This window comes from Escherichia sp. E2586, assembly GCF_005781105.1.
In the GTDB taxonomy this organism is placed as follows: domain Bacteria; phylum Pseudomonadota; class Gammaproteobacteria; order Enterobacterales; family Enterobacteriaceae; genus Escherichia.
In genome coordinates this window covers 1-57,671 of sequence record NZ_VATN01000001.1, presented here as the reverse complement: position 1 = coordinate 57,671, position 57,671 = coordinate 1, and the positions used below count along the sequence as shown (strand labels likewise).

54 protein-coding genes (1 of these 54 running past the window's edge) are annotated in these 57,671 nt (G+C 51.1%); 23 read left to right on the top strand and 31 right to left on the bottom strand.

What is annotated here, in order from left to right; translation table 11 throughout:
* On the top strand, positions 1-476 hold the 3' portion of the coding sequence (locus FEK50_RS00275) for a hypothetical protein (RefSeq protein ID WP_131161521.1). The gene continues 181 nt to the left of window position 1, outside the view; only the last 476 of its 657 coding nucleotides appear in the window; its start codon lies beyond the left edge, outside the window; it ends in the stop codon at positions 474-476.
* Positions 477-519: 43 nt separating this feature from the next.
* Here the strand turns inward: FEK50_RS00275 and yidA are convergent, their stop codons facing one another.
* The 6 genes from yidA to dnaA form a co-directional block, all read right to left on the bottom strand.
* A complete protein-coding gene (yidA, locus tag FEK50_RS00270; RefSeq protein ID WP_001517428.1) occupies positions 520-1,332 on the bottom strand; it encodes a sugar-phosphatase in 813 nt (270 codons plus the stop codon).
* A gap of 114 nt (positions 1,333-1,446) precedes the next feature.
* On the bottom strand, positions 1,447-1,845 hold the full coding sequence (locus tag FEK50_RS00265) for a YidB family protein (RefSeq protein WP_205712815.1): 399 nt from the start codon (positions 1,843-1,845) through the stop codon (positions 1,447-1,449).
* Positions 1,846-2,084: 239 nt separating this feature from the next.
* Entirely contained in the window at positions 2,085-4,499 is a 2,415-nt protein-coding gene (gene gyrB, locus FEK50_RS00260) for a DNA topoisomerase (ATP-hydrolyzing) subunit B (RefSeq protein WP_130206798.1), read from the bottom strand.
* 28 nt (positions 4,500-4,527) lie between these two features.
* Positions 4,528-5,601, bottom strand: a complete 1,074-nt coding sequence (gene recF / locus FEK50_RS00255) for a DNA replication/repair protein RecF (protein WP_131161520.1) — start codon at positions 5,599-5,601, stop codon at positions 4,528-4,530.
* Complete coding sequence (dnaN, locus tag FEK50_RS00250) at positions 5,601-6,701, bottom strand: DNA polymerase III subunit beta (protein WP_000673464.1); 1,101 nt, start codon at positions 6,699-6,701, stop codon at positions 5,601-5,603. The genes recF and dnaN overlap by 1 nt, the downstream gene beginning before the upstream one ends.
* A 4-nt stretch (positions 6,702-6,705) precedes the next feature.
* Positions 6,706-8,106, bottom strand: a complete 1,401-nt coding sequence (gene dnaA / locus FEK50_RS00245) for a chromosomal replication initiator protein DnaA (protein WP_000059100.1) — start codon at positions 8,104-8,106, stop codon at positions 6,706-6,708.
* A 606-nt stretch (positions 8,107-8,712) separates the two neighbouring features.
* Between dnaA and rpmH the strand changes: the two genes are divergently transcribed.
* The 12 genes from rpmH (at position 8,713) to yieF (ending at position 19,773) form a co-directional block, all read left to right on the top strand.
* Positions 8,713-8,853, top strand: coding sequence for a 50S ribosomal protein L34 (rpmH, locus tag FEK50_RS00235; protein WP_000831330.1), 141 nt, complete (start codon positions 8,713-8,715; stop codon positions 8,851-8,853).
* Between the two features lie 16 nt (positions 8,854-8,869).
* Positions 8,870-9,229: a ribonuclease P protein component gene (gene rnpA / locus FEK50_RS00230; RefSeq protein ID WP_000239730.1), complete on the top strand. Its 360-nt coding sequence runs from the start codon at positions 8,870-8,872 to the stop codon at positions 9,227-9,229.
* A complete protein-coding gene (gene yidD / locus FEK50_RS00225; protein ID WP_001307474.1) occupies positions 9,193-9,450 on the top strand; it encodes a membrane protein insertion efficiency factor YidD in 258 nt (85 codons plus the stop codon). The genes rnpA and yidD overlap by 37 nt, the downstream gene beginning before the upstream one ends.
* A gap of 2 nt (positions 9,451-9,452) precedes the next feature.
* Positions 9,453-11,099 carry a membrane protein insertase YidC gene (gene yidC / locus FEK50_RS00220; RefSeq protein ID WP_064525945.1) on the top strand — a complete coding sequence of 549 codons (1,647 nt, stop codon included), beginning with the start codon at positions 9,453-9,455 and terminating at the stop codon, positions 11,097-11,099.
* Between the two features lie 105 nt (positions 11,100-11,204).
* On the top strand, positions 11,205-12,569 hold the full coding sequence (gene mnmE, locus FEK50_RS00215) for a tRNA uridine-5-carboxymethylaminomethyl(34) synthesis GTPase MnmE (RefSeq protein WP_130206802.1): 1,365 nt from the start codon (positions 11,205-11,207) through the stop codon (positions 12,567-12,569).
* Between the two features lie 242 nt (positions 12,570-12,811).
* Positions 12,812-12,886: a tryptophanase leader peptide gene (tnaC, locus tag FEK50_RS00210; protein ID WP_001364348.1), complete on the top strand. Its 75-nt coding sequence runs from the start codon at positions 12,812-12,814 to the stop codon at positions 12,884-12,886.
* Between the two features lie 222 nt (positions 12,887-13,108).
* The gene (gene tnaA, locus FEK50_RS00205) at positions 13,109-14,524 is read left to right on the top strand and encodes a tryptophanase (protein ID WP_130206804.1); all 1,416 of its coding nucleotides are present in this window, start codon (positions 13,109-13,111) and stop codon (positions 14,522-14,524) included.
* A gap of 91 nt (positions 14,525-14,615) precedes the next feature.
* A complete protein-coding gene (gene tnaB / locus FEK50_RS00200; RefSeq protein ID WP_130261116.1) occupies positions 14,616-15,863 on the top strand; it encodes a low affinity tryptophan permease TnaB in 1,248 nt (415 codons plus the stop codon).
* A 307-nt stretch (positions 15,864-16,170) separates the two neighbouring features.
* Complete coding sequence (mdtL, locus tag FEK50_RS00195; protein WP_131161519.1) at positions 16,171-17,346, top strand: multidrug efflux MFS transporter MdtL; 1,176 nt, start codon at positions 16,171-16,173, stop codon at positions 17,344-17,346.
* Positions 17,321-18,280, top strand: coding sequence for an HTH-type transcriptional regulator YidZ (gene yidZ, locus FEK50_RS00190; RefSeq protein WP_131161518.1), 960 nt, complete (start codon positions 17,321-17,323; stop codon positions 18,278-18,280). The genes mdtL and yidZ overlap by 26 nt, the downstream gene beginning before the upstream one ends.
* A gap of 155 nt (positions 18,281-18,435) precedes the next feature.
* Positions 18,436-19,185 (top strand): 4'-phosphopantetheinyl transferase superfamily protein, encoded by a 750-nt coding sequence (locus tag FEK50_RS00185; protein ID WP_130206812.1) that lies wholly within the window; start codon positions 18,436-18,438, stop codon positions 19,183-19,185.
* 21 nt (positions 19,186-19,206) lie between these two features.
* Entirely contained in the window at positions 19,207-19,773 is a 567-nt protein-coding gene (gene yieF, locus FEK50_RS00180; protein WP_130235770.1) for a class I chromate reductase YieF, read from the top strand.
* A gap of 53 nt (positions 19,774-19,826) precedes the next feature.
* Here yieF and adeP read toward each other — a convergent pair whose 3' ends face one another.
* The gene (adeP, locus tag FEK50_RS00175) at positions 19,827-21,164 is read right to left on the bottom strand and encodes an adenine permease AdeP (RefSeq protein WP_064525932.1); all 1,338 of its coding nucleotides are present in this window, start codon (positions 21,162-21,164) and stop codon (positions 19,827-19,829) included.
* Positions 21,165-21,330: 166 nt separating this feature from the next.
* Between adeP and yieH the strand changes: the two genes are divergently transcribed.
* Together yieH and cbrC are read left to right on the top strand one after the other, a co-directional pair.
* Positions 21,331-21,996 carry a 6-phosphogluconate phosphatase gene (yieH, locus tag FEK50_RS00170; RefSeq protein WP_131161517.1) on the top strand — a complete coding sequence of 222 codons (666 nt, stop codon included), beginning with the start codon at positions 21,331-21,333 and terminating at the stop codon, positions 21,994-21,996.
* Between the two features lie 196 nt (positions 21,997-22,192).
* Positions 22,193-22,780, top strand: a complete 588-nt coding sequence (cbrC, locus tag FEK50_RS00165; RefSeq protein WP_131161516.1) for a PF03691 family colicin E2 tolerance protein CbrC — start codon at positions 22,193-22,195, stop codon at positions 22,778-22,780.
* A 59-nt stretch (positions 22,781-22,839) separates the two neighbouring features.
* On the opposite strand, the gene phoU is transcribed toward cbrC, so the two are convergent.
* From phoU to asnC, 20 genes are all read right to left on the bottom strand, one after another.
* Complete coding sequence (gene phoU / locus FEK50_RS00160; RefSeq protein ID WP_130206818.1) at positions 22,840-23,565, bottom strand: phosphate signaling complex protein PhoU; 726 nt, start codon at positions 23,563-23,565, stop codon at positions 22,840-22,842.
* Between the two features lie 14 nt (positions 23,566-23,579).
* Complete coding sequence (gene pstB / locus FEK50_RS00155; RefSeq protein WP_000063126.1) at positions 23,580-24,353, bottom strand: phosphate ABC transporter ATP-binding protein PstB; 774 nt, start codon at positions 24,351-24,353, stop codon at positions 23,580-23,582.
* Positions 24,354-24,443: 90 nt separating this feature from the next.
* On the bottom strand, positions 24,444-25,334 hold the full coding sequence (gene pstA / locus FEK50_RS00150; protein ID WP_001251991.1) for a phosphate ABC transporter permease PstA: 891 nt from the start codon (positions 25,332-25,334) through the stop codon (positions 24,444-24,446).
* Positions 25,334-26,293 carry a phosphate ABC transporter permease PstC gene (gene pstC / locus FEK50_RS00145; protein ID WP_000741620.1) on the bottom strand — a complete coding sequence of 320 codons (960 nt, stop codon included), beginning with the start codon at positions 26,291-26,293 and terminating at the stop codon, positions 25,334-25,336. Before pstC ends, pstA begins: the two co-directional genes overlap by 1 nt.
* Positions 26,294-26,378: 85 nt before the next feature.
* On the bottom strand, positions 26,379-27,419 hold the full coding sequence (gene pstS / locus FEK50_RS00140) for a phosphate ABC transporter substrate-binding protein PstS (protein WP_130206820.1): 1,041 nt from the start codon (positions 27,417-27,419) through the stop codon (positions 26,379-26,381).
* Positions 27,420-27,863: 444 nt separating this feature from the next.
* Positions 27,864-29,693: a glutamine--fructose-6-phosphate transaminase (isomerizing) gene (glmS, locus tag FEK50_RS00135; protein WP_131161515.1), complete on the bottom strand. Its 1,830-nt coding sequence runs from the start codon at positions 29,691-29,693 to the stop codon at positions 27,864-27,866.
* Positions 29,694-29,855: 162 nt separating this feature from the next.
* A complete protein-coding gene (gene glmU, locus FEK50_RS00130; RefSeq protein WP_130261122.1) occupies positions 29,856-31,226 on the bottom strand; it encodes a bifunctional UDP-N-acetylglucosamine diphosphorylase/glucosamine-1-phosphate N-acetyltransferase GlmU in 1,371 nt (456 codons plus the stop codon).
* Between the two features lie 387 nt (positions 31,227-31,613).
* Positions 31,614-32,033, bottom strand: coding sequence for a F0F1 ATP synthase subunit epsilon (locus FEK50_RS00125; protein WP_001251965.1), 420 nt, complete (start codon positions 32,031-32,033; stop codon positions 31,614-31,616).
* A 20-nt stretch (positions 32,034-32,053) separates the two neighbouring features.
* A complete protein-coding gene (gene atpD / locus FEK50_RS00120; RefSeq protein ID WP_000190506.1) occupies positions 32,054-33,436 on the bottom strand; it encodes a F0F1 ATP synthase subunit beta in 1,383 nt (460 codons plus the stop codon).
* A 26-nt stretch (positions 33,437-33,462) separates the two neighbouring features.
* Positions 33,463-34,326: a F0F1 ATP synthase subunit gamma gene (atpG, locus tag FEK50_RS00115; RefSeq protein WP_000896501.1), complete on the bottom strand. Its 864-nt coding sequence runs from the start codon at positions 34,324-34,326 to the stop codon at positions 33,463-33,465.
* Positions 34,327-34,376: 50 nt separating this feature from the next.
* A complete protein-coding gene (gene atpA / locus FEK50_RS00110; protein ID WP_001176745.1) occupies positions 34,377-35,918 on the bottom strand; it encodes a F0F1 ATP synthase subunit alpha in 1,542 nt (513 codons plus the stop codon).
* Between the two features lie 12 nt (positions 35,919-35,930).
* Positions 35,931-36,464, bottom strand: coding sequence for a F0F1 ATP synthase subunit delta (gene atpH / locus FEK50_RS00105; protein ID WP_001288587.1), 534 nt, complete (start codon positions 36,462-36,464; stop codon positions 35,931-35,933).
* Positions 36,465-36,478: 14 nt separating this feature from the next.
* Entirely contained in the window at positions 36,479-36,949 is a 471-nt protein-coding gene (gene atpF, locus FEK50_RS00100) for a F0F1 ATP synthase subunit B (RefSeq protein ID WP_001052219.1), read from the bottom strand.
* 61 nt (positions 36,950-37,010) lie between these two features.
* Entirely contained in the window at positions 37,011-37,250 is a 240-nt protein-coding gene (gene atpE, locus FEK50_RS00095) for a F0F1 ATP synthase subunit C (RefSeq protein ID WP_000429386.1), read from the bottom strand.
* Positions 37,251-37,296: 46 nt separating this feature from the next.
* Entirely contained in the window at positions 37,297-38,112 is an 816-nt protein-coding gene (atpB, locus tag FEK50_RS00090; RefSeq protein WP_000135618.1) for a F0F1 ATP synthase subunit A, read from the bottom strand.
* A gap of 8 nt (positions 38,113-38,120) precedes the next feature.
* Positions 38,121-38,501, bottom strand: a complete 381-nt coding sequence (gene atpI, locus FEK50_RS00085) for a F0F1 ATP synthase subunit I (protein ID WP_130206826.1) — start codon at positions 38,499-38,501, stop codon at positions 38,121-38,123.
* A gap of 616 nt (positions 38,502-39,117) precedes the next feature.
* Positions 39,118-39,741, bottom strand: coding sequence for a 16S rRNA (guanine(527)-N(7))-methyltransferase RsmG (rsmG, locus tag FEK50_RS00080; RefSeq protein ID WP_130206828.1), 624 nt, complete (start codon positions 39,739-39,741; stop codon positions 39,118-39,120).
* Positions 39,742-39,804: 63 nt separating this feature from the next.
* Positions 39,805-41,694, bottom strand: coding sequence for a tRNA uridine-5-carboxymethylaminomethyl(34) synthesis enzyme MnmG (mnmG, locus tag FEK50_RS00075; protein ID WP_130206830.1), 1,890 nt, complete (start codon positions 41,692-41,694; stop codon positions 39,805-39,807).
* Between the two features lie 378 nt (positions 41,695-42,072).
* Entirely contained in the window at positions 42,073-42,516 is a 444-nt protein-coding gene (mioC, locus tag FEK50_RS00070) for an FMN-binding protein MioC (RefSeq protein ID WP_130206832.1), read from the bottom strand.
* 89 nt (positions 42,517-42,605) lie between these two features.
* Positions 42,606-43,064, bottom strand: a complete 459-nt coding sequence (gene asnC, locus FEK50_RS00065; RefSeq protein WP_000432970.1) for a transcriptional regulator AsnC — start codon at positions 43,062-43,064, stop codon at positions 42,606-42,608.
* A 151-nt stretch (positions 43,065-43,215) separates the two neighbouring features.
* On the opposite strand from asnC, the gene asnA reads away from it, so the two are divergent.
* The gene (asnA, locus tag FEK50_RS00060) at positions 43,216-44,208 is read left to right on the top strand and encodes an aspartate--ammonia ligase (RefSeq protein ID WP_000845136.1); all 993 of its coding nucleotides are present in this window, start codon (positions 43,216-43,218) and stop codon (positions 44,206-44,208) included.
* Positions 44,209-44,212: 4 nt separating this feature from the next.
* Here asnA and viaA read toward each other — a convergent pair whose 3' ends face one another.
* Together viaA and ravA are read right to left on the bottom strand one after the other, a co-directional pair.
* Positions 44,213-45,664: an ATPase RavA stimulator ViaA gene (viaA, locus tag FEK50_RS00055; RefSeq protein ID WP_130206834.1), complete on the bottom strand. Its 1,452-nt coding sequence runs from the start codon at positions 45,662-45,664 to the stop codon at positions 44,213-44,215.
* Positions 45,658-47,154, bottom strand: coding sequence for an ATPase RavA (gene ravA, locus FEK50_RS00050; RefSeq protein WP_131161514.1), 1,497 nt, complete (start codon positions 47,152-47,154; stop codon positions 45,658-45,660). The genes viaA and ravA overlap by 7 nt, the downstream gene beginning before the upstream one ends.
* A gap of 222 nt (positions 47,155-47,376) precedes the next feature.
* Between ravA and kup the strand changes: the two genes are divergently transcribed.
* The 7 genes from kup to rbsR all read left to right on the top strand — a co-directional run bounded on the left by kup (position 47,377) and on the right by rbsR (position 55,282).
* The gene (gene kup, locus FEK50_RS00045) at positions 47,377-49,245 is read left to right on the top strand and encodes a low affinity potassium transporter Kup (RefSeq protein WP_130206838.1); all 1,869 of its coding nucleotides are present in this window, start codon (positions 47,377-47,379) and stop codon (positions 49,243-49,245) included.
* A 168-nt stretch (positions 49,246-49,413) separates the two neighbouring features.
* The gene (rbsD, locus tag FEK50_RS00040) at positions 49,414-49,833 is read left to right on the top strand and encodes a D-ribose pyranase (RefSeq protein ID WP_131161513.1); all 420 of its coding nucleotides are present in this window, start codon (positions 49,414-49,416) and stop codon (positions 49,831-49,833) included.
* Positions 49,834-49,840: 7 nt separating this feature from the next.
* On the top strand, positions 49,841-51,346 hold the full coding sequence (gene rbsA, locus FEK50_RS00035; RefSeq protein WP_130206842.1) for a ribose ABC transporter ATP-binding protein RbsA: 1,506 nt from the start codon (positions 49,841-49,843) through the stop codon (positions 51,344-51,346).
* Between the two features lie 4 nt (positions 51,347-51,350).
* Positions 51,351-52,316, top strand: a complete 966-nt coding sequence (gene rbsC, locus FEK50_RS00030) for a ribose ABC transporter permease (protein ID WP_000211858.1) — start codon at positions 51,351-51,353, stop codon at positions 52,314-52,316.
* 24 nt (positions 52,317-52,340) lie between these two features.
* Positions 52,341-53,231: a ribose ABC transporter substrate-binding protein RbsB gene (gene rbsB, locus FEK50_RS00025; protein ID WP_001056273.1), complete on the top strand. Its 891-nt coding sequence runs from the start codon at positions 52,341-52,343 to the stop codon at positions 53,229-53,231.
* A gap of 125 nt (positions 53,232-53,356) precedes the next feature.
* On the top strand, positions 53,357-54,286 hold the full coding sequence (gene rbsK / locus FEK50_RS00020) for a ribokinase (protein WP_114007312.1): 930 nt from the start codon (positions 53,357-53,359) through the stop codon (positions 54,284-54,286).
* 3 nt (positions 54,287-54,289) lie between these two features.
* Complete coding sequence (rbsR, locus tag FEK50_RS00015; protein ID WP_131161512.1) at positions 54,290-55,282, top strand: ribose operon transcriptional repressor RbsR; 993 nt, start codon at positions 54,290-54,292, stop codon at positions 55,280-55,282.
* Here the strand turns inward: rbsR and mdtD are convergent.
* Complete coding sequence (gene mdtD, locus FEK50_RS00010) at positions 55,248-56,675, bottom strand: multidrug transporter subunit MdtD (RefSeq protein WP_131161511.1); 1,428 nt, start codon at positions 56,673-56,675, stop codon at positions 55,248-55,250. The genes rbsR and mdtD overlap by 35 nt on opposite strands.
* A 22-nt stretch (positions 56,676-56,697) precedes the next feature.
* Complete coding sequence (locus FEK50_RS00005) at positions 56,698-57,390, bottom strand: FadR/GntR family transcriptional regulator (protein ID WP_130222537.1); 693 nt, start codon at positions 57,388-57,390, stop codon at positions 56,698-56,700.
* Between the last annotated feature and the right edge of the window lie 281 nt (positions 57,391-57,671).

The window sequence follows — 57,671 nt, the reverse complement described above, 5'->3', positions numbered from 1 at the left end:
GCTATGTTTTTGTAGGAGAATCGCTGGACTACCTGTTGACCAACGGCGGCGATGAGGTGGTTAAAATGCTGAACGATCCGGCAATTCATGGCGCAAGAATCACCGTTTCCGATAATGCGAAATTTATTTTAAGCAGCGGTCATAAGAATTTTTCTGGTGCTATTACGCTCTATTACGACTGGAACGGTGAGGAAGATAAAGCTCTGGCGACACAATATGGTTTTATTTGTGATACCCAGCGTTGTACATGGATGCTGGACAGCCTGAAAGGCTCTATCCACCAGAAAAATAAAAAAGCAGATTACTCAAATATGATGGTTTTCCACCAACCCTTTACGGTGGGATTTTATGCGTACAAAACAACAGATGGAGTTCCGCGCGGCCTCGCTAATGCTCTGCTGCCAGTCACTCTTACGCTGGATATAGTAACGTCACCACTTCAGTTCCTGATTTTATGCACGACCAGAAATTGTTAATCGCTGCGGGCAAACGCGTTCGTGCTGTTTGCCCGCCCACTGATTAATTCAGCACATACTTCTCAATGGCAAACGCCACGCCATCTTCAAGGTTGGATTTAGTGACAAAGTTCGCCACTTCCTTCACCGAAGGAATAGCGTTATCCATCGCCACACCGACGCCTGCATATTCAATCATTGCGATGTCGTTTTCCTGATCGCCAATCGCCATGATTTCTTCCGGTTTAATACCTAACACGTCGGCCAATGATTTCACACCCGTACCTTTGTTAACGCGTTTATCGAGGATTTCGAGGAAGTACGGCGCACTTTTCAGCACGGTATATTTCTCTTTCACTTCCTGCGGAATACGCGCAATGGCCTGGTCGAGGATGGCGGGTTCATCAATCATCATCACTTTCAGGAGCTGTATATTGGGGTCCATTTTTTCCGCTTCGCAGAATACCAGCGGAATGGTAGCCACAAATGATTCATGCACCGTGTAATAGCTGATATCACGGTTAGCGGTGTACAGCGTGGTGCGGTCCAGCGCGTGGAAATGGGAACCGACTTCGCGAGAGAGTTTTTCCAGGAAACGGTAGTCGTCATAGCTCAGGGCTGTTTGCGCCACAGTGCTGCCATCGGCGGCCTTCTGCACCAACGCGCCGTTGTAAGTAATGCAGTAGTCGCCTGGCTGTTCCATATGCAGCTCTTTCAAATAGCTGTGAACGCCTGCATAAGGGCGGCCCGTCGTTAGCACAACATTCACGCCACGGGCGCGAGCTGCGGCAATCGCATTTTTAACGGCGGGTGAAATGGTGTGATCGGGCAGCAGAAGGGTGCCATCCATATCGATAGCAATGAGTTTGATAGCCATGAGTTCCCCAGGTAGATTGATTCCTGACCCATGCTAACGCGATTGCGCTCAAAAATCAGTACAACACCCGAGGGAAAAGGGGGATGCAACGCGCGTTGCGTGCCCCCCTTTTGCTTAGCTGAAAAGTTTTCCTTTTAGCAACTCCATGCCTGCGGAAAGCAGATCGTTATTGGCTTGCGGCGAAACTTCGCCCTGCGGCGATAGAGCATCAATAATCTTCGGTAATTGTTCCGCCAGCATGTTGGAAGCAGCACTGGTATCAACACCGAGTTTTTGTCCAAGATCGGACACCGCATTTGTGCCAAGTGCCGATTCCAGTTGTTCGCCGCTCACCGGTTGATTGCTTTGTTGATTACTCAACCAGGTTGTGAGAATGGCACCTAAGCCGCCACTTTGCAGTTTTTCCAGCAGTACCTGAACGCCGCCCTGCTCCTCGACCCAACTTAAAATCGCCTGATATTTCCCCGCATCGCCTTTCAAAAAGGCACCTACAACTTCATCAAAAAGCCCCATGATAATCACCTGTAAAGCGTTACGCGTTGACTCAAAAAGTATAGTTCTGCGGGATGATAATTGCGGATTACAGGAATAAAAAGGGCGGAGATGATCTCCGCCCTTTTCTTATCGCTTCTTGCCGGATGCGGCGTTAACGCCTTCTCCTGCCTACAAAATCATGAAAATTCAATATATTGCATGAGTCTTGTAAGCCTGATAAGCGTAGCGCATCAGGCACGCTCGCATTGTTAACGCCATTAAATATCGATATTCGCCGCTTTCAGTGCGTTCTCTTCGATAAATGCACGACGCGGTTCAACGGCGTCGCCCATCAGCGTGGTGAACAGCTGGTCGGCGGCAATCGCATCCTTAACGGTAACGCGCAGCATACGACGGCTTTCCGGGTCCATAGTGGTTTCCCACAGCTGTTCCGGGTTCATCTCGCCCAGACCTTTATAACGCTGGATGGAGAGGCCGCGACGGGACTCTTTCACCAGCCAGTCCAGCGCCTGCTCGAAGCTGGCTACCGGCTGACGACGCTCACCACGTTCTATAAACGCATCTTCTTCCAGCAAGCCACGCAGTTTCTCGCCCAGAGTGCAGATACGACGATATTCGCCACCGGTGATGAACTCGTGATCCAGCGGGTAGTCAGTATCCACGCCGTGGGTACGCACGCGAACAATCGGCTCGAACAGGTTTTTCTCGGCATTGGTGTGGACATCAAACTTCCACTGGCTGCCGTGCTGCTCTTTGTCGTTCAGTTCGCTGACCAGCGCGTTCACCCAACGGGTAACGGTCTGCTCATCAGAGAGGTCGGCTTCCGTCAGCGTCGGCTGATAAATAAGCTCTTTCAGCATTGCTTTCGGATAACGACGCTCCATACGCACGATCATTTTCTGCGCCGCATTGTACTCAGACACCAGTTTTTCTAACGCTTCGCCCGCTAAAGCTGGTGCGCTGGCGTTGGTATGTAAGGAAGCACCATCCAGTGCGATGGAGATTTGGTACTGATCCATCGCTTCATCGTCTTTAATGTACTGTTCCTGCTTACCTTTCTTCACTTTGTACAGCGGCGGTTGGGCAATGTAAACGTGACCACGTTCGATGATTTCTGGCATCTGACGATAGAAGAAGGTCAACAGCAGCGTACGAATGTGCGAGCCGTCGACGTCCGCATCGGTCATGATGATGATGCTGTGATAACGCAGTTTGTCTGGGTTGTACTCGTCACGGCCAATCCCGCAGCCAAGCGCGGTGATCAGCGTCGCCACTTCCTGGGAAGCTAGCATCTTATCGAAGCGGGCTTTCTCGACGTTGAGGATTTTACCTTTCAACGGCAGAATCGCCTGGTTCTTGCGGTTACGCCCCTGTTTTGCAGAGCCGCCCGCAGAGTCCCCTTCCACAAGGTACAGTTCAGAAAGCGCCGGATCGCGTTCCTGACAGTCCGCCAGTTTGCCCGGCAGGCCAGCTAAATCCAGCGCACCTTTACGACGGGTCATTTCACGAGCGCGACGCGCAGCTTCACGGGCGCGGGCAGCATCGATAATTTTGCCAACCACGATTTTCGCGTCGGTCGGATTTTCCAGCAGGTATTCCGCCAGCAGTTCGTTCATCTGCTGTTCAACCGCCGATTTCACCTCAGAAGAAACCAGTTTGTCTTTGGTCTGGGAGGAGAATTTCGGGTCCGGCACTTTCACGGAAACGACCGCAATCAGGCCTTCACGCGCATCGTCACCGGTGGCGCTGACTTTGGCTTTTTTGCTGTAGCCTTCTTTGTCCATGTAGGCGTTCAGAGTACGGGTCATCGCCGCACGGAAGCCTGCCAGGTGAGTACCGCCGTCACGCTGCGGAATGTTGTTGGTAAAGCAGTAGATGTTTTCCTGGAAGCCATCGTTCCACTGCAGCGCCACTTCAACGCCGATACCGTCTTTTTCGGTTGAGAAATAGAAGATATTTGGGTGGATCGGCGTTTTGTTCTTGTTCAGATACTCAACGAACGCCTTGATACCGCCTTCATAGTGGAAGTGGTCTTCTTTACCATCACGCTTGTCTTTCAGACGAATGGAAACGCCGGAGTTGAGGAACGACAACTCACGCAGACGTTTCGCCAGAATTTCATATTCGAACTCGGTCACATTGGTGAAGGTTTCGAGGCTGGGCCAGAAACGCACCATCGTACCGGTTTTATCGGTGTCGCCAGTAACCGCCAGCGGAGCCTGCGGTACACCGTGTTCGTAGATCTGACGGTGAATTTTACCCTCGCGCTGGATAACCAGCTCCAGTTTTTGCGACAGGGCGTTTACTACCGAAACACCAACGCCGTGCAGACCGCCGGACACTTTATAGGAGTTATCGTCAAATTTACCGCCTGCGTGCAGGACGGTCATGATCACTTCCGCCGCCGATACGCCCTCTTCCGGGTGAATACCGGTCGGAATACCGCGCCCGTCGTCCTGTACAGAGACAGAGTTATCGGCGTGAATGGTGACGATAATTTCTTTACAGTGACCCGCGAGCGCTTCGTCGATAGCGTTATCTACCACCTCGAATACCATGTGGTGCAGACCGGTGCCGTCATCCGTGTCGCCGATATACATACCCGGGCGCTTACGCACCGCATCCAGCCCTTTCAGGACTTTGATACTGGAGGAGTCATAAGAATTCGACATCAACGTTTCTCGCTCATTTATACTTGGGTTAATCCGTTATTTTACCCTTTTCCACGGTAAACATCTTCGAATTTTCGTCCGACATGTCTATAACGTGTTCAGCACTGATCGCGCTGACAAAGACCTGTGATTGCGTCGCTTTTAAGCGGCTGGCAAGCAGCCCGCGACGCTCATCATCAAGCTCAGAGGCAAAATCATCTATCAGGTAGAGACACCGCCGCCCGCTTTCACGGGTGAGGAACTCTCCTTGCGCCAGACGTAAGGCGCACATCAGCAGCTTAAGCTGCCCACGCGATAAGGTATCTTCCACCGGCGCACCGTCGGCGCGAATGCGTAAGTCCGCTTTATGCGGGCCGTGCGCGGTGTAGGTTAGCTGGCGATCGCGGTCAAAATTACGTTCCAGCACCTCAGCGTACTCTGTCTCTTTCTCCCAGCCGCGCTGAAAAGAGAAAGTCAGAGAAAACTCAGGGAGAAATTGCTTACAGGTATCGGCCATATCGGCCGCAATACCGGCGCTATACTCCGCGCGCCAGGTGCTGATTTGCTCCGCCAGCGGGATCAATTCTTTATCCCACGGGCGTAGCTGTTCGTAACGTGTCACCTGGCGCAGCGCCGCATTACGCTGCTTGAGCAACCGCTTGAGATTGCTCCAGGCGGTGAAAAATCCAGGTTCGTTGTGAAAGCATCCCCAGTCGAGGAATGCTCTTCTGTATTTGGGGCCGCCGTTGAGTAAAGTAAACCCTTCAGGCGTTATCAACTGCATCGGCATCAGGTGCGCCAGGTCCGCGACTTTATGCCCGTCAGTACCGTCGATGCGGACTTTGCTGTCGCCCTGTTTGTCTTTGGTTAAGCCAATTGCCGTCTCGCGCTCTTCGCCCTGCAAACGCCCGTGGAGCACAAATGCTTCCTGCTCATGGCGAATAACGCGACCAATCTGCAAACTACGAAACGCCCGACCGTGGCCGAGCGTATAGATGGCTTCCAGCACGCTGGTTTTGCCACTGCCGTTGGCACCTACCAGAAAGTTAAAGCCAGGAGATAAAGCGAGATCCGCGGTTTCGATATTGCGGAAATCGCGGATCAACAAGCGGGTGAGGGACATTACAGTCTCATTGGCATGACAACATAAGCCGCGCTCTGGCTAGCCGCATCTTCAATCTGCACGCTGGAAACCGAATCGGTCAGCATCATGCGGACATTTTCGCATTTCAGTGCGTTCAGGACATCCAGCACATAGCTGACGTTGAAGCCGATTTCCATCTCCGCACCGCTATAGGTAACGTCGAGGATCTCTTCCGCTTCTTCCTGTTCCGGGTTGTTGGCGGTGATTTTCAGCTGGTTTTCGCTGACATACAGACGCACGCCACGGAATTTCTCGTTAGAGAGAATTGCCGCACGAGCAAAAGCCTGTTTGAGTAAATCACAGCCTGCTTCCAGATGTTTGTCCGGATTCTTCGGCAGAACACGGCGGTAATCCGGGAAGCGACCATCAACCAGTTTGGAAGTGAAGATAAAGTCGCCGACGTGGGCACGAATATTGTTGCTACCAATCTGCACGCGCAGCGGATTGTCGCCGCCGTCGAGCATACGCATCAGTTCAATCACACCTTTACGCGGCACGATCACCGAATGGCTTGGCAAAGATTGACCAATTGGCATTGAACAGACCGCCAGACGGTGGCCGTCGGTCGCCACGGTGCGCAGTTCTTCACCTTCGGTTTCAAACAGCATACCGTTTAAGTAATAGCGAACGTCCTGATGCGCCATAGAAAACTGGGTCGCTTCAATCAGACGCTTCATCGTCGCCTGTGGCAGGGTAAATTCGACTTCGCTCTGCCAGTCATCGAGGTTCGGGAAATCCGCCGCAGGCAGAGTGGAAAGCGAAAAACGGCTACGCCCGGAGCGCACCAACATTCGCTCACCTTCCAGCTGCACGGCAATTTCCGCGCCTTCAGGCAGACCACGGCAGATATCAAAGAATTTGCGCGCCGGAACGGTCGTCGCCCCTGGTTCGTGCGGCTGAACCAGCGCAACGCGTGCCACCATTTCCATCTCGAGATCAGTACCGGTCAGCGACAACGTACCGTCAGCAACCTGTAACAGCAGATTACCGAGAATCGGTAGCGTAGGACGACCACCTAACGGACCGCTCACCTGTTGTAGCGGTTTTAATAAATGCTCACGTTCTACGGTAAATTTCATAGGTTTACGATGACAATGTTCTGATTAAATTAGAGAAATCTTCTTTGATATCGTGGCTCTCTTCACGCAATTGCTCGATCTTACGGCAGGCATGAAGCACCGTCGTGTGGTCACGACCACCAAACGCATCGCCAATCTCCGGCAGACTGTGGTTAGTCAGCTCTTTCGCCAGCGCCATCGCCATCTGACGTGGACGCGCTACCGAACGGGATCGACGTTTGGAAAGGAGATCCGCGACTTTGATCTTGTAGTACTCTGCCACCGTCTTCTGAATATTGTCGATAGTGACCAGTTTTTCCTGCAAAGCCAGTAAGTCGCGCAGCGCCTCACGTACGAAGTCAATCGTGATCGCCCGTCCGGTAAAGTTGGCGTTAGCAATGACGCGGTTCAGCGCCCCTTCCAGCTCACGTACGTTAGATCGTAGACGCTTGGCAATAAAGAACGCGACTTCGCCCGGCAAACGAATGTCGTTTTCGTCGGCCTTTTTCATCAGGATCGCCACGCGGGTTTCCAGCTCTGGCGGTTCGATCGCTACAGTCAGCCCCCAGCCGAAGCGAGATTTCAAACGATCCTCAACACCGTTGATCTCTTTCGGATAGCGATCCGACGTGAGGATGATCTGCTGATTACCTTCCAGCAGGGCGTTAAAGGTATGGAAAAACTCTTCCTGGGATCGTTCTTTATTGGCGAAAAACTGAATATCGTCGATCAGCAGCGCATCAACGGAACGGTAGTAGCGTTTAAACTCTTCGATCGCATTGTTTTGCAGGGCTTTTACCATGTCCTGAACAAAGCGTTCGGAGTGCATATAAACCACTTTGGCATTCGGCTTGCGCGCCATAATGCCATTACCCACCGCATGAAGCAGGTGGGTTTTACCCAGCCCCGTGCCGCCATAAAGGAACAGCGGGTTATAGGCGCCGCCCGGGTTGTCTGCCACCTGGCGAGCCGCCGCGCGCGCCAGCTGGTTAGATTTACCTTCGACGAAGTTATCAAACGTATGTTTAACGTTGACGTTGGAACGATAGGTCGGTTCTGCCGGAGCCGGAACATTATCCCAGCCTGAGCGCGTAGAAGGCGCAGCACGTTGCGGCTGCACCTGCGCTGCCTGAGCGGGTGCAACTGTATTGCTGGCAGGGACTTTCAGCGTTTGTGTCACGGGCTTTGTGCCCACTTCAAAACGCAGCTGTGGGGCATCCGCTCCGCAGAAACTGGTTAGCAGTCCATTGATATTATTAAGGTACTTGTCCCTTACCCAATCGAGGACAAAACGGTTTGGCGCGTACAAGGCCAGCGTGTTATCGCTCAGTTCCGCCTGCAATGGGCGTATCCACATACTGAATTCTGTGGCTGGTAACTCATCCTGCAATCGGGCAAGACACTGCTGCCAAAGCGAAAGTGACACGGCGGACTCCACTCGAACAAAAGTCGATTATGACTAAGGCTGAAACATTCATGATTGTTGACGCACGTCGAAAAGACCCTGCATGAGGGTGACGCACGAACCGCTGTCTGCGGTTATATGCCCGATCAAGATCCTGCAAAACGATCGGGACCGCGGATCATAGCCTAAACTGCGCAAGAGATCTTCTGTTTCTCACAGATTTTCCCGATTTATCCACAGGGCTTTCCAGAACTCGCTAAGTGTAAACGATCCTGCCGCAAGGCGGGCACGATTTACGCCGCATATTGGAAAATTTAATGACCTTAGACAAAATTAGGCTTAATCGATCTAAGAAAGATCCTGGACGATCCTTGCGCTTTACCCGGTAGCCCGTATAATCCTCGCCCCGGCGCGCTATGCTGGTTTTCACTGGTGTGAGGCCGTACATTTTCCCAGCGAAAAGGTGCGGAAAAGCGCGGTAAATAAGGAAAGAGAATTGACTCCGGAGTGTACAATTATTACAATCCGGCCTCTTTAATCACCCATGGCTTCGGTGTCCATCGTTTCATTTTTCGGCGGATATCCAATAAAGCCATTGAATTTATTCAAGTTTAGGTAGAAATCGCCATGAAACGCACTTTTCAACCGTCTGTACTGAAGCGCAACCGTTCTCACGGCTTCCGTGCTCGTATGGCTACTAAAAATGGTCGTCAGGTTCTGGCACGTCGTCGTGCTAAAGGCCGCGCTCGTCTGACCGTTTCTAAGTAATATAGCTAACCCCTGCGTGGTTAAGCTCGCATTTCCCAGGGAGTTACGTTTGTTAACTCCCAGTCAATTCACATTCGTCTTCCAGCAGCCACAACGGGCTGGCACGCCGCAAATTACCATTCTCGGCCGCCTGAATTCGCTGGGGCATCCCCGTATCGGTCTTACTGTCGCCAAGAAAAACGTTCGACGCGCGCATGAACGCAATCGGATTAAACGTCTGACGCGTGAAAGCTTCCGTCTGCGCCAACATGAACTCCCGGCTATGGATTTCGTGGTGGTGGCGAAAAAAGGGGTTGCCGACCTCGATAACCGTGCTCTCTCGGAAGCGTTGGAAAAATTATGGCGCCGCCACTGTCGCCTGGCTCGCGGGTCCTGATAGCCCTCATTCGGGTCTATCAACGCCTGATTAGTCCGCTACTCGGGCCGCATTGTCGTTTCACTCCAACCTGTTCAAGCTACGGAATTGAGGCATTGCGCAGGTTTGGAGTGATAAAAGGCAGTTGGTTGACGGTGAAACGCGTATTAAAATGCCACCCTTTACACCCTGGTGGTGACGATCCCGTCCCGCCCGGACCATTTGATACCAGAGAACACTAACGATGGATTCGCAACGCAATCTTTTAGTCATCGCTTTGCTGTTCGTGTCTTTCATGATCTGGCAAGCTTGGGAGCAGGATAAAAACCCGCAACCTCAGGCCCAACAGACCACGCAGACAACGACCACCGCAGCGGGTAGCGCCGCCGACCAGGGCGTACCGGCCAGTGGCCAGGGGAAACTGATTTCGGTTAAGACCGACGTGCTTGATCTGACCATCAACACCCGTGGTGGTGATGTTGAACAGGCTCTGCTCCCGGCTTACCCGAAAGAGCTGAACTCTACCCAGCCGTTCCAGCTGCTGGAAACTTCACCGCAGTTTATTTATCAGGCACAGAGCGGTCTGACCGGTCGTGATGGCCCGGATAACCCGGCTAACGGCCCGCGTCCGCTGTATAACGTTGAAAAAGACGCTTATGTGCTGGCTGAAGGCCAAAACGAACTGCAGGTGCCGATGACGTATACCGACGCGGCAGGCAACACGTTTACCAAAACGTTTGTCCTGAAACGTGGTGATTACGCTGTCAACGTCAACTACAACGTGCAGAACGCTGGCGAAAAACCGCTGGAGATCTCCACCTTTGGTCAGTTGAAGCAATCCATCAATCTGCCACCGCATCTCGACACTGGAAGCAGCAACTTCGCACTGCATACCTTCCGTGGCGCAGCGTACTCCACGCCTGACGAGAAGTACGAGAAATACAAGTTCGATACCATTGCCGATAACGAAAACCTGAACATCTCTTCGAAAGGTGGTTGGGTGGCGATGCTGCAACAGTATTTCGCGACTGCGTGGATCCCGCATAACGACGGCACCAACAACTTCTACACCGCTAATCTGGGTAACGGCATCGCCGCTATCGGCTATAAATCTCAGCCGGTACTGGTTCAGCCTGGTCAGACTGGCGCGATGAACAGCACCCTGTGGGTTGGCCCAGAAATCCAGGACAAAATGGCAGCTGTTGCTCCGCACCTGGATCTGACCGTTGATTACGGTTGGTTGTGGTTCATTTCTCAGCCGCTGTTCAAACTGCTGAAATGGATCCATAGCTTTGTGGGTAACTGGGGCTTCTCCATTATCATCATCACCTTTATCGTTCGTGGCATCATGTACCCGCTGACCAAAGCGCAGTACACCTCCATGGCGAAGATGCGTATGCTGCAGCCGAAGATTCAGGCTATGCGTGAGCGTCTGGGCGATGACAAACAGCGTATCAGCCAGGAAATGATGGCGCTGTACAAAGCTGAGAAGGTTAACCCGCTGGGCGGCTGCTTCCCGCTGATTATCCAGATGCCAATCTTCCTGGCGTTGTACTACATGCTGATGGGTTCCGTTGAACTGCGTCAGGCACCGTTCGCACTGTGGATCCACGACCTGTCTGCACAGGACCCGTACTATATCCTGCCGATCCTGATGGGCGTAACGATGTTCTTCATTCAGAAGATGTCGCCGACCACTGTGACCGACCCGATGCAGCAGAAGATCATGACCTTTATGCCGGTCATCTTCACCGTGTTCTTCCTGTGGTTCCCGTCAGGTCTGGTGCTGTACTATATCGTCAGCAACCTGGTTACCATTATTCAGCAGCAGCTGATTTACCGTGGTCTGGAAAAACGTGGCCTGCATAGCCGCGAGAAGAAAAAATCCTGATTCGGTGAGTTTTCGCTAAAATAAGGGCGGTCAGTTGACCGCCTTTTTTCTTTTCGTAGGGCGGATAAGCACCGCGCATCCGCCACACAAAGCAACAGGAACATCATGAGCGATAATGACACTATCGTAGCCCAGGCCACGCCTCCGGGACGTGGCGGCGTTGGCATCCTGCGCATCTCCGGCCTCAAAGCCCGTGAAGTTGCCGAAACCGTGCTGGGTAAACTGCCTAAGCCGCGCTACGCCGATTATCTTCCGTTTAAAGACGCCGACGGCAGCGTGCTCGATCAGGGGATTGCGCTATGGTTCCCTGGCCCGAACTCGTTCACCGGCGAAGATGTGCTGGAACTGCAGGGTCATGGCGGTCCGGTGATCCTCGACCTGCTGTTAAAACGTATTCTGACCATTCCCGGCCTGCGAATTGCCCGCCCTGGCGAATTTTCAGAACGCGCGTTTCTTAACGATAAACTTGATTTAGCCCAGGCAGAAGCGATTGCCGATCTGATCGATGCCAGCTCGGAACAGGCAGCCCGTTCGGCGCTTAATTCGCTGCAAGGCGCGTTCTCCGCACGGGTTAATCATCTGGTAGAAGCCCTTACCCACCTGCGTATTTACGTCGAAGCGGCGATTGATTTCCCCGATGAAGAGATCGATTTCCTCTCCGACGGCAAAATTGAAGCCCAGCTCAATGACGTGATTGCCGATCTTGACGCGGTACGCGCCGAAGCTCGTCAGGGCAGCCTGTTGCGCGAAGGGATGAAAGTGGTGATTGCCGGACGTCCTAACGCCGGTAAATCGAGCCTGCTGAACGCGCTGGCTGGGCGTGAAGCGGCGATCGTAACTGATATCGCCGGAACCACGCGTGACGTGCTGCGCGAGCATATCCACATTGACGGGATGCCTCTGCATATCATCGATACCGCCGGGCTACGCGAAGCCAGCGATGAAGTGGAACGTATTGGTATCGAGCGCGCATGGCAGGAAATTGAACAAGCCGACCGTGTGCTGTTTATGGTTGATGGCACCACCACGGATGCCGTTGATCCGGCAGTGATCTGGCCGGAATTTATCGCCCGTCTGCCCGCCAAACTACCGATCACCGTCGTGCGCAATAAAGCCGATATCACCGGCGAAACGCTGGGAATGAGCGAAGTGAACGGTCACGCGTTAATTCGTCTCTCGGCAAGAACTGGTGAAGGTGTGGACGTGCTGCGTAACCATCTCAAACAGAGCATGGGCTTTGACACCAACATGGAAGGCGGCTTCCTGGCACGTCGTCGCCACCTACAGGCACTGGAACAGGCAGCGGAGCATTTGCAGCAAGGTAAAGCGCAACTGTTGGGCGCATGGGCGGGCGAATTGCTGGCGGAAGAGCTGCGCCTGGCGCAGCAGAACTTGAGCGAGATTACCGGGGAGTTTACCTCTGACGACCTACTGGGGCGGATTTTCTCCAGCTTCTGTATTGGTAAGTAACCGCACTTACGAAGCCGCATCTGGTAGTCAGGATGCGGCTTTGTTTTCCTGTTTGCATTCTTTTTATTAATCAATTCATCTTATAAACATTAAAATTTTAATGCAGCGTATTTTTCTGAAAAAAACATTTAATAATGCATCTCGAACGATTGTGATTCGATTCACATTTAATAAACTTAGGAATAGATATAAAAATCTTAATGTAATAGTGTAGCAACATGTCTTTCGAGGATAAGTGCATTATGAATATCTTACATATATGTGTGACCTCAAAGTGGTTCAATATTGACAACAAGATTGTCGATCACCGCCCTTAATTTGCCCTTCTGTAGCCATCACCAGAGCCAAACCAATTAGATTCAATGTGATCTATTAGTTTGCCATGCCTTAATTTTACCTTTTAGACAAGCCATTATTGCTTTATCTATTTGCTCGTCTAAATAAATGTACTCGTATACATAATTATGGTGAATTAATGGTTATTGCAGACGCAATATTCACAGGGATCACTGTAATTAAAATAAATGAAGGATTATGCAATGGAAAACTTTAAACATCTCCCTGAACCGTTCCGCATTCGTGTTATTGAGCCAGTAAAACGTACGACTCGCGCTTACCGTGAAGAAGCGATTATTAAATCTGGTATGAACCCGTTCCTGCTGGATAGCGAAGATGTGTTTATCGATTTACTGACCGACAGCGGCACCGGGGCGGTAACGCAGAGTATGCAGGCTGCGATGATGCGCGGCGACGAAGCCTACAGTGGCAGCCGCAGCTACTACGCGTTAGCCGAGTCAGTAAAAAATATCTTTGGTTATCAATACACTATTCCGACCCACCAGGGCCGTGGCGCAGAGCAAATCTATATTCCAGTACTGATTAAAAAACGCGAGCAGGAAAAAGGTCTGGATCGCAGCAAAATGGTGGCGTTCTCTAACTATTTCTTCGATACCACTCAGGGCCATAGCCAGATTAACGGCTGTACCGTGCGTAACGTCTATATCAAAGAAGCCTTCGATACTGGCGTACGTTACGACTTTAAAGGCAACTTTGACCTCGAAGGATTAGAACGCGGTATTGAAGAAGTTGGCCCGAATAACGTGCCGTATATCGTTGCGACCATTACCAGCAACTCCGCAGGCGGCCAGCCGGTTTCACTGGCAAATATGAAAGCGATGTACAGCATTGCGAAGAAATACGATATTCCGGTAGTGATGGACTCCGCGCGCTTTGCCGAAAACGCCTATTTCATCAAACAGCGTGAAGCGGAATATAAAGACTGGACTATCGAGCAGATCACTCGCGAAACCTATAAATATGCCGATATGCTGGCGATGTCCGCCAAGAAAGATGCGATGGTGCCGATGGGCGGCCTGCTGTGCGTGAAAGACGACAGCTTCTTCGATGTCTACACCGAATGCAGAACGCTGTGCGTAGTGCAGGAAGGCTTCCCGACTTATGGCGGTCTGGAAGGCGGTGCGATGGAGCGTCTGGCGGTGGGGCTGTATGACGGCATGAACCATGACTGGCTGGCTTATCGTATTGCGCAGGTGCAGTATCTGGTCGATGGTCTGGAAGAGATTGGCGTAGTATGCCAGCAGGCGGGCGGTCATGCGGCGTTCGTTGATGCCGGTAAACTGTTGCCACATATCCCGGCAGATCAATTCCCGGCACAGGCACTGGCGTGCGAATTGTATAAAGTTGCCGGTATCCGTGCGGTAGAAATTGGTTCCTTCCTGTTAGGTCGCGATCCGAAAACCGGTAAACAACTGCCATGCCCGGCAGAACTGCTGCGTTTAACCATTCCACGCGCAACATATACCCAAACACATATGGACTTCATTATTGAAGCCTTCAAACATGTGAAAGAGAACGCGACAAATATTAAAGGATTAACCTTTACCTACGAACCAAAAGTATTGCGTCACTTCACCGCAAAACTGAAAGAAGTTTAATTAACACTACAGAGTGGCTATAAGGATGTTAGCCACTCTATTTCCCCTACATCCTCAATAACAAAAATAGCCTTCCTCTAAAGGTGGCATCATGACTGATCAATCAGAAAAAAAGCACTCTGCATTTTGGGGTGTTATGGTTATAGCCGGTACAGTAATTGGCGGTGGGATGTTTGCTTTACCTGTTGACCTTGCCGGTGCCTGGTTTTTTTGGGGCGCTTTTATTCTTATTATCGCCTGGTTTTCAATGTTACATTCAGGGCTATTATTATTAGAAGCAAACTTAAATTATCCCGTCGGCTCCAGTTTTAACACCATCACCAAAGATTTAATTGGCAACACCTGGAACATTATTAGCGGTATTACCGTTGCCTTCGTTCTCTATATTCTCACTTATGCTTATATCTCTGCTAACGGCGCAATCATTAGCGAAACGATATCGATGAATTTGGGTTATCACGCTAATCCACGCATTGTCGGGATCTGTACGGCCATTTTCGTTGCCAGCGTATTGTGGATAAGCTCTTTAGCCGCCAGTCGTATTACCTCGTTGTTCCTCGGGCTGAAGATTATCTCCTTTGTGATCGTGTTTGGTTCATTCTTCTTCCAGGTCGATTATTCCATTCTGCGCGATTCCACCAGCACCACTGCGGGAACGTCTTACTTCCCGTATATCTTTATGGCTTTGCCGGTGTGTCTGGCGTCATTTGGTTTCCACGGCAATATTCCCAGTCTGATTATTTGCTATGGCAAAAAGAAAGATAAACTAATCAAAAGCGTGGTTTTCGGCTCGCTGCTGGCACTGGTGATTTATCTCTTCTGGCTTTATTGCACGATGGGGAATATCTCGCGAGAAAGTTTTAAAGCGATCATCTCCTCGGGCGGCAACGTTGATTCACTGGTAAAAACGTTCCTCGGCACCAAACAGCATGGCATTATCGAATTTTGCCTGCTGGTGTTCTCCAACTTAGCTGTCGCCAGTTCGTTTTTTGGCGTCACGCTTGGGCTGTTCGATTACCTGGCGGATCTGTTTAAGATTGATAACTCCCACGGCGGACGTTTCAAAACCGTGCTGTTAACCTTCCTGCCACCCGCTTTGTTGTATCTCGTCTTCCCGAATGGCTTTATTTACGGGATTGGCGGTGCCGGACTGTGCGCCACCATCTGGGCGGTCATTATCCCTGCGGTACTGGCAATCAAAGCTCGCAAGAAGTTTCCCAATCAGATATTCACGGTCTGGGGCGGCAATCTTATTCCGGCGATTGTCATTATCTTTGGTATCACCGTGATTTTGTGCTGGTTCGGCAACGTCTTTAACGTGTTACCTAAATTTGGCTAAGCCCTTAAAGAAGCCAGCGGTCATTCGCTGGCTTAAGACTGATGACAAACGTAAAATTGCCTGATGCGCTACGCTTATCAGGCCTACCTTATCCCTGTAATGTTTTGAATTTGCGTATTTTCGTAGGCCGGATAGGGCGTCCACGCCGCATCCGGCATGAATAAAGTGCACTTTATCAACAACCTGAAGCCAGCCATCCACTGGCTTCTTGCCTGAAAGGAAATCTCTTTTGTCCAAATGGCAACTCGCCTGATTCTCCTTCACCACGTATGCTTTGCGTCACCTTCCCGTCAGGACGCTTTATCCTATGTCCCGCTTTTTAATTTGTAGTTTTGCCCTGGTTTTACTCTATCCCGCAGGTATTGATATGTACCTGGTCGGCTTACCGCGCATCGCCGCCGATCTCAATGCCAGCGAAGCGCAGTTGCATATTGCGTTCTCCGTTTACCTTGCGGGGATGGCAGCAGCAATGTTATTTGCCGGTAAAGTGGCCGACCGTTCAGGGAGAAAACCTGTCGCCATCCCCGGCGCGGCGCTATTTATTATCGCCTCTGTGCTCTGTTCACTGGCTGAAACCAGTGCGTTATTTCTTGCAGGACGCTTTCTGCAGGGACTCGGCGCGGGCTGTTGTTACGTGGTGGCATTCGCGATTTTACGCGACACGCTGGACGATCGACGTCGGGCAAAAGTGCTGTCATTACTCAACGGCATTACCTGCATCATTCCGGTGTTAGCGCCAGTGCTTGGCCACCTGATTATGCTTAAGTTCCCGTGGCAGAGCCTGTTCTGGGTAATGGCGCTGATGGGTGTCGCGGTACTCATGTTGTCATTGTTTATTTTAAAAGAAACCCGCCCTGCGGCACCTGCCGCTTCGGGCAAAACACGAGAAAATACCGAGTCGTTGCTTAACCGCTTTTTCCTCAGCCGAGTGCTTATCACCACCCTCAGCGTCTCAGTCATCCTTACCTTCGTGAATACGTCGCCAGTATTGCTGATGGAAATCATGGGCTTTGCGCGCGGAGAATACGCCACCATTATGGCGTTGACCGCTGGCGTCAGCATGACCGTTTCATTTTCTACGCCATTTGCGCTGGGAATTTTTAAGCCACGTACGTTGATGATCACCTCGCAGGTGTTATTTCTGGCGGCGGGAATCATCCTTGCAGTTTCGCCTTCCCATGCAGTTTCGCTGTTTGGCATCACGTTGATTTGCGCTGGTTTTTCGGTGGGATTCGGCGTGGCAATGAGTCAGGCATTAGGGCCGTTTTCATTACGCGCGGGCGTAGCCAGTTCGACATTAGGCATTGCACAGGTTTGCGGTTCATCACTGTGGATTTGGCTAGCGGCGGTAGTCGGCGTAGGCGCATGGAATATGCTGATCGGGATTCTGATTGCCTGTAGCATAGTGAGCCTGTTGCTGATTATGCTCGTCGCGCCTGGACGCCCCGTTACCGCTCATGAAGAAATCCATCACCACACTTGATCTGAATTTGCTGCTCTGCCTGCAACTGCTGATGCAGGAGCGCAGCGTGACCAAAGCGGCGAAGCGGATGAATGTGACGCCTTCGGCGGTGAGCAAATCTCTGGCAAAGCTTCGGATATGGTTTGATGACCTGCTCTTTGTGAACTCACCGCTGGGCCTGACGCCAACGCCGCTGATGGTCAGCATGGAGCAAAATCTGGCGGAGTGGATGCAAATGAGCAATTTGCTGCTGGATAAACCGCAACACCAAACGCCACGTGGTCTGAAGTTTGAGCTGGCAGCAGAATCGCCGCTGATGATGATTATGTTTAATGCGCTGTCGAAACATATTTACCAACGTTACCCACAGGCGACGATTAAACTACGCAACTGGGATTATGACTCGTTGGATGCAATTATTCGTGGCGAAGTGGATATCGGCTTTACCGGACGAGAAAGCCACCCTCGCTCGCGAGAACAGCTTAGTCTTCTGCCGTTGTCTATTGATTATGACGTATTATTTACAGACTTACCGTGCGTCTGGTTACGCAAAGATCATCCGGCGCTGCGTGAAGAATGGGATCTGGATACTTTTTTACGTTATCCACATATCAGCATTTGCTGGGAACAGAGCGATACCTGGGCGCTGGACAATGTGTTGCAGGAATCAGGACGCGAACGCACGATTGCCATGAGTCTGCCGGAATTCGAGCAGTCACTATTTATGGCGGCGCAGCCCGACAATCTGCTACTGGCGACCGCACCGCGCTACTGTCAGTACTACAACCAACTCCACCAGCTTCCACTGGTTGCACTCCCTCTCCCGTTTGACGAAATCCAGCAAAAAAAGCTGGAAGTGCCGTTTACTCTGCTGTGGCACAAACGGAACAGCCATAACCCGAAGATCGTCTGGTTACGGGAAACCATTAAAAATCTTTACGCCTCGATGGCATAATTAAATCGTATAAAATGCGACCACATTTCGCGATAAAATGTAAAAAACATGTAATAGATTTGTCTGAATCGAACTTTTCGCCGCTTTAGTCTGTCCATAATTTTAGTAAATGATTACTCTGTATTCATAATGGACCATTAAGCATGGAGCGAAAAATGGCGACTCACTTTGCCCGAGGGATTTTAACGGAAGGACACCTGATATCTGTTCGTCTACCCTCCCAGTGTCATCAAGAAGCCCTAAATCTTCCCCCTCATCGTCAAAGTCGTTTCCTGGCGTCCAGAGGTTTACTCGCAGAACTGATGTTCTTGCTGTACGGCATTAGTGAATTGCCGGAAATCGTCACCCAGGCTAAAGGAAAACCGGTTTTCCACGATAAAAATTTACCATCATTTTCAATAGCCTATGCCGGAAACATGGTCGGAGTGGCGTTAACAACTGAAGGTGAATGTGGCCTCGATATGGAACTACAGCGCGCGACTCGCGGGTTTCATAGCCCTCACGCGCCCGATAACCATGCTTTTTCCAGCAATGAATCACTATGGATCAGTAAGCAAAACGATCCTAACGAAGCGCGAGCGCAGCTCATCACGCTGCGCCGAAGCGTGCTAAAACTTACCGGTGATGTTTTGAATGACGACCCGCGAAATCTGCAGTTGATGCCCATTGCGGGACGCCTGAAATGTGCCCATGTAAATCATGTAGAAGCGATATGCGACGCAGAGGAAGTGCTGGTATGGTCCGTGGCGGTCAGCCCAGCGATTGAAAAGCTCAATGTCTGGGAGTTTGATGGCAAGCAAGGCTGGAAAAGCCTGCCGGATATTCACAGCCGCGCCAATAATCCAACCAGCCGGATGATGCGTTTTGCCCAGCTCTCTACCGTGAAGTCATTTTTGCCAAATTGATAGACAACCACAGGAGTCATCATGTCTGAAAAATTGAAGGTGGTTACGTTATTGGGAAGCCTGCGCAAAGGTTCATTTAATGGCATGGTTGCACGTACGCTGCCGAAAATTGCCCCAGCGGGTATGGAAGTTAACGCGTTGCCATCTATTGCTGACATTCCCTTATATGACGCAGACGTACAGCAGGAAGACGGTTTTCCAGCAACGGTTGAAGCTCTGGCGGAACAGATTCGTCAGGCAGATGGTGTGGTGATCGTGACGCCGGAATATAACTACTCGGTGCCGGGTGGACTGAAAAATGCCATCGACTGGCTTTCCCGCCTGCCCGATCAGCCATTGGCCGGTAAACCGGTGTTGATTCAGACCAGCTCAATGGGCGTAATTGGCGGCGCACGCTGTCAGTATCACCTGCGCCAGATTCTGGTCTTCCTGGATGCAATGGTAATGAACAAACCAGAGTTTATGGGCGGCGTGATTCAGAACAAAGTCGATCCGCAGACAGGAGAAGTGATTGATCAGGGAACGCTAGACCACCTGACCGGGCAGTTGACCGCATTTGGCGAGTTTATTCAACGCGTTAAGATCTAAATAAAAAACCCGCCAGCAATCATGCATGGCGGGTTTTTAACGCGCTATCGATTTTAGTGGGCGTCGATAAAGACAATTTTCAGCACAAACAGCAGCGCCACGATAATCACGCACGGGCTAAGGTCGCGCAGACGGCCTGTACCGATTTTCATCACGCAGTAGGAGATAAAGCCCAGCGCAATACCTTCGGTAATCGAGAAGCTAAACGGCATCATCACGGCAGTAATAAACGCCGGAACGGATTCGGTGAGATCCTGCCATTTCACACGCGCAAGACTTGAGGTCATCAGTACGCCAACGTAAATCAGCGCGCCAGCCGCGGCGTAGCCAGGCACCATCCCCGCCAGCGGCGACAGGAAGATAACCAGCAGGAACAGCAAACCAACAACCACTGCCGTCAGACCAGTACGCCCACCAACGGAAACGCCGGAGGAGGACTCAATATACGCCGTAACAGAAGACGTACCGATAAACGAACCGGTCACGGAAGAGATACTGTCGACATACAGCGCCTGCTTCATGCGCGGGAATTTACCTTTCTCATCCGCCAGACCTGCTTTATCAGTCACGCCAATCAGCGTACCGGAGGAGTCAAACAGGTTAACCAGCATGAAAGAGAAAATCACGCCAGCCAGTCCGAGGTTGAATGAACCAGCTAAATCCACATGCCCCACCACGGTCATCACGCTCGGCGGCGCGGAGACAATGCCGTTGTAGTGCACATCACCCAACATCCAGCCCAGCAGCGTTGTCACCACGATAGAAACCAGCACCGCTGCGTGAATGTTACGTGAAGCCAGAATGGCGATGATGAAGAAGCCGAGGATACCCAGCAGCACACTGTGAGAAGTCAGATTACCGATACTCACCAGCGTTTCCGGATTAGCGACAATCACACCTGCGTTTTTCAGCCCCATCATGCCAATGAACAGGCCGATACCGCTGGTGATCCCCACACGCAGACTCACCGGGATGTTGGCAATCATCCAGTAGCGAACACGGAAGATTGTCAGTAACAGCAGACCAATTGCGCCCCAGAAGATTGCACCCATCCCGACCTGCCACGGTAAGCCCATCGCCTGCACAACGACAAAGGCGAAGAATGCGTTCAGGCCCATAGCTGGTGCTAGCGCAACTGGAAGATTAGCAAACAGCCCCATCAGAATACTGCCGAACGCAGCAATCAGACAGGTGGTGACGAAGACGGCGCTGGTGTCCATGCCAGCAACGCCGAGAATTTGCGGGTTAACAAAAACGATGTAAACCATCGTCAGGAAGGTGGTAAAACCGGCGATCACTTCGGTCCGTGCCGTCGTGCCATGTTCGCGCAGTTTAAACACGCGTTCCAGCATCCCCTGGCCAGAAGCCTGGGTTGTGTGTTGTTGACTCATTATCTATTTCCGAACAAGGAGGGAAAATACGTCGCTATCGTATACCAAAATGAGACAATATGGACGGCTGAAGATAACTTTTTTTCATTGTATTTGCTTATACGGCAACGATTGCGTCATGCGAATATGCATGACGAAAACGTTAAACTAACGATAAAGGAAAGACATGTCCCAGATAGAAGCGGTATTTTTCGACTGCGACGGTACGCTGGTCGACAGTGAGGTTATTTGCTCTCGAGCCTATGTCACGATGTTCAGGGAATTTGGCATTAACGTTGACCTTGAAGAAATTTTTACCCGCTTTAAAGGCGTAAAACTCTACGAAATCATCGACATCATTAGCAAAGAACAGGGCGTAAAAATGGTCCGTGCCGATGCCGAACACGTTTACCGTGCGGAAGTGGCGCGCCTGTTTGATAGCGAGCTTGAGGTGATTGCAGGAGCGAACGAATTGCTGGCTAGTGTGAAAGTGCCGATGTGCGTCGTCTCTAACGGTCCGGTCAGCAAGATGCAGCATTCGCTTGGTAAGCTCAATATGCTGCACTATTTCCCGGAAAAGTTGTTCAGTGGCTATGACATCCAACGCTGGAAGCCCGACCCGGCGTTAATGTTCCATGCGGCAAAAGCGATGAATGTGAACGTTGAAAACTGCATTCTGGTCGATGACTCCAGCGCCGGTGCGCAGTCAGGAATCGATGCCGGTATGGAGGTGTTTTACTTCTGCGCTGACCCGCACAATAAGCCGATCGTTCATCCGAAAGTCACCACCTTTACCGAGTTGGCGCAGTTACCTGCTCTGTGGAAGGCACGAGGCTGGGATATTACGGCATAACGCTTCAAACTCCCTTCACTTACTCCACCCGGCAAGGCGCTCAAAGGTAAGCAAAGGGAGTTTGATATGTCAGTTCAACGTCGGGTAATGCATCACGCGTCTACCAGGATTCGGTATTTAATGTCCGAAAACAGACTCTTTAAGCTAAGCGGGATACTTTATCTTGGGGCTACTCAAAAGCAGACAGGATGTTTCTATGACTCAAAATATCAGGCCGTTACCCCTATTCAAATATCATCCAAAATCACTGGAAACAGGCGCGTTTAAGCAGGATAAAACCGTAGAGTGCGATTGCTGTGAACAACCGACGTCAGTTTATTACTCTGGTCCTTTTTATTGTGTTGATGAAGTTGAATATCTCTGTCCGTGGTGCATTGCGGACGGTTCTGCGGCAGAAAAGTTTGCAGGTAGTTTTCAGGATGATACAAACATCGAAGGCGTTGAATTTGAGTATGATGAAGAGGACGAATTTGCTGGTGTTAAGAACACATATCCTGACGAAATGCTGAAAGAGTTGGTTGAACGCACGCCAGGTTATCATGGATGGCAGCAGGAATTCTGGCTCGCACATTGTGGCGATTTCTGTGCTTTTATCGGCTATGTGGGCTGGAATGAGATAAAAGATCGCCTCGATGAGTTTGCCAATCTTGAAGAAGATTGTGAAAATTTCGGTATTAAAAATTCAGATCTAGCTAAATGTTTGCAAAACGGCGGTGATTGTCAGGGGTATCTGTTCCGCTGTCTCCACTGCGGCAAGCTGAGACTGTGGGGCGATTTTTCGTAATGCTACTCTGTCCGGTAAGTTTTACCGGACAGAGTGCCTGGTGCAGCGCACGCTTAGCGTTACGCTTTCGAATCTTTCTCTGCCAGCAATTTATCCAACTCATCGCCGCCGACGTGACGGAAATCCTGCCCCTTCACGTAGTAGAAGATGTATTCGCAGATATTCTGGCAGCGGTCACCGATACGTTCGATTGAACGTGCGCAGAACAACGCAGTAAGTACGCTCGGAATGGTGCGCGAATCTTCCATCATGTAGGTCATCAACTGACGAACAATCCCTTCGTACTCCTGATCGACTTTTTTATCTTCACGATAAATACGCACCGCTTCGTCAATATCCATGCGCGCAAACGCGTCCAGCACATCATGCAGCATCTGGATAGTGTGACGCCCCAGTGATTCCAGGCTTACCAGCAACGGCTGATGCTGCTGGGAGAATTTCTCCAGTGCAGTGCGACAGATTTTATCCGCCACGTCGCCAATACGCTCCAGTTCGGAAATGGTTTTGCTGATCACCATCACCAGACGCAGGTCGCTCGCCGTCGGCTGACGTTTGGCAATAATGCGCACGCAGGCTTCATCGATTGCCACTTCCATCATGTTGACGTTTTTATCGCCTTCGATGACCCGCTTCGCCAGATCGCTGTCCTGGTTGTGCATCGCGGTGATTGCATCAGAAAGCTGCTGCTCCACCATGCCGCCCATGGTCATCACCTGCGTGCGGATGCTTTCCAGTTCGGCGTTGAACTGGCCGGAAATATGTTTATTAAGATTGAGACTGTCCATAACGCACTCCTGAATCAACCGTAACGACCGGTGATGTAGTCTTCTGTTTGTTTCTTCGCTGGCTTGGTGAACAGATCGTCCGTGTTGCTGAACTCAATCAATTCGCCCAGATACATAAACGCCGTGTGGTCGGAACAACGCGCAGCCTGCTGCATGTTGTGGGTTACGATCACCACGGTGTAATCCTGCTTCAGTTCGGTGATCAGCTCTTCAATACGCCCGGTAGAGATGGGGTCGAGCGCCGAACACGGTTCGTCGAGCAGCAGCACTTCCGGGCGAATGGCGATACCACGCGCAATGCACAGACGCTGTTGCTGACCGCCAGAGAGAGAGTAACCGCTCTGGTGCAATTTATCTTTGGTTTCGTTCCACAATGCGGCTTTGGTCAATGCCCACTGCACGCGCTCGTCCATGTCAGCACGGGAGAGCTTCTCAAACAGACGCACGCCAAAGGCGATGTTGTCGTAAATGGACATCGGGAACGGCGTCGGTTTCTGGAACACCATGCCCACTTTCGCACGCAGCAGAGCGATATCCTGAGTGTTGGTCAGGATGTTGTCGCCATCGAGCAGAATTTCACCTTCCGCGCGCTGCTCTGGATACAGTTCAAACATTTTGTTGAAGGTACGCAGCAGCGTCGATTTACCGCAGCCGGACGGCCCGATAAACGCCGTAACCTGGTTTTTAGCGATATCCAGGTTGATGTTTTTCAGGGCATGGAATTTGCCGTAGTAGAAGTTCAAATTACGAACCTGAATTTTACTCGGGGCAGTTTCAACCATACTCATTGCAATCTTTTCCTCATCGTGCCTGATGCACTTCGCTAATCAGGCTTACCGTAGGCCGGATAAGGCGTTCACGCCGCATCCGGCAAAGTGTTAACCGTGTTTATTCTTCGCAAATACAACGCGCGCCAGAATGTTCAGCAGCAGTACGCACAGGGTAATGATCAACACCCCGGCCCAGGCCAGTTGCTGCCACTCGGCAAACGGGCTCATCGCAAACTTAAAGATCGTTACCGGCAGGTTGGCGATCGGTTGCATCATGTCCGTGCTCCAGAACTGGTTGGAGAGCGCGGTAAACAGCAGCGGCGCGGTTTCACCAGCAATACGGGCAATCGCCAGCAGGATACCGGTCATAATCCCGGACACCGACGCTTTCAGCGTAATCGCGGAGATCATCTTCCACTTCGGCGTACCCAGCGCATAAGCCGCTTCACGCAGGCTGTCCGGCACCAGTTTCAGCATGTTCTCGGTGGTGCGGATAACAATCGGCACCTGTAACAGCGCCAGTGCAATCACACCCGCCCAGCCGGAGAAGTGCTCCATCTGCGCCACCACGATGGTGTAAACAAACAGACCAACCACAATCGACGGCGCGGAGAGCAGAATGTCGTTAATAAAGCGAATCACTTCTGCCAGCCAGGATTTACGACCATATTCCGCCAGATAAATCCCCGCCATAATGCCCAGCGGCGTACCGAATACCGTGGCCCACAAAATTAACAGCCCGCTACCCGCCAGGGCGTTCGCCAGACCACCGCCTTCCGTATTTGGCGGCGGCGTCATTTCAGTGAACAGCGCCAGCGACATACCATCGATACCGCGAGTGATGGTGGACATTAAAATCCAGATCAGCCAGAACAGACCGAAGGCCATCGTCGCCATCGAGAGCGTCAGTGCAATACGGTTTTTGAGGCGGCGACGCGCCTGCATTTTGCGGCGGGATTCTGCCAGCGCCGCAGTGGTTTGCATTTCAACCATAGCCATTAGCGAGCCCCCTCATTCTTAGCCAGGCGCATAATCATAAATTTCGATGCAGCGAGGACGATGAAGGTAATCACAAACAGGATCAGGCCCAGTTCCATCAGTGCGGCAACGTGCAGACCGGATTCCGCTTCCGCAAATTCGTTGGCCAGCGCAGAGGTGATACTGTTGCCCGGCATGTACAGAGAGGCGCTGTCGAGCTGGTAGGTGTTACCGATGATAAAGGTCACCGCCATAGTTTCACCGAGCGCGCGCCCCAGACCCAGCATAATGCCGCCGATGACCCCATTTTTGGTGAACGGAAGAACGATACGCCAGATAACTTCCCAGGTGGTGCAGCCGATACCGTAGGCCGACTCTTTCATCATCACCGGGGTTTGTTCAAACACATCGCGCATAACTGCCGCAATGTACGGAATGATCATGATGGCGAGGATCACGCCTGCTGCGAGGATACCGATACCAAAGGCCGGGCCGGAGAACAGCGCGCCGACAATCGGGATATTCGACATGATATTGCCGACCGGCTCCTGGAAGTAAACAGCAAACAGCGGCGCGAAGATAAACAGGCCCCACATGCCGTAAACGATACTTGGAATGGCTGCCAGCAGCTCAATGGCGATACCCAGCGGGCGTTTCAGCCAGCCAGGCGCAAGCTCAGTCAGGAACAGGGCGATACCGAAACTCACCGGAACGGCGATCAGCAGCGCTATAAACGAAGTCACCAGCGTACCGTAGATCGGCACCAGCGCCCCGTAGATATCGTTCGGTGCATCCCACTCTTTGGTCCACAGGAAAGCCAGACCAAATTTCTGAATGCTCGGCCAGGAGGAGATGATCAGAGAGACAATAATGCCACCCAACATCAATAGCACAATCAGCGCCGCCAGTTTTACCAGCACGCTGAAAATTATGTCGCCCTTTTTACCCGGTGGGTTAAAAGCAGGCTTGGTTGCAGCCATAAGTTACTCTTCAGTTAAACGCGTTTACAAAGTCATTTTGTAATGCCGGATGCGGCGTTAACGCCTCATCCGGCCTGGAGTTTTATTAGTACAGCGGCTTACCGCTACTGTCTTTAATATTGGTCTTCCACGCAGCGCGAACCTGTTCAACTACGCTATCCGGCAGACTGGCATAATCCAGGTCGTTAGCCTGTTTAGCCCCGGTTTTGTACGCCCAGTCGAAGAATTTCAGCACTTCTGTGCCTTGTTCTGGTTTCTTCTGATCTTTGTGGATCAGAATGAACGTGGTAGAGGTAATAGGCCACGCATCTTCGCCTTTCTGGTTGGTCAGATCCTGAGCGAATGTTTTGCTCCAGTCTGCGCCTTTTGCCGCATTTGCGAAGTTTTCTTCGGTCGGCGCAACAGGTTTACCATCAGCGGAGATCAGTTTGGTGTACGCCAGGTTGTTCTGCTTAGCGTAAGCATATTCAACGTAACCAATCGCACCCGGCAGACGCTGAACGAACGCAGCAATACCGTCATTACCTTTGCCGCCCAGACCGGTTGGCCAGTTTACGGTAGAGCCAGAACCAATTTTGTTTTTCCACTCTTCGTTCACTTTTGCCAGGTAGCTGGTGAAGACGAAGGAAGTCCCGGAGCCATCTGCGCGGCGCACCACGGCGATGTTCTGTGAAGGCAGTTTCAGACCCGGATTCAGTTTGACGATCGCTTCGTCATCCCACTTTTTAATTTTACCCAGGTAGATGTCACCGAGGGTTTTACCATCCAGAACCAGTTCACCAGATTTCAGACCAGGCAGGTTAACCGCCAGCACCACGCCGCCAATTACGGTCGGAAACTGGAACAGACCTTCCTGAGCCAGTTTTTCGTCAGACAGCGGCGCGTCAGAAGCACCAAAATCAACGGTGTTGGCGATAATCTGTTTTACGCCACCAGAAGAACCGATACCCTGGTAGTTAACTTTATTACCGGTTTCTTTCTGGTAAGTGTCAGCCCATTTGGCATACACCGGCGCAGGGAAGGTTGCACCTGCGCCTGTCAGGCTTGCTTCTGCAAATACAGAGAAAGCGCTCATCGATAAGGTCGCGGCGACAACAGTTGCGACGGTGGTACGCATAACTTTCATAATGTCTCCTGGGAGGATTCATAAAGCATTGTTTGTTGGCTACGAGAAGCAAAATAGGACAAACAGGTGACAGTTATATGTAAGGTTTATGACAGTTTTATGACACGAAAGAAAACTCTTTTTGGCTGGTGAAAAATCAATAAGTTAGAAGTGAAAGTGACAATAGCTTGGCAGAAAAATTTTCTTTCTGTGACAGTTTAAAAATAGCTGAAGATGAGACGATGAGAGAGGGGATCGAAAAATGCCCTGCGAAAGCAGGGCATCAGATTATTGACAAAGTGCGCGTTGTTCATGCCGGATGCGGCGTGAACCTCTTATTCGGTCTACAAAATAGTGCAAATTCAATATATTGCAGTAACCACGTAGGCCTGATAAGCGTAGCGCATCAGGCAGTTTTGCGTTTGTCAGCAGTCACATGCCCTACTTACGCAGGGCATCCATTAATTACTCAACCGTAACCGATTTTGCCAGGTTACGCGGCTGGTCAACGTCGGTGCCTTTGATCAGCGCGACGTGGTAAGCCAGTAGCTGCAGCGGAACGGTGTAGAAGATCGGTGCAATAACCTCTTCCACATGCGGCATCTCGATGATGTGCATGTTATCGCTACCGACAAAACCTGCATCCTCATCGGCGAAGACGTACAACTGACCGCCACGCGCACGAACTTCTTCAATGTTGGATTTCAGTTTTTCCAACAGTTCGTTGTTCGGTGCAACGACGATAACCGGCATATTCGCGTCAATCAGCGCCAGCGGACCGTGTTTCAGTTCACCTGCAGCGTAGGCTTCAGCGTGAATGTAAGAGATCTCTTTCAGCTTCAATGCGCCTTCCAGCGCGATCGGGTACTGATCGCCACGGCCCAGGAACAGCGCGTGATGTTTGTCAGAGAAATCTTCCGCCAGGGCTTCAATTCGTTTGTCCTGAGACAGCATCTGCTCAATACGGTTCGGCAGCGCCTGCAGACCATGCACGATGTCATGTTCAATGGAGGCATCCAGACCTTTCAGGCGAGACAGCTTCGCCACCAGCATCAACAGCACAGTTAACTGGGTGGTGAATGCTTTAGTGGATGCCACGCCGATTTCCGTACCCGCGTTGGTCATTAGCGCCAGATCGGATTCGCGCACCAGAGAAGAACCCGGAACGTTACAGATTGCCAGTGAACCAAGGTAACCCAGCTCTTTCGACAGACGCAGGCCAGCCAGGGTATCCGCGGTTTCGCCAGACTGCGACAGGGTGATCATCAGGCTATTGCGGCGTACTGCAGATTTGCGATAGCGGAATTCAGAGGCGATTTCGACGTCGCACGGAATACCTGCCAGCGATTCAAACCAGTAACGGGAAACCATACCGGAGTTGTAAGAAGTACCGCAGGCGAGGATCTGAATATGCTCAACCTTCGACAGCAGTTCATCCGCGTTCGGCCCCAGCTCGCTTAAATCCACCTGGCCGTGGCTGATACGCCCGGTAAGGGTGTTTTTGATCGCGTTCGGCTGTTCGTAGATCTCTTTCTGCATGTAGTGACGGTAAATACCTTTATCGCCCGCGTCATATTGCAGATTGGATTCGATATCCTGACGTTTCACTTCCGCGCCAGATTTATCGAAGATGGTTACCGAACGGCGAGTCACTTCGGCAATATCGCCCTCTTCGAGGAAGATAAAGCGACGGGTCACCGGCAGCAGCGCCAGCTGGTCAGAAGCGATAAAGTTTTCGCCCATACCGAGGCCAATCACCAACGGACTACCAGAACGTGCCGCCAGCAGGGTATCCGGGTGACGGGTATCCATAATTACCGTGCCATAAGCGCCACGCAGCTGCGGAATAGCACGCAGAACAGCTTCACGCAGAGTGCCGCCCTGTTTCAGTTCCCAGTTCACCAGATGAGCAATAACTTCGGTGTCGGTTTCAGAAACGAAGGTATAGCCACGCGCTTTTAACTCTTCACGCAGCGGTTCATGATTTTCGATAATGCCGTTATGCACCACCACAATGTGTTCAGAAACATGCGGATGCGCATTCACTTCTGAAGGTTCGCCGTGCGTCGCCCAGCGAGTATGAGCAATACCCGTACCGCCATGCAGAGGATGTTCTTCCGCTGCCTGAGCCAGCATCTGGACTTTACCGAGACGACGCAGACGGGTCATATGACCTTCTGCGTCAACAACGGCCAGACCAGCAGAGTCATAACCGCGGTATTCCAGACGGCGTAAACCTTCAAGAAGGATTTCTGCTACATCACGTTGCGCGATCGCGCCAACAATTCCACACATAGTTTTTGATTCCGGTTTATATCGTTGTCGGTCAACCTGTATGCCCGTTTTTTCGGGCGCCCCGAGCCTTGTAGAGAGTGGGGTTATTTTTATAGTTACTGCTTGTGGGAGGGAGATTATGTTATCTCCTCATCCCTGGAGGCCGGATTTACCCAGCCAGAATTACTTTTTCTTTACCGGACGACGCCAGCCTTCTTTTTGCGACTGCGGCACGCGGCTGATCGCCAGGGCGTTTTCGCCAACATTACGCGTCACAGTTGTACCGGCAGCAATCGTCGCACCTTTACCCACCGTTACAGGAGCCACCAGCTGGGTGTCGGAACCGACAAAGACATCATCGCCGATAATGGTTTTGAATTTATTCGCTCCATCATAGTTGCAGGTAATGGTTCCCGCACCGATGTTAACGTTATCGCCGATCTCCGCATCGCCCAGGTAAGTCAGATGACCGGCTTTCGAACCTTTACCCAGACGCGCTTTTTTCATCTCAACGAAGTTACCGACGTGTGCGCCTTCCAGCAACTCAGCACCGGGGCGCAGACGGGCAAACGGGCCGATGGTACAGGCTGCTGCCAGATTAGCATCTTCCACTACGGTATACGGGCTAATTTCGCAATCATCGCCAATCACGCTATTTTTAATCACGCATCCGGTGCCGATTTTCACGCGATTACCGAGAGTAACGTTGCCCTCGATGATAACGTTAGTATCAATTTCAACATCGCGCCCGTGAGTTAGCGTACCGCGCAGATCAAAACGGGCTGGATCGCGCAACATAACGCCTGCTAACAACAGTTTTTCAGCCTGTTCGGACTGGTAAACGCGCTCCAGACGAGAGAGTTGCAGGCGGTTATTCACGCCTTCAACTTCGCTTAAACGTTGCGGGTGAACGGCAACGATTTCACGTCCTTCCTGATACGCCAGCGAAATAATATCGGTGATGTAGTATTCGCCCTGAGCGTTATTGTTGGTCAGCTTCGCCAGCCAGCGTTTCATATCTGCGCCGTTGGCGATCAGAATGCCGGTGTTGATTTCCTGAATCTGACGCTGCTCGTCGGTGGCATCTTTGTGCTCAACAATGCCGGTAACTTTGCCGTTTTCACGGGTGATACGTCCATAACCGGTCGGATCATCCAGTTTCACTGTCAGCAGGCCAATGCCGCCCTGCGGTTTAGCATCACGCAGGCGCTGGAGTGTTTCAACAGAGATCAGCGGCACGTCGCCATAGAGCATTAAAATGTCTTCATCATCGGCAAAGAAAGGTGCGGCCTGCTGCATTGCATGACCCGTACCCAGCTGTTCTGCCTGAAGCACCCAGTTAAGGTTGTCATCTTTCAGCGCCTGTTTAAGCAGATCGCCGCCGTGGCCGTAAACCAGGTGAACGTGCGCTGCACCTAATTCATTCGCGGCATCAATGACATGCTGAACCATCGCTTTCCCGGCAAGGGTATGCAGCACTTTCGGAAGATCGGAATACATGCGAGTGCCTTTGCCTGCTGCAAGGATCACTACGCTCATAGCATTATTCAACATACGCGTCCTGACTGTAATTTGAGAACGAATTTAAACCGCTTCACATTGAAAAAACTACATTTTTTTCATCGTGAAATGGACAGGGGATAAATTGCTCAATAACTGATTATCCCCGCTGGCGAAAGAGCCATTTTCGACCATCGTCACGCCTTTTGTCTTCATAAATGTAAGACACCACCTTCATTTAAGCGTCAGGCTGATGTTTTTGCTCTTATTTCGATCAATGAATAAACAGGAAAATCAGCGAAGGATTTCGCGTAATTATAAAAATGAGTTTAATTGCGGGATATAAAAATGCGCAGGATATAGCAGAACCAATCTCGCTGCGGCGCGCGAAAAAAAAGCCAGCCTGTTTCCAGACTGGCTTTTGTGCTTTTCAAGCCGGTGTTACATCGCTTTTTTGGTCAACTCGATAACGCGCAGCTGCGCGATCGCTTTGGCCAGTTCCGCAGACGCCTGAGCGTAATCTACGTCGCCGTGAGAGCTGCTAATGTGCTCTTCAGCCTTACGTTTCGCTTCCATGGCTCGCGCTTCGTCGAGATCCTGGCCGCGAATTGCGGTGTCGGCCAGAACGGTCACGTTGCCAGGCTGCACTTCAAGAATGCCGCCAGACAGATAGATAAACTCTTCGTGACCGTGCTGTTTCACGATGCGAATCATACCAGGCTTAATGGCGGTGAGCAGCGGTGCGTGGCCCGGGTAAATTCCCAGTTCACCTTCGCTACCCGTTACCTGGATTTTCTCGACCAGACCAGAGAACATTTGTTGCTCTGCGCTGACGACGTCCAGGTGGTAAGTCATTGCCATATCACCCTCCGATTAAGGCGTTAAAGTTTTTTGGCTTTTTCCACAGCTTCTTCGATGGAACCGACCATGTAGAACGCCTGCTCCGGCAGGTGATCGTATTCGCCTTCCATGATGCCTTTAAAGCCACGGATGGTGTCTTTCAGGGATACGTATTTACCCGGAGAACCGGTGAATACTTCTGCCACGAAGAACGGCTGGGACAGGAAGCGCTGGATCTTACGAGCGCGCGCTACCACCAGTTTGTCTTCTTCAGACAGTTCATCCATACCCAGGATGGCGATAATGTCTTTCAGTTCCTGATAACGTTGCAGGATGGACTGAACGCCACGCGCAGTGTCGTAGTGTTCCTGGCCAACCACCAGCGGGTCCAGCTGACGGCTGGTGGAGTCCAGCGGGTCAACGGCCGGGTAAATACCCAGAGACGCGATCTGACGGCTCAGTACCACGGTTGCGTCAAGGTGCGCAAAGGTGGTTGCCGGAGACGGGTCAGTCAAGTCATCCGCAGGTACGTATACTGCCTGTACGGAGGTGATAGAACCGGTTTTGGTGGAGGTGATACGTTCTTGCAGAACGCCCATCTCTTCCGCCAGGGTCGGCTGATAACCTACCGCTGAAGGCATACGGCCCAGCAGTGCAGATACTTCCGTACCGGCCAGGGTGTAACGATAGATGTTGTCAACGAACAGCAGAACGTCACGACCTTCGTCACGGAATTTCTCAGCCATGGTCAGACCGGTCAGAGCAACGCGCAGACGGTTTCCCGGCGGCTCGTTCATCTGGCCATACACCAGGGATACTTTGTCGATAACGTTGGAGTCGGTCATTTCGTGGTAGAAGTCGTTACCCTCACGAGTACGTTCACCTACGCCCGCAAACACAGAGTAACCGGAGTGCTCGATCGCGATGTTACGAATAAGCTCCATCATGTTTACGGTTTTACCTACACCCGCACCACCGAACAGACCAACTTTACCGCCCTTAGCGAACGGACACATCAGGTCGATAACTTTGATACCGGTTTCCAGCAGTTCCTGAGAGTTTGACAGCTCTTCGTAGGAAGGTGCTGCGCGGTGAATCGCCCAACGCTCTTCTTCACCGATCTCGCCTTTCATGTCGACCGGTTCGCCCAGTACGTTCATGATACGGCCCAGAGTCGCTTTACCTACCGGGACTTCGATCGGGTGTTCGAGGTCTTTTACATCCAGACCGCGACGCAGACCGTCGGAAGAACCCATTGCGATGGTACGTACGATACCGCCGCCGAGCTGCTGCTGAACTTCCAGCACCAGACGCTCATTACCATTTTGCACCTCAAGAGCATCGTACACGCGCGGTACGGCATCCTGAGGGAATTCGACGTCAACTACGGCGCCGATTACCTGGACAATCTTTCCAGTAGCCATCTTAAATCCTCTACGAAATAACCTGTTTAAACCGCGGCGGCCCCCGAGACGATCTCGGTGAGTTCCTGAGTAATGCTGGCCTGACGAGCTTTGTTGTATACCAACTGCAGCTCTTTAATCAGGCTGCCGCCATTGTCGGTCGCGGCTTTCATCGCCACCATACGGGCGGCCTGCTCGCTGGCCAGGTTTTCAACCACGCCCTGATAAACCTGAGATTCGACATAACGACGCAGCAGGGTATCCAGCAACGCCTTCGGATCGGGTTCGTACAGGTAATCCCAGGATTTGTGTTTCAGATCATCATCATCTGACGCCGGTAACGGCAGCAGCTGGCTGATGGTCGGAACCTGAGACATGGTGTTAATAAATTTGTTGCTGACAATGTAAAGCTTGTCCAGACGGCCTTCGTCGTAGGCCTGCAACATCACTTTTACCGGACCGATCAGTTCGGACAGGGAAGGGTTATCCCCCATGCCTGTAACCTGGGCAACAACATTGCCGCCCACGGAGTTGAAGAACGACACACCTTTCGAGCCGATCATTGCGAGGTCGCATTGAACGCCTTTATCGGTCCAGGTCTTCATTTCCGCCAGCAGTTTTTTGAACAGGTTAATGTTCAAACCACCGCACAAACCACGGTCGGTCGACACCACCAGGTAGCCCACGCGTTTAACGTCGCGTTCTTCCAGGTATGGGTGCTTATATTCCAGATTACCGTGCGCAAGGTGACCAATCACTTTGCGCATGGTTTCTGCATAAGGACGGCTGGCCGCCATGCGATCCTGCGATTTACGCATTTTGGAAGCGGCGACCATCTCCATCGCTTTAGTGATCTTTTGCGTGTTCTGGACGCTTGCGATCTTACTACGTATCTCTTTTGCGCCGGCCATGAGCTTCTCCTCAATGCCTTGCGGCCTGCCCTAAGGCAAGCCGCCAGACGTTACCAGGATTGGGTTGCTTTGAAGGAATCGAGGATGCCTTTCAGCTTGCCTTCGATTTCGTCGTTGTAGCCACCGGTCTGGTTGATCTCTTGCATCAACGGAGCGTGATCACGGTCGACGTAAGCCAGCAGAGCGGCTTCGAAGCTGCCGATTTTCGACAGTTCAACATCCGCCAGGTAACCACGTTCTGCTGCGAACAGAACTAGAGACTGCTGCGCAACGGACATCGGCGCATACTGTTTCTGTTTCAACAGTTCGGTCACTTTCTGACCGTGGTCAAGCTGCTTACGCGTTGCATCGTCAAGGTCGGATGCAAACTGAGAGAACGCTGCCAGTTCACGATACTGCGCCAGAGCGGTACGGATACCACCGGACAGTTTTTTCATGATCTTGGTCTGTGCTGCACCACCAACACGGGATACGGAGATACCCGGGTTAACCGCAGGACGAATACCGGCGTTGAACAGGTTGGTTTCCAGGAAGATCTGACCATCGGTAATGGAGATTACGTTGGTCGGAACGAACGCAGAAACGTCACCCGCCTGAGTTTCGATAATCGGCAGTGCGGTCAGAGAACCGGTTTTCCCTTTCACTTCACCTTTGGTGAAGGCTTCAACGTATTCGGCGTTAACACGCGCAGCACGCTCCAGCAGACGAGAGTGGAGGTAGAATACGTCGCCCGGGAATGCTTCACGTCCAGGCGGACGACGGAGCAGCAGGGAGATCTGACGGTAAGCAACAGCCTGTTTAGACAGGTCATCGTAAATGATCAGCGCATCTTCACCGCGGTCACGGAAGTATTCGCCCATTGCGCAACCGGCATATGGCGCCAGGTATTGCAGTGCAGCGGATTCAGACGCGGTTGCTACCACAACAATGGTGTTAGCCAGAGCGCCGTGCTCTTCCAGTTTACGTACCACGTTAGAAATGGTGGACGCTTTCTGGCCGATAGCGACATAGATACATTTGATACCGGAATCGCGCTGGTTGATGATGGCATCGATTGCCAGTGCGGTTTTACCGGTCTGACGGTCACCGATGATCAATTCACGCTGACCACGACCGATTGGGATCATGGAGTCAACGGCTTTATAACCGGTCTGTACCGGCTGATCTACGGACTGACGTTCGATAACGCCCGGAGCGATTGCTTCTACAGCAGAGAAGCCGTCGTGATCCAGCGGACCTTTACCGTCGATTGGTGCACCCAGAGTGTTAACCACACGGCCCAGCAGGCCACGGCCAACCGGAACTTCCAGGATACGGCCAGTACACTTAACTTTCATGCCTTCGGCAAGGTCAGCGTACGGACCCATAACAACCGCACCTACAGAGTCGCGCTCGAGGTTCAGTGCGATAGCGTAACGGTTACCCGGCAGGGAGATCATTTCACCCTGCATACAATCGGCCAAGCCGTGAATGCGGATAACACCGTCACTTACAGAAACAATAGTACCTTCGTTGTGAGCTTCACTCACAACATTGAACTGAGCAATGCGCTGCTTGATCAGTTCGCTGATTTCGGTGGAATTCAGTTGCATGCTCCAGTCCCCTTAAGACTGCAAGACGTCTGCAAGGCGCTCAAGACGACCGCGTACGCTGCCATCAATGACCATATCACCCGCTCGGATGATAACGCCTGCCATTACAGACTTATCGATTTTGCAATTCAGCTTAACTTTGCGTGACAGACGTTTTTCCATCGCAGCAGAAATTTTCGCGAGCTGTTGTTCACTCAATGCAGCAGCGGAAATGACGTCTACCTCAGCGGTAGCCTCACTCACGGCACGCAGGTGAATAAACTGCTCCAGAACATCCGGGAGCGCGTTAAGACGACCATTTTCAGCCATAACCCGAATCAGGTTCTGACCGTTTTCGTCCAGTTGCTCACCACAAACTGCGATAAACGACTCGGCGAGCGTTTCTGGCGCCAGTGCACCAGAGAGAAGCTCTGCCATCTGTTCGTTTTTGGTTACCTCGGCGGCAAACGCCAGCATGTCCTGCCAGCGTTCTACACTTTGGTGTTCGACGGCAAAGTCAAAAGCTGCTTTGGCGTAGGGGCGAGCTACCGTAATAAATTCAGACATCAGCCCCTCCCTCCTTACAGTTCAGCGACAAGTTTGTCCACGATGTCGCTGTTAGCAGCTTCATCCACGGAACGTTCGATGATCTTCTCGGCGCCAGCAACAGCCAGGATAGCAACTTGCTTACGCAGCTCTTCACGGGCACGTTTACGCTCGGCTTCAATTTCCGCCTGCGCCTGGGCCACGATTTTAGTACGTTCCTGTTCTGCCTCAGCTTTCGCTTCGTCCAGAATCTGCGAGCGGCGTTTGTTCGCCTGCTCGATGATTACCTGGGCTTCCGCTTTCGCTTTTTTCAGCTGGTCGGTCGCGCTGGCCTTTGCAAGGTCAAGGTCCTTATGTGCTCGTTCTGCGGAAGCAAGACCGTCAGCAATTTCTTTTTGACGTTTTTCGATGGCTGCCATTAATGGCGGCCATACGTACTTCATGCAGAACAGAACGAACAGGACAAACGCGATGGCCTGGCCGAGGATTGTTGCGTTAAGATTCACAGCACAATGCCTCTATTTAGTTAACGTTCTGATATTGCTCTTTAAATAAAAGCAACGCTTACTACGCGACAGCGAACATCACGTACAGACCCAGACCTACAGCGATCATCGGGATAGCATCCACCAGACCCATAACGATAAAGAACTGAGTACGCAGCAGAGGAATCAGATCAGGTTGACGCGCTGCGCCTTCCAGGAATTTACCCCCGAGGATGCCGATACCGATCGCAGCACCGATTGCCGCCAGACCCATCATCACAGCGGCAGCCATGTACAGCAGATCCATATTCAGGTTTTCCATGACAGTCTCCAGTTTGTTTCAGTTAAAACGTAGTAGTGTTGGTAAATTAATGCTCTTCAGACGCCATCGACAGATAGACGATCGTCAGAACCATGAAGATGAAGGCTTGCAGCGTAATGATCAGGATGTGGAAAATGGCCCACGGCACATTCAGGATCCACTGTGACCACCACGGCAACAGACCAGCAATCAGAATGAAAATCAGCTCACCGGCATACATGTTACCGAACAGTCGCAAACCGAGTGAAACTGGTTTGGACAGCAGGCTTACCCCTTCAAGGATTAAGTTGACAGGAATGAACGCCCAGTGATTGAACGGCTGCAGCGTCAACTCTTTCGTGAAGCCGCCGATGCCTTTCATTTTGATGCTGTAGAACAGAATCAGGATAAATACGCCCAGTGCCATAGACAGTGTTACGTTCACGTCCGCAGACGGAACCACACGCAGTGCAGGCAGACCCAGTACATGTTCAGCAATGTACGGCAGCAGGTCGATAGGCAGTAAATCCATCAGGTTCATCAGGAACACCCAGACGAAGATCGTCAGGGCCAGCGGAGCAATCAGCTTGCTTTTGCCATGGTACATGTCTTTCACGCTACCATTAACAAAGCCGATCACCAGCTCAATCGCGGTCTGAAACTTACCTGGCACGCCGCTGGTTGCCTTTTTGGCTACGCTACGGAATAAAACCAGGAACAACAGACCCAGCACCACCGAGAAGAACATGGAGTCAATATTAATTGTCCAGAAGGTGGCTGGGGGGTTATGCGGATCCACCAGCGAGAATGTACGCAGGTCCAGCTGAAGGTTATTCAGGTGGTGTCCTATGTAATCCTGCGGCGTCATATTTTCTGAAGCCATGATGCCTTTTACCCTTTGTTGTTAATTACAGCCGGTGCCAGTATCTGAACCACCAGCACCAAAACCCACGTAACGATCAGCGGCAAGAATACCGCCTTTAAAACAGCCAACGCCACCACCAGTAACACCAACATAGCCAGAACTTTGAAAGCTTCGCCAAATGCGAACGTCCAGGCCACCCGGCCTTTCGCTGGTGTATGCGCCTGGTGACGCCAGGCAAATATCATAAAAAAAACGTTAGGCAGAAAGACTGCCAGGCCTCCACTTAACGCAGAGACGCCCCAGAAGGGGTCTTTGAGGCTGAACAGCAATCCACTTGCTATCACCACCAGTAACTGAACGAGCAGAAGCTTCCGAGCAACGTTTCGACTCAAGAGCGACACAGACATCACGTTTTTCACTCCTGCTCCCTTCGAGGTATGCCGCGTGTCGTATAAAACTTTCTTTAAGGCTTAGAGTCAAGCATCAAAAAGCGGTCAAATTATACGGTGCGCCCCCGTGATTTCAAACAATAAGTAGCCAAAAGGTGAATAAATGTTTAAATATTTTTCCAGTGCATACAATTGCGACTTTTCTGCTAACCGTGGTGGATCATGAAAAACTGTAAATAACGCGTAAACACTAGTGGTAAAGCGTGCTTCAGATCACATATCGAGCATGTTCACCCGTAGCATATTTATTTACTTGGCAAATGATGCCTTTGCAAGCTTCTGATATTTAACTCTAAAAACAGATACTCTTTTCACAAATAGCATTTACACAACAAAAACCACCCATTGACATTCTTAATAAAACTTTAACAGACAATTATGGTTCTTAGCGCCGATTTTTAGCAGCCTGATATTTTCACTAATGACTTATTTTCTGCTTACCAAAAAAAGCCACGTTACTTTGTTGATACAAAATAGTGAACGTGGCGTTAAATGTAACCAGTTATATCAGTAGAAAACCTGGTTGTTGTTAACAGTCTAACCGGTCAATTTTTTATTATTTTTTTGATAAAAATTAAATTTTATTTGCTTTAATAACCACCAGATGACGTTCGCCATCCAGGGCGGGAACCTGAAGTTTAATCACTGATTCAACCTGATATTCTTCGGGCAACAAAGCGATTTCATCTTCCGGCATTTGCCCTTTCAGCGCGTAGAAACGGCCTTGCTCACCAGGAAGATGATGGCACCAGCTCACCATATCGTTCAGAGAGGCAAAAGCGCGGCTAATTACGCCATCAAATGGCGGCTCTGACGGAAACTCTTCTACCCTGCTCTGTACTGGCTCAATATTCTCCAGTTTAAGCTCATGTTGCACCTGACGGAGGAAACGCACGCGTTTACCAAGGCTATCCAGCAATGTGAAATGGGCTTCAGGACGCACGATGGAAAGCGGTATGCCAGGCAACCCCGGTCCGGTTCCCACATCGATAAAACGCTCACCTTGCAGATATGGAGCAACGACAATGCTGTCGAGAATATGGCGTACCAGCATCTCGTTAGGATCGCGGACCGAGGTCAGGTTGTACGCTTTATTCCATTTATGCAGCATATTTACGTAGGCAATAAGCTGATTTTTCTGGTGATCGGTAAGCGAAATTCCTGCGTCTTTCAGCAGTGAAGAGAGTTTGTTGAGCACGGTGATTACCTGTTCTTGATGCGTTGCCAGGTAAGCGGGTGCTTACCTGGCATTTTTAATGCGTTATGCGCTACGACGCAGCATACCCTGTTTTTTCAGCCACACCAGAAGAATGGAGATGGCCGCAGGCGTAACGCCAGAAATACGCGAAGCCTGACCGATAGAGGCCGGTTTGTGATCGTTAAGTTTGGCGATCACTTCGTTAGACAGACCGGATACCTGGCGGTAATCCAGCGTCGCAGGCAGCAGCGTGTTCTCGTTACGCTGTTGCTTTTCGATCTCATCTTGCTGGCGCGCAATATAACCTTCGTATTTAACCTGAATCTCAACCTGTTCCGCCGCCTGTTCGTCTGTCAACGCAGGGGAAAACGGCGTCAGCGTGGTTAATTTTTCATAAGTCATTTCCGGACGACGCAGCAGATCTTCACCGCTGGCTTCACGGGAAAGCGGCGCAGTCAGGTGAGCATTCACTTCAGCTGCAGCTTCCGCTGACGGCGTTACCCAGGTTGACTTCAGGCGCTGACGCTCACGCTCGATGTTCTCAAGCTTCTCGTTAAAGCGCGCCCAGCGTTCGTCATCTACCAGACCCAGTTCACGACCGATTTCAGTCAAACGCAGATCCGCGTTATCTTCGCGCAGCATCAGACGATATTCTGCGCGGGAGGTAAACATACGGTACGGTTCTTTGGTTCCTAAAGTGCACAGGTCATCAACCAGTACGCCGAGATACGCCTGAGAACGCGCCGGAGCCCAACCTTCTTTGTCAGCAGACAGACGGGCAGCGTTAAGACCGGCCAGCAAACCTTGCGCAGCGGCTTCTTCATAACCGGTAGTGCCGTTAATCTGACCAGCAAAGAACAGGCCCTGGATAAACTTACTCTCCAGCGTTGGTTTCAGGTCACGCGGATCGAAGAAGTCATATTCGATGGCATAACCAGGACGCACGATCTTCGCATTTTCCATCCCCTGCATGGAGCGGACGATTTGCATCTGCACATCGAACGGCAGGCTGGTGGAGATACCGTTCGGATAAATTTCGTTAGACGTCAGCCCTTCCGGTTCAAGGAAGATCTGATGCTGATTTCTGTCGGCAAAGCGCATGACTTTGTCTTCGATCGACGGGCAGTAGCGTGGGCCAACACCTTCGATCACCCCTGCGTACATTGGGCTGCGATCGAGGTTACTGCGGATCACATCATGGGTTTTCTCGTTGGTATGGGTGATATAACACGGAACCTGCTGGGGATGCTGGGCCGCATTGCCCATGAACGAGAATACCGGCATTGGGTTATCGCCATGCTGTTGCGCCAGCACGCTGAAGTCGATAGTGCGCGCATCGATACGCGGCGGCGTCCCGGTTTTCAGACGACCAACGCGCAGCGGCAGTTCACGCAAACGGCGAGAAAGCGGAATGGATGGCGGATCACCAGCACGGCCACCGCTGTAATTATCCAGACCGATATGAATTTTACCGTCGAGGAACGTCCCAACGGTGAGCACGACGGCTTTGGCGCGGAACTTCAGTCCCATTTGGGTGACAGCACCAACCACGCGATCGTTTTCGACAATAAGATCTTCAACCGCCTGCTGGAAGATCATCAGGTTCGGTTGGTTCTCCAGCGCCGTGCGTACCGCCTGACGGTAGAGCACACGATCCGCCTGAGCTCGGGTAGCGCGAACCGCCGGCCCTTTGCTGGCGTTTAGTATCCTAAACTGGATACCTGCCTGATCGATCGCTTTCGCCATCAGACCGCCGAGTGCGTCCACTTCTTTTACCAGATGTCCCTTCCCAATACCGCCGATCGCCGGGTTGCAGCTCATCTGCCCCAGAGTGTCGATATTGTGTGTCAAAAGCAGAGTCTGTTGACCCATACGCGCCGCGGCCATCGCAGCCTCGGTGCCTGCATGACCCCCGCCAATGATGATGACGTCAAAAGGATCCGGATAAAACATGGTGATTGCCTCGCATAACGCGGTATGAAAATGGATTGAAGCCCGGGCCGTGGATTCTACTCAACTTTGTCGGCTTGAGAAAGACCCGGGATCCTGGGTATTAAAAAGAAGATCTATTTATTTAGAGATCTGTTCTATTGTGATCTCTTATTAGGATCGCACTGCCCTGTGGATAACAAGGATCCGGCTTTTAAGATCAACAACCTGGAAAGGATCATTAACTGTGAATGATCGGTGATCCTGGACAGTATAAGCTGGGATCAGAATGAGGGGTTATACACAACTCAAAAACTGAACAACAGTTGTTCTTTGGATAACTACCGGTTGATCCAAGATTCCTGACAGAGTTATCCACAGTAGATCGCACGATCTGTATACTTATTTGAGTAAATTAATCCACGATCCCAGCCATTCTTCTGCCGGATCTTCCGGAATGTCGTGATCAAGGATGTTGATCTTCAGTGTTTCACCAATCTGTTTTGCACCGGAATTTTTGAGTTCTGCCTCGAGTTTATCTATGGCCCCACAAAAAGTGTCGTATTCACGACTGCCAATACCGATTGCGCCAAAGCGCACCGCAGAAAGATCGGGCTTTTGTTCCTGCAATGCTTCATAGAAAGGAGAAAGGTTGTCCGGAATGTCTCCGGCACCGTGGGTTGAGCTGATAACCAGCCAGATCCCAGAGGCAGATAAATCTTCTAACAGCGGACCGTGCAGCGTTTCGGTGGTAAAACCCGCCTCTTCCAGCTTTTCAGCCAGGTGTTCTGCTACATATTCGGCACCGCCCAGGGTGCTGCCGCTGATAAGAGTGATATCTGCCATAAACCGCCACCTTTATTAAGAGTGGCGTATTGTACGCTGTAAACGCGCTGGGATCTACCTGTGGAAAAGTATGGGATTAAAAAAGCTGATCAGGGCTTGATGGTGCGCATGATCGGGTTCTGCAGGACGATCAATGTCTCGGTGGACTGAATTTCATCAATTGTTTGGATCTTGTTGATAAGTACATGCTGGAGGGCGTCGATCGAGCGGCACATTACTTTTATAAAGATGCTGTAGTGGCCGGTGGTGTAATAGGCTTCGGTGACTTCGTCGAGACTTTCCAGCTTTGCCAGCGCGGAAGGATAGTCTTTTGCGCTCTTCAGGATAATGCCGATAAAACAGCCTACGTCATAACCGAGCTGTTTTGGGCTGACGTCGATACGGGCGCCGGTAATGATCCCCGCCTGCTTCATTTTCTCTACACGAACGTGAATCGTCCCCGGGCTTACGCCAAATTGTTTCGCCAGTTCGGCGTAAGCGGTGCGTGCATTGCCCATTAATGCTTCCAGGATGCCGCGGTCCAGATTGTCGATCAGATAATTTTCCATAGGATTTTCTTATGTGTATTGATGATTTGTTCTATTTTAGCCTTCTTTTTTAACGAATCAAAAATGAGTTTGGCTTTTTATTGAATGATTATTGCATGTGTGTCGGTTTTTGTTGCTTAATCATAAGCAACAGGACGCAGGAGTATAAAAAATGAAAACCGCTTACATTGCCAAACAACGTCAAATTAGCTTCGTGAAATCTCACTTTTCTCGTCAACTGGAAGAACGCTTAGGGCTGATTGAAGTCCAGGCGCCGATTCTTAGCCGTGTGGGGGATGGTACGCAGGATAACTTGTCGGGCTGTGAAAAAGCGGTACAGGTAAAAGTGAAAGCTCTGCCTGATGCCCAGTTCGAAGTGGTTCATTCACTGGCGAAGTGGAAACGTCAGACATTAGGGCAACACGACTTCAGCGTGGGCGAAGGGCTGTACACGCACATGAAAGCCCTTCGCCCCGATGAAGACCGTCTTTCCCCGCTGCACTCGGTCTATGTTGACCAGTGGGACTGGGAACGCGTAATGGGCGACGGTGAGCGTCAATTCTCCACTCTGAAAAGCACAGTAGAGGCGATCTGGGCGGGAATTAAAGCAACCGAAGCTGCTGTTAGCGAAGAGTTTGGTCTGGCACCGTTCCTGCCGGATCAGATCCACTTCGTACACAGCCAGGAGTTACTGTCTCGTTATCCGGATCTCGATGCCAAAGGGCGTGAGCGGGCGATTGCGAAAGATCTTGGCGCGGTATTCCTCGTCGGGATTGGCGGCAAGTTGAGTGATGGTCATCGCCACGACGTGCGCGCACCGGATTATGATGACTGGAGCACCCCGTCAGAGCTGGGCCATGCGGGTTTGAACGGCGATATTCTGGTATGGAACCCAGTACTGGAAGATGCGTTTGAGCTTTCTTCCATGGGGATCCGCGTGGATGCCGACACGCTGAAGCATCAACTGGCGCTGACCGGTGATGAAGATCGTCTGCAGCTGGAATGGCATCAGGCGCTGCTGCGTGGTGAAATGCCGCAGACCATCGGCGGCGGTATCGGCCAGTCTCGTTTGACCATGCTGCTGCTGCAACTGCCACATATCGGCCAGGTTCAGTGTGGTGTATGGCCGGCAGCTGTTCGCGAGAGCGTCCCTTCTCTGCTGTAATCGTTTATCGCCGCCAGCGTCTGAGCAGGCGGCTTCGCATCCCGGTATCAAAGCGCCAGATATGATCGAAAATGCGCATGATGCCGGGTTTGCCGTGTGCTGACATCGCCACGGCATGAAAGCGATGCTGATGTACCCGCTGCAACTCTTTCACTTTACTCGTCACATCGTCAGGCAACCGCTGGGCGATAAAATCAGAAATCACCACCGCATCAGCGTCAAACCATTCCCGACTTTGTAAGCGTTCCATAATGGCGCGAAAACAACTGGCCAGATCGGTGCCGCCACGAAACTGCTGACTTAAAAAGCGGATCGCTTGTTCAAGACCTTGTGGGCCTGAAAGCTCGTAACGGACGATCTCAGTGGAAAATAACATAATATAGCAGCGTCGATTTTCAGCGAGGGCTATGCGCATCAAGGCCAGACAGAACGCTTTCGCACACTGCTCATTAAAACCGCCCATTGAGCCGGAAGTATCTACGCAGACAATAAACGGTCCACGCGGTTGTTCGTCGTAATCTTTATGTACCACCGGGCGTTCGATCACTTTTTCACGCCATGATTCACCGTGCAGACGATAGGTGAGCAACTGTTTTTCCACCAGCCGACGATAAAATTCATATTCCAGTTCAGTGATGCCCAGTGTCGCCAGTTCTGGCGGCAGAAGGCGTAAAATATCATCGCTTTGTTGCAGGCCATCCACCTGCTCAGGAACGGTTGCCGGTTCGCGCACCATAGTGCGGAAGGTTTCCATCTGCGCATCGTTGCGGGGTATTGATTTGGCCTCCCGCGAACGTCCCAGCTGTTCCGCCAGACGTTTCAGTTCCGGCTGTTCGTTAAGAAATTCCCCGTATTTCACAATCAACTGATAGTCGCCGCGTTTAAGCTGACCGGCGCTCATATCCCACAGACGACCGGCTGCGGTGTTGTTATCTGCCAGAACTGGTTCGAGCTGTCCGCTTAATGTCATGCGTTCCTGAACTTCGCTCAACAGTTGTTCGCGTTCTTCTTCTAATAACTGCTGATTCAGGGTCGTCGCTTGCACAATCAGGCTTAAGCGCCAACGCTGGAGAAAAAGCGTATGCAATGACGGAGTGATAGTGCTGTTAGCATCAACCAGCTGTCGGGCTTGTTCGGCCCACGGGGAATTCAGACGATGCAGTAAGTCCAGAATCTGCGGTAGCTGCACAATAAACTGCGGCGTGGAGAGAAGCTGGCTTTGCTGATAGCACATGACCTCTTCAGTGAGTTCCGGCGGGACACGCGTATCTTTCAGACGGCTATGCAGCACCTCACGCCAGCGGGGAATATCATCGGTGATTGCCGCCTTGAGGCGCGGGAATTTTTCAAAGAATACCACCAGCTGCGGTGAGGCCAGCAGCGCGATGATCATCTCTTCGATCAATCCCTCTTCGCTGACGGCCAGCATCACATTGAGCGTATCCAGTGTTAGCATTGTTGCGCCTGGCGAATCTGGGCGCCGACATCCTGTAGGCTGGCTTCAATGCGACCTAACCAGTCGCCAGGGATAAACAGACATTTTTGCTGTTCGCTGAATAAAACATGTTGCTTACGCCAGTCGCTTTCAAGCTCCTCCAGTTGTTGTTTTATTTCACCTGGCAGACCTTCAGCCGATGAACCGGGGAGCGTCAGCATACTGCCTTGTAAACTTACATCGCGTACAACCAGATGTTGGGCGCTATCAACTTCCAGATTCAGTTTCTGGGCAAAGCCGATACCGTTCAGTTTGCCACGAATTTCACCACCTTTGCTCAGCCACTGTTCCAGCGCGCTACGCTCAAAGGAGATATGAACTACTTCCATATCATGCAGTTTTAACGGTTTTTGCAGCAGCAGAGTCAGATTGGAAGCAGTAACGTTGACAGGAAGCTGATACTGCTGACGACGGCTGAAAATGCCGCCCAGACGAATTACCGTTAAGGCTGTTTTATCACTTTGTTGCTGCTGGAGTTGCAGACGACGTTGCACAATAGCGCCCAGGCGGGTCAACATCCCTTGCTGTTGCCAGGCATGACCGGTCATCAATAAATCAATTTGTTGTTGAATCAAATTCAGGCTTTGCGCGTCATACCACAGGCAATCTTTCAGCAAGATAAGATCAACCGGGGCAACAGCACTGCGACCACTAAAAAAAGCGCTGGCCTGCAATAAGCGGATCGCTTTTTTCCAGCGACGATCGGAGACGTAAGGCGCATCCGGTAATTTATCCAGTTGCTGGCGCAGCATAAAAATCAGCTCAAATACATGATCGGGCAGCGTAATTTCACTAATCTCTTTCTGCCAGCGTTCATATTCTTCATCAGTGACCTGCAAGGCGGCAGGAACCGGATTGTTATTTTCATCTTGTTGGCTGGTCAGCATGGAGCGGAAATTCGCTTTATCCTGCACTTTATCTAACCACAGACGAATCAGCATGCGGTCATATAACGCTTCCAGACTGCTGTCTGCTTCCGGCAGCTCGTTGGAGGCCGCCACGAGCAAGCGCATCGGGATTTTTTCGACATGAGCACCGTTACGGAATTGACGTTCGTTAATAGCGGTTAGCAGGGTATTAAGAATTGCCGGGCCAGCTTTCCAGATTTCATCCAGAAAGACGATTTCTGCTTCCGGCAGGTAACCGCTGGTTAAGCGTTCATAGCGTCCCTCATCTTTTAACGCCTGAATGGAAAGGGGGCCAAAAACTTCTTCCGGGGTGGAGAAGCGGGTCATCAGATATTCAAAATCGCGCGCATTCTGGAAGGCGAATTTTAAGCGACGGGCGATCAGACTTTTAGCAATACCTGGGGGGCCAAGCAGGAACACGCTTTCACCACTTAATGCCGCTAACAAACACAGGCGGATGGCGTGGCTACGTTCATAAAGCCCCTTTTCCAGCGCGCTGCTCAGGCGGGAAATTCTTTCCGCTAATAAATGAGGGTGAGCCATAATAAAGTGGCGTCCTTTCGTCAAAAGTTCTGCGTAAATTGCGAGTATAGACGTTTCTTGCTGGTGGCAAAAATAGTCTCAAAGAAGGGATATTTTTCTTTGAGCCAGGTTAATGTGGCCGCATTTAGGAGTACGATTTTGCCGTTAATCGTGCATACTGAGCGCTTTTTTGTGGGCCAAGGGACTACGCACACATTTCATATTTCAACGAAAGACTAGTCTATGAGCACTGATAATAAGCAATCGTTGCCCGCGATAACCCTCGCGGCGATTGGAGTTGTCTACGGCGATATTGGTACCAGCCCGTTATATACACTTCGTGAATGTTTGTCCGGCCAGTTTGGTTTTGGCGTTGAACGCGATGCCGTGTTTGGCTTTTTATCGCTGATCTTCTGGCTGCTAATCTTTGTGGTTTCCATCAAATACCTTACCTTCGTGATGCGCGCGGATAACGCCGGTGAAGGGGGGATCCTGACGTTGATGTCGCTTGCCGGGCGTAATACGTCGGCGCGAACCACATCAATGCTGGTGATTATGGGGCTAATCGGTGGCAGCTTTTTCTATGGCGAAGTCGTCATAACACCCGCCATTTCGGTGATGTCTGCCATTGAAGGTCTGGAAATCGTCGCCCCGCAACTGGATACCTGGATAGTTCCCCTCTCAATCATCGTTCTTACTTTACTGTTTATGATTCAAAAACATGGCACTGCTATGGTCGGTAAGCTGTTTGCGCCGATCATGCTGACCTGGTTTTTGATTCTGGCAGGGTTGGGGTTACGTAGCATTATTGCTAACCCGGAAGTGCTGCATGCGCTGAATCCGATGTGGGCAGTGCATTTCTTCCTTGAATACAAAACGGTTTCTTTTATTGCATTAGGGGCAGTTGTGCTGTCGATTACCGGAGTCGAGGCACTGTATGCCGATATGGGGCATTTTGGTAAGTTCCCGATTCGCCTGGCGTGGTTCACTGTCGTCTTGCCTTCCTTAACCCTTAACTACTTCGGCCAGGGAGCGCTGTTGTTAAAGAACCCGGAAGCGATTAAGAACCCGTTCTTCCTGTTAGCACCGGATTGGGCGCTAATCCCGCTGCTGATCATCGCTGCACTGGCAACGGTGATTGCCTCGCAGGCAGTTATCTCTGGCGTTTTCTCATTGACGCGTCAGGCGGTACGTCTGGGATATCTTTCGCCGATGCGTATCATTCACACCTCCGAAAGGGAGTCAGGGCAAATCTATATTCCGTTTGTGAACTGGATGCTCTATGTCGCGGTCGTGATTGTGATTGTCAGCTTTGAGCACTCCAGTAACCTGGCGGCGGCGTATGGGATTGCGGTGACCGGAACGATGGTACTGACGTCTATTCTTTCGACTACCGTGGCGCGTCAGAACTGGCACTGGAATAAGTATTTTGTTGCGCTGATCCTGATAGCCTTCCTTTGTGTCGATATTCCATTGTTCACCGCTAACCTCGATAAACTGCTCTCCGGCGGCTGGTTGCCATTGAGCCTCGGTACGGTGATGTTTATCGTGATGACCACCTGGAAGAGCGAGCGTTTCCGCCTGCTGCGACGGATGCATGAACATGGTAATTCTCTGGAAGCGATGATTGCTTCGCTGGAGAAATCACCGCCCGTTCGCGTTCCCGGAACCGCGGTGTACATGTCGCGTGCAATCAACGTCATTCCCTTTGCGCTGATGCATAACCTGAAACATAACAAGGTATTGCATGAGCGGGTGATTCTGTTAACTCTGCGTACCGAAGACGCGCCATATGTCCATAACGTCCGTCGGGTACAGATTGAACAACTGTCGCCCACTTTCTGGCGCGTGGTGGCAAGTTACGGCTGGCGGGAAACGCCAAACGTGGAAGAAGTCTTCCACCGCTGTGGCCTGGAAGGGTTAAGTTGCCGGATGATGGAAACCTCCTTCTTTATGTCCCATGAGTCGTTGATCCTCGGCAAACGGCCGTGGTACTTACGTTTGCGTGGCAAACTGTACTTGCTGTTGCAGCGTAATGCACTGCGTGCACCAGATCAGTTTGAAATCCCACCAAACAGGGTTATTGAACTAGGTACTCAGGTCGAAATCTAACGCCAGACGCCTCCTTTCTCCATAAAGGGGGCGTTTTTATTTTTCATGCTTAATCACGATGTAAAACGTTTCGATGTTGATCACATTTCAGTAACGTTGCGATGGTTTTCTCTGTTCAGTCAGGATTAAACTGCTGGTCAGCGAAACGTTTCGCTGATGGAGAAAAAAATGAAAAAAGGCACCGTTCTTAATTCTGATATTTCGTCGGTGATCTCCCGTCTGGGGCATACCGATACGCTGGTGGTGTGTGATGCTGGTTTACCCATCCCAAAAAGTACAACGCGTATCGATGTGGCATTAACCCAGGGCGTACCTTCTTTTATGCAGGTACTGGGAGTTGTTACGAGTGAAATGCAGGTTGAGGCAGCCATTATCGCGGAAGAGATCAAACAACATAATCCGCAACTCCACGAAACGTTGCTCACTCACCTTGAGCAGCTGCAACAACACCAGGGAAACACCATTGATATTCGTTACACCACGCATGAACAATTCAAACAACTAACCGCAGAAAGTCAGGCGGTAATTCGCAGCGGAGAATGTTCTCCGTATGCGAATATCATTCTCTGTGCTGGCGTGACGTTCTGAGGTCGTCATGGAAGCATTACTACAGCTTAAAGGCATTGATAAAGCCTTTCCGGGCGTAAAAGCCCTCTCGGGCGCCGCGTTAAATGTCTATCCGGGCCGCGTAATGGCGCTGGTAGGCGAAAACGGCGCGGGTAAATCCACCATGATGAAAGTGCTTACCGGTATCTATACTCGCGATGCCGGTACGCTTTTATGGCTGGGGAAAGAAACGACATTTACCGGGCCGAAATCTTCCCAGGAAGCCGGGATTGGGATTATCCACCAGGAGCTGAACCTGATCCCGCAGTTGACCATTGCCGAAAACATTTTCCTCGGTCGTGAGTTTGTTAATCGCTTTGGCAAAATTGACTGGAAAACCATGTATGCCGAAGCGGATAAATTGCTGGCTAAACTTAACCTGCGCTTTAAAAGCGACAAGCTGGTGGGAGATCTTTCCATCGGTGACCAGCAAATGGTTGAAATCGCCAAAGTGCTGAGCTTTGAGTCGAAAGTCATCATTATGGATGAACCGACAGATGCGCTGACTGATACCGAAACCGAATCCCTGTTCCGCGTCATTCGCGAGCTGAAATCGCAAGGGCGCGGCATTGTCTATATCTCCCACCGCATGAAAGAAATCTTCGAGATTTGCGATGACGTTACCATTTTTCGTGACGGGCAATTTATTGCCGAGCGTGAAGTGGCATCACTGACCGAAGATTCGCTGATTGAGATGATGGTGGGCCGCAAGCTGGAAGAGCAGTATCCACACCTGGACAAAGCGCCGGGAGATATCCGCCTGAAAGTCGATAATCTCTGCGGACCTGGTGTTAACAACGTCTCTTTTACCCTACGCAATGGCGAAATCCTTGGCGTCTCTGGTTTAATGGGCGCGGGGCGTACCGAATTAATGAAAGTGCTCTATGGCGCACTGCCGCGCACCAGCGGTTATGTCACGCTGGATGGGCATGAAGTTATTACTCGTTCACCGCAGGATGGCCTGGCAAACGGCATTGTGTATATCTCTGAAGACCGTAAACGCGACGGTTTAGTACTGGGCATGTCAGTAAAAGAAAATATGTCGCTGACTGCGCTGCGCTACTTCAGCCGTACTGGCGGCAGTTTGAAGCATGCCGATGAACAACAGGCAGTGAGTGATTTTATTCGCCTGTTCAATGTGAAAACGCCGTCAATGGAACAGGCAATTGGCCTGCTCTCCGGTGGCAATCAGCAAAAAGTGGCGATTGCCCGCGGTCTGATGACGCGCCCGAAAGTACTTATCCTTGATGAACCTACCCGTGGTGTAGATGTCGGCGCGAAAAAAGAGATCTATCAACTGATCAACCAGTTCAAAGCCGATGGCTTGAGCATCATTCTGGTGTCATCAGAGATGCCAGAAGTATTAGGCATGAGCGATCGCATCATCGTCATGCATGAAGGGCATCTCAGCGGGGAATTTACTCGTGAGCAAGCCACCCAGGAAGTGTTAATGGCTGCCGCTGTGGGCAAGCTTAATCGCGTGAATCAGGAGTAAAAAAATGACAACCCAGACTGTTTCTGGTCGCCGTTATTTCACGAAAGCGTGGCTGATGGAGCAGAAATCGCTTATCGCTCTGCTGGTGCTGATCGCGATTGTCTCGACGTTAAGCCCGAACTTTTTCACCATCAATAACTTATTCAATATTCTCCAGCAAACCTCGGTGAACGCCATTATGGCGGTCGGCATGACGCTGGTGATCCTGACGTCGGGCATCGACCTGTCCGTCGGTTCTCTGTTGGCGCTGACTGGCGCAGTTGCTGCGTCTATCGTCGGCATTGAAGTCAATGCGCTGGTGGCTGTCGCTGCCGCACTGGCATTAGGTGCCGCAATTGGTGCGGTAACAGGGGTGATTGTGGCGAAAGGCCGCGTCCAGGCGTTTATCGCTACCCTCGTGATGATGTTATTGCTGCGCGGCGTGACTATGGTTTATACCAACGGTAGCCCAGTGAATACCGGCTTTACTGAGAACGCCGATCTGTTTGGCTGGTTTGGTATTGGTCGTCCGCTGGGCGTACCGACGCCAGTCTGGATCATGGGGATTGTCTTCCTCGCGGCCTGGTACATGCTGCATCACACGCGTCTGGGGCGTTACATCTACGCGCTGGGCGGCAACGAAGCGGCAACGCGTCTTTCTGGTATCAACGTCAATAAAATCAAAATCATCGTCTATTCTCTTTGTGGTCTGCTGGCATCGCTGGCCGGGATCATTGAAGTGGCGCGCCTCTCCTCCGCACAACCCACGGCGGGGACTGGCTATGAGCTGGATGCTATTGCGGCGGTGGTTCTGGGCGGTACGAGTCTGGCGGGCGGAAAAGGTCGCATTGTTGGGACGTTGATCGGCGCATTAATTCTTGGCTTCCTTAATAATGGATTGAATTTGTTAGGTGTTTCCTCCTATTACCAGATGATCGTCAAAGCTGTGGTGATTTTGCTGGCGGTGCTGGTAGACAACAAAAAGCAGTAATAACGACTACAGGACATCTTGAATATGAACATGAAAAAACTGGCTACCCTGGTTTCTGCTGTTGCGCTAAGCGCCACCGTTAGTGCGAATGCAATGGCAAAAGACACCATTGCGCTGGTGGTTTCCACACTCAATAACCCGTTCTTTGTATCGCTGAAAGATGGCGCGCAGAAAGAGGCGGATAAACTCGGCTATAACCTGGTGGTGCTGGATTCCCAGAACAACCCGGCGAAAGAGCTGGCGAACGTGCAGGACTTAACCGTTCGCGGCACCAAAATTCTGCTGATTAACCCGACCGACTCCGATGCGGTGGGTAACGCCGTGAAGATGGCAAACCAGGCTAACATCCCGGTTATCACCCTTGACCGTCAGGCCACGAAAGGCGAAGTGGTGAGCCACATTGCTTCTGATAACGTACTGGGCGGCAAAATCGCCGGTGATTACATCGCGAAGAAAGCGGGCGAAGGTGCCAAAGTTATCGAGCTGCAAGGCATTGCTGGTACATCCGCAGCCCGTGAACGTGGTGAAGGCTTCCAGCAGGCTGTTGCTGCTCACAAATTTAACGTCCTTGCCAGCCAGCCGGCAGACTTCGACCGTACCAAAGGTTTGAACGTAATGCAGAACCTGTTGACCGCTCATCCGGATGTGCAGGCAGTGTTCGCGCAGAATGATGAAATGGCGCTGGGCGCACTGCGTGCGCTGCAAACTGCTGGTAAATCGGATGTGATGGTCGTCGGATTTGACGGTACACCTGATGGCGAAAAAGCAGTAAATGATGGCAAACTGGCAGCGACTATCGCTCAGTTACCCGATCAGATTGGCGCGAAAGGTGTCGAAACCGCGGACAAAGTTCTGAAAGGCGAAAAAGTTCAGGCGAAATATCCGGTTGATCTGAAACTGGTTGTTAAGCAGTAGTCTTAGTCAGGTTTTATAACCTGATAGTGGCATCAATACGTCATCGACAGATGAACGTGTAATATAAAGAAAAGCAGGGCACGCGCCACCCTAACCCGGTGGCGCATTTTATGGACATCCCGAATATGCAAAACGCAGGCAGCCTCGTTGTTCTTGGCAGCATTAATGCTGACCATATCCTTAATCTTCAATCTTTTCCTACTCCAGGCGAAACCGTAACCGGTAACCACTATCAAGTCGCATTTGGCGGCAAAGGCGCGAATCAGGCGGTGGCAGCAGGGCGTAGCGGTGCGAATATCGCGTTTATAGCCTGCACGGGCGATGACAGTATTGGAGAGAGCGTACGTCAGCAGCTCGCTACTGATAACATTGATATTTCTCCGGTCAGCGTGATCAAAGGCGAATCAACAGGTGTGGCGCTGATTTTTGTTAATGGCGAAGGTGAGAATGTCATTGGTATTCATGCCGGCGCTAATGCTGCCCTTTCCCCGGTGCTGGTGGAAGCGCAACGCGAGCGTATTGCGAATGCCTCAGCATTATTAATGCAGCTGGAATCACCACTCGAAAGTGTGATGGCAGCAGCGAAAATTGCCCATCAAAATAAGACTATCGTTGCGCTTAACCCTGCCCCGGCTCGCGAACTTCCTGACGAACTGTTGGCGCTGGTGGACATTATTACGCCAAACGAAACGGAAGCAGAAAAGCTCACCGGTATTCGTGTTGAAAATGATGAAGATGCGGCGAAGGCGGCGCAGGTACTGCATGAAAAAGGTATCCGTACTGTACTGATTACTTTAGGAAGTCGTGGTGTATGGGCTAGCGTGAATGGTGAAGGTCAGCGCGTTCCTGGATTCCGGGTGCAGGCTGTCGATACCATTGCTGCCGGAGATACCTTTAACGGCGCGTTAATCACGGCGTTGCTGGAAGAAAAACCATTGCCAGAGGCGATTCGTTTTGCCCATGCCGCCGCTGCGATTGCCGTAACACGTAAAGGCGCACAACCTTCCGTACCGTGGCGTGAAGAGATCGACGCATTTTTAGACAGGCAGAGGTGACGCTTGGCTACAATGAAAGATGTTGCCCGCCTGGCGGGCGTTTCTACCTCAACAGTTTCTCACGTCATCAATAAAGATCGCTTCGTCAGTGAAGCGATTACCGCCAAAGTTGAAGCGGCGATTAAAGAACTCAATTACGCGCCATCAGCTCTGGCGCGTAGCCTCAAACTCAATCAAACACATACCATTGGCATGTTGATCACTGCCAGTACCAATCCTTTCTATTCAGAACTGGTGCGTGGTGTTGAACGCAGCTGCTTCGAGCGCGGTTATAGTCTTGTCCTTTGTAATACCGAAGGCGATGAGCAGCGAATGAATCGTAATCTGGAAACGTTGATGCAAAAGCGTGTTGATGGCTTGCTGTTACTGTGCACCGAAACGCATCAGCCTTCGCGTGAAATCATGCAACGTTATCCGACAGTGCCAACCGTGATGATGGACTGGGCGCCGTTCGATGGCGACAGCGATCTTATTCAGGATAACTCGTTGCTGGGAGGCGATTTAGCGACGCAATATCTGATCGACAAAGGTTATACTCGTATCGCCTGTATTACCGGACCTCTGGATAAAACGCCTGCACGTTTGCGACTGGAAGGTTATCGGGCGGCGATGAAACGTGCTGGCCTCGACATTCCTGATGGCTATGAAGTGACTGGCGATTTTGAATTTAACGGCGGGTTTGACGCTATGCGACAGCTGTTATCACATTCGCTGCGTCCTCAGGCGGTCTTTACCGGAAATGACGCAATGGCAGTGGGTGTTTACCAGGCGTTGTACCAGGCTGGATTGCATGTCCCGCAGGATATCGCGGTGATTGGTTATGACGATATTGAACTGGCACGTTATATGACACCACCGCTCACTACTATCCATCAACCGAAAGATGAATTGGGAGAGCTGGCGATTGATGTACTCATCCACCGAATGGCGCAGCCAACCTTACAGCAACAACGATTACAACTTACTCCGATTCTGATGGCGCGCGGCTCGGCTTAGATTTTTGCTGGCGTTTAATCAAATTATTACCATCAGTTGCCTTCAGGAGCATGAACATCGCTGCTGAAGCAACCGTAATCATCCCCATCGTAATAAACGTATAGTGGAATTGTTCAACAATCGTCGTACCTTCCATCCCTTCGTAAACGCGAAGAACGGCTGCGCTAACGGCTACACCTAAACTGATCGACAACTGTTGCGTGACAGCCAGAACGCTATTACCACTGCTGGCGTTGTCATCGGTCAGATCGGCAAGTGTTATGGTATTCATCGCGGTAAATTGCGTCGACATCGCCATCCCTAAAATAAACAACGGCAAAATTAGCATCCAGATCGCCATTGCCGGAGATTGCAATGAGAACTGGGCGATCATCAAACCAATAATCACCGTAATTCCCACTAACGTATGGCGATAGCCCAGACGCCGTAAAACCTGCGTAACCATCGATTTCGCAATAATGGAGCCTAACGCTATCGGTGCCATCATGCAGCCAGCAATAAACGCCTGATAACCAAATCCTACCTGTAACATCAATGGCATAAGGAACGGTACACAGCCGGTCCCCAGACGGGTTGCAATATTGCCTACGATACCGATCGAGAAAGTGCGGGTTTTAAATAAATTTAATGAAATTAATGGGTTTGGCGTTCGTCGCGCATGGAGGATATAGAGAAGCAGTAACACTATGCTGGCCACAATGACCGTCAAGGCTATCCAGGTTTCAACAATTTTCTCACCAAACAGCTCTATTCCACTTGAGAAGAGCACAAGGCTAAGACCAAACAGTAAGAAACCAGTGATATCAAATTTTCGACGTGCTGTGGTGAAGTTGGGCATATGTTTGCAAGCGTAAAGAAGTCCCGCAATACCAATGGGAATATTGATTAAAAAGATCCAGTGCCATGTCGCCCACGTGACTAACATGCCCCCAAGAACGGGCCCTAAAATCGGCCCTACCAGACCCGGCATGGCGACAAAATTCAGTACCGGGAGGAGTTCATTGCGTGGGTATGCGCGTAGTAACGCCAGGCGAGCAACCGGCATCATCATTGCGCCGCCTATCCCCTGAATAACACGGAAGACAACCAGTTGTGGCAGCGAGTTTGAGAGTGCGCAGGCCAGAGAACCCAACGTGAACAAGCTAACGGCAATGGTAAAAACGCGGCGTGTGCCGAAGCGATCGGCCAGCCATCCGCTGACCGGAATAAGCATCGCCACCGTCAGCGTGTAACTGATGATGGCCGATTGCATAGCGAGGGGGGAGCGATTAAGACTATGAGCGATATCGGGTAGGGCTGTATTCAGGATAGTGGCATCAAGTGCCTGCATGAAGAAAGCCATCGCCGCAATCCATGGCAAACCAGCCATACTGCGCTTCTTTTTCTCGCTCATTCAATGTCCCTTTGTCTGGTTATCACTTATCCGGAGTGTGTAGTAGCGCCTGACAAGCCTTAAATGCCGCGTTGCCATCGCTTTGGATAATCGCATCGACGATCGCCTGGTGCAGATCCAGCTTTATCACGGTGTCACTGGTTATTGACGTGAAGTAAGTGTGATAAACCGAATGGAATAGCGAGGCGAAAGAGGTCAAAAACGGATTGGCGCTCATTTCATAGATGTGCTCATGCCAGGCCATATCGACCTCAACCCAACGTTCTCGGCGAAAGTTATCTTTTAATGCGACCATTTCGGCCATTAGCGTGTTGAGATGCGCCTTCTGTTCTGCTGTTCCTACCGTTGCAGCCAGTAAACAGGCTTGCGGCTCCAGACAGATACGCATAACCAAAAAGTGATCAATGACCTGATGAAAGTTCTCTTCTGTCATCCACCAGGTGAGTAATTCCTGATCAAGAAAGTTCCAGTTGGATTGTGGCATGACCCGAGTACCAATTCGTGGGCGCGGTAAAACCATCCCCTTTGCCGTTAACGTCTTGACCGCTTCGCGTACCGCAGTACGACTCACGCCAAATTGCTCACCCAGTTCAATTTCACCCGGCAAAATGGTGCCAGGTGCGTATTCACCTTTTAAGATTCGTTGTGCCAGCTTCTCAGCCAGAACATATGAAAGGTTTTTCTGTGCAGCTAACTGTTGTGCGCTTAAAGGCATTACTTATCTTCCTTTTTCTTTTTATTCCTCTTTAGTATGCCACCAGGAAGTGTGATTGCGGTTGCAAAAACGGCAAATTGCTTGTTTTATGGCACGCTTACAGGTGTTTTGCTGAAAAAACGCGCATTCGGAAAATTATTTTAAATTTCCTCTTGTCAGGCCGGAATAACTCCCTATAATGCGCCACCACTGACACGGAACAACGGCAAACACGCCGCCGGGTCAGCGGGATTCTCCTGAGAACCTCAACAGAGAAAAGCAAAAAAAATGCTTGACTCTGT

Excerpts from the sequence above, each read along its gene's own strand:
- yidA (WP_001517428.1), bottom strand. The coding sequence starts at position 1,332 with ATGGCTATCAAACTCATTGCTATCGATATGGATGGCACCCTTCTGCTG.
- FEK50_RS00265 (WP_205712815.1), bottom strand. The coding sequence starts at position 1,845 with ATGGGGCTTTTTGATGAAGTTGTAGGTGCCTTTTTGAAAGGCGATGCG.
- gyrB (WP_130206798.1), bottom strand. The coding sequence starts at position 4,499 with ATGTCGAATTCTTATGACTCCTCCAGTATCAAAGTCCTGAAAGGGCTG.
- recF (WP_131161520.1), bottom strand. The coding sequence starts at position 5,601 with ATGTCCCTCACCCGCTTGTTGATCCGCGATTTCCGCAATATCGAAACC.
- dnaN (WP_000673464.1), bottom strand. The coding sequence starts at position 6,701 with ATGAAATTTACCGTAGAACGTGAGCATTTATTAAAACCGCTACAACAG.
- rpmH (WP_000831330.1), top strand. The coding sequence starts at position 8,713 with ATGAAACGCACTTTTCAACCGTCTGTACTGAAGCGCAACCGTTCTCAC.
- yidD (WP_001307474.1), top strand. The coding sequence starts at position 9,193 with ATGGCGCCGCCACTGTCGCCTGGCTCGCGGGTCCTGATAGCCCTCATT.
- yidC (WP_064525945.1), top strand. The coding sequence starts at position 9,453 with ATGGATTCGCAACGCAATCTTTTAGTCATCGCTTTGCTGTTCGTGTCT.
- mnmE (WP_130206802.1), top strand. The coding sequence starts at position 11,205 with ATGAGCGATAATGACACTATCGTAGCCCAGGCCACGCCTCCGGGACGT.
- tnaA (WP_130206804.1), top strand. The coding sequence starts at position 13,109 with ATGGAAAACTTTAAACATCTCCCTGAACCGTTCCGCATTCGTGTTATT.
- tnaB (WP_130261116.1), top strand. The coding sequence starts at position 14,616 with ATGACTGATCAATCAGAAAAAAAGCACTCTGCATTTTGGGGTGTTATG.
- mdtL (WP_131161519.1), top strand. The coding sequence starts at position 16,171 with ATGTCCCGCTTTTTAATTTGTAGTTTTGCCCTGGTTTTACTCTATCCC.
- yidZ (WP_131161518.1), top strand. The coding sequence starts at position 17,321 with ATGAAGAAATCCATCACCACACTTGATCTGAATTTGCTGCTCTGCCTG.
- FEK50_RS00185 (WP_130206812.1), top strand. The coding sequence starts at position 18,436 with ATGGCGACTCACTTTGCCCGAGGGATTTTAACGGAAGGACACCTGATA.
- yieF (WP_130235770.1), top strand. The coding sequence starts at position 19,207 with ATGTCTGAAAAATTGAAGGTGGTTACGTTATTGGGAAGCCTGCGCAAA.
- adeP (WP_064525932.1), bottom strand. The coding sequence starts at position 21,164 with ATGAGTCAACAACACACAACCCAGGCTTCTGGCCAGGGGATGCTGGAA.
- yieH (WP_131161517.1), top strand. The coding sequence starts at position 21,331 with ATGTCCCAGATAGAAGCGGTATTTTTCGACTGCGACGGTACGCTGGTC.
- cbrC (WP_131161516.1), top strand. The coding sequence starts at position 22,193 with ATGACTCAAAATATCAGGCCGTTACCCCTATTCAAATATCATCCAAAA.
- phoU (WP_130206818.1), bottom strand. The coding sequence starts at position 23,565 with ATGGACAGTCTCAATCTTAATAAACATATTTCCGGCCAGTTCAACGCC.
- pstB (WP_000063126.1), bottom strand. The coding sequence starts at position 24,353 with ATGAGTATGGTTGAAACTGCCCCGAGTAAAATTCAGGTTCGTAATTTG.
- pstA (WP_001251991.1), bottom strand. The coding sequence starts at position 25,334 with ATGGCTATGGTTGAAATGCAAACCACTGCGGCGCTGGCAGAATCCCGC.
- pstC (WP_000741620.1), bottom strand. The coding sequence starts at position 26,293 with ATGGCTGCAACCAAGCCTGCTTTTAACCCACCGGGTAAAAAGGGCGAC.
- pstS (WP_130206820.1), bottom strand. The coding sequence starts at position 27,419 with ATGAAAGTTATGCGTACCACCGTCGCAACTGTTGTCGCCGCGACCTTA.
- glmS (WP_131161515.1), bottom strand. The coding sequence starts at position 29,693 with ATGTGTGGAATTGTTGGCGCGATCGCGCAACGTGATGTAGCAGAAATC.
- glmU (WP_130261122.1), bottom strand. The coding sequence starts at position 31,226 with ATGTTGAATAATGCTATGAGCGTAGTGATCCTTGCAGCAGGCAAAGGC.
- FEK50_RS00125 (WP_001251965.1), bottom strand. The coding sequence starts at position 32,033 with ATGGCAATGACTTACCACCTGGACGTCGTCAGCGCAGAGCAACAAATG.
- atpD (WP_000190506.1), bottom strand. The coding sequence starts at position 33,436 with ATGGCTACTGGAAAGATTGTCCAGGTAATCGGCGCCGTAGTTGACGTC.
- atpG (WP_000896501.1), bottom strand. The coding sequence starts at position 34,326 with ATGGCCGGCGCAAAAGAGATACGTAGTAAGATCGCAAGCGTCCAGAAC.
- atpA (WP_001176745.1), bottom strand. The coding sequence starts at position 35,918 with ATGCAACTGAATTCCACCGAAATCAGCGAACTGATCAAGCAGCGCATT.
- atpH (WP_001288587.1), bottom strand. The coding sequence starts at position 36,464 with ATGTCTGAATTTATTACGGTAGCTCGCCCCTACGCCAAAGCAGCTTTT.
- atpE (WP_000429386.1), bottom strand. The coding sequence starts at position 37,250 with ATGGAAAACCTGAATATGGATCTGCTGTACATGGCTGCCGCTGTGATG.
- atpB (WP_000135618.1), bottom strand. The coding sequence starts at position 38,112 with ATGGCTTCAGAAAATATGACGCCGCAGGATTACATAGGACACCACCTG.
- atpI (WP_130206826.1), bottom strand. The coding sequence starts at position 38,501 with ATGTCTGTGTCGCTCTTGAGTCGAAACGTTGCTCGGAAGCTTCTGCTC.
- mnmG (WP_130206830.1), bottom strand. The coding sequence starts at position 41,694 with ATGTTTTATCCGGATCCTTTTGACGTCATCATCATTGGCGGGGGTCAT.
- mioC (WP_130206832.1), bottom strand. The coding sequence starts at position 42,516 with ATGGCAGATATCACTCTTATCAGCGGCAGCACCCTGGGCGGTGCCGAA.
- asnC (WP_000432970.1), bottom strand. The coding sequence starts at position 43,064 with ATGGAAAATTATCTGATCGACAATCTGGACCGCGGCATCCTGGAAGCA.
- asnA (WP_000845136.1), top strand. The coding sequence starts at position 43,216 with ATGAAAACCGCTTACATTGCCAAACAACGTCAAATTAGCTTCGTGAAA.
- viaA (WP_130206834.1), bottom strand. The coding sequence starts at position 45,664 with ATGCTAACACTGGATACGCTCAATGTGATGCTGGCCGTCAGCGAAGAG.
- ravA (WP_131161514.1), bottom strand. The coding sequence starts at position 47,154 with ATGGCTCACCCTCATTTATTAGCGGAAAGAATTTCCCGCCTGAGCAGC.
- kup (WP_130206838.1), top strand. The coding sequence starts at position 47,377 with ATGAGCACTGATAATAAGCAATCGTTGCCCGCGATAACCCTCGCGGCG.
- rbsD (WP_131161513.1), top strand. The coding sequence starts at position 49,414 with ATGAAAAAAGGCACCGTTCTTAATTCTGATATTTCGTCGGTGATCTCC.
- rbsA (WP_130206842.1), top strand. The coding sequence starts at position 49,841 with ATGGAAGCATTACTACAGCTTAAAGGCATTGATAAAGCCTTTCCGGGC.
- rbsC (WP_000211858.1), top strand. The coding sequence starts at position 51,351 with ATGACAACCCAGACTGTTTCTGGTCGCCGTTATTTCACGAAAGCGTGG.
- rbsB (WP_001056273.1), top strand. The coding sequence starts at position 52,341 with ATGAACATGAAAAAACTGGCTACCCTGGTTTCTGCTGTTGCGCTAAGC.
- rbsK (WP_114007312.1), top strand. The coding sequence starts at position 53,357 with ATGCAAAACGCAGGCAGCCTCGTTGTTCTTGGCAGCATTAATGCTGAC.
- mdtD (WP_131161511.1), bottom strand. The coding sequence starts at position 56,675 with ATGAGCGAGAAAAAGAAGCGCAGTATGGCTGGTTTGCCATGGATTGCG.
- FEK50_RS00005 (WP_130222537.1), bottom strand. The coding sequence starts at position 57,390 with ATGCCTTTAAGCGCACAACAGTTAGCTGCACAGAAAAACCTTTCATAT.